The sequence below is a fragment of the Myxococcus sp. NMCA1 genome, from assembly GCF_026810205.1.
In the GTDB taxonomy this organism is placed as follows: Bacteria; Myxococcota; Myxococcia; order Myxococcales; family Myxococcaceae; genus Myxococcus; species Myxococcus xanthus_A.
In genome coordinates, this window is sequence record NZ_CP113950.1 from 1,655,941 (window position 1) to 1,711,642 (window position 55,702).

Here is a 55,702-nt window from a genome sequence, read left to right on the forward strand (position 1 = left end):
ATGGCCTGACGAAGCTGGTGCTCCGGCTCTGCGAGGCCCGCATGGAGATGCGGCTGGAGCTGAAGGTGATGAACGCCCTGCGCGTCCTCTGGCTGCGGGATGGAGCGCTCGTGGGAGCCGTCTCCTCCGCGCAGGGGGAGTCGTTGGTCGACCGGGCCCGCGCGGACGGACTCATCGACGCGCGACAGGAAGGGGAGCTGCGGCTGGTGCGCAGCGCCACCACGGCCGCGCTGCTGGACGCGCTGCGGGGCCGGGGCTACCTGCGGGAATCCGAAGCCGTGCCCCTGGTCCAGCGCTACACCGAGCAGGTCTTCCTGGACGCGCTGGCGGAGCCCTCGACGCTCTACCGCCTGGTGCCGGAGCCAGCGCCGCACGAGGTGGCGCTCGCCGCCGCCACGCGTCCGCCGCTGCACCTGTTGGCCGAGGCACTGCGCAACACCCTCACCTCCGAATCCCTGCTGGAGGCCGCCGGAAGCCTGCGCGCGCGCGTCACTCGCGGCGACATCCACCTGGCCCCGGATGACTTCGGCCTGCCTTCGCGGGACCTCCAGCTCCTGTCCCAGGTGGATGGAGAGCACACGCTGGAGGCGCTGCTCCTGGGAGCGGGGCTGCCGCAGGACTCGGCCTTGAAGTCGCTCGCGGTGGCGCGGACGCTGGGGCTCGTCTCGCTGGCGCCCGCCACGGACGAAGACGCCGGGGACCTGCCGCCGGAGCTGGACGTCCGGCGCCTGGAATCCAAGTTCGAGGAGATCCAGGACGCGGACTACTTCACGGTGCTGGGGCTGGCCCGCTCGGCGGGGGGCGAGGAGGTCAAGCGCGCCTACGAGCTGCTGGCCGCCGAGTTCCACCCGCTGCGCTTCGCGGGGCACCCCGACCCGGCGCTCCAGCACCGCGCACAGCAGATTCGCACCGTGCTCGCCGAGGCCGCTCAGGCCCTGGGAGACGACCGGCTGCGCGCGGAGTACGCCCGAAGCCTGCTCGACTGACGCCCGTCGGACGGACGGCCTCCCGGGAGTGCAGGGAGGCCCACCCGGAGCGGTTGCCCGTCCGCTCCGGGGAGATTAAGACGGCGTCCATGGTCCGCGAGATCCTCATCTGGCCCGACCCTGTCCTGAAGCAGAAGGCCAAGCCGGTGGCGAAGGTGGATGACTCCACCCGCACGCTGGTGAAGGACATGTTCGAAACGATGTACTCCGCTGAAGGCGTGGGCCTGGCCGCCCCGCAAATCGGCGTGCTCCAGCGCGTCATCGTGCTGGACACCACGCACAGCCAGCCGGAGCTGAAGCCCATTGCGATGATCAATCCGGAGATCATCGCCATGGAAGGCGACACGACCTACAACGAAGGCTGCCTGTCCATCCCCGGCGAGGCCGCGGATGTCGACCGGGCCGCCGTGGTCACCGTGAAGTTCCTGGACCCGGACGGCCAGGAGCAGACGCTGCGCTGTGACGGGCTGCTGTCCATCGCGGTGCAGCACGAGACGGACCACCTCAACGGCACCGTCTTCGTGGACCACATCTCGTCCCTGAAGCGCGAGTTCATCCGCAAGCGGATGAAGCGCCTCAAGACTTCGCGCGAGCGCGAGGCGAGCGCGCCGGCGTCTCCGTAGCGCCCGCGTCCTTCTGGACCTTCACGCCCTTCTTCGGGCACAGGTCCGCGACGACGCAGCGCTCACACGCGGGCGAGCGGGCAAAGCAGGTCCGCCGCCCGTGCCACACCAGGAGCTGGTGGCCCAGGGTCCACCGCTCCGACGGCAGCACGGCCTGCATGTCGGCTTCCACCTTGTCCGGGTCCGCCTTCGTGGTGAACCCGAGCCGGAAGGCGAGCCGCTTCACGTGCGTATCCACGGGGAAGGCCGCGTCGCCTCCCAGGTGGATGCACACCACGCCCGCTGTCTTGCGGCCCACGCCTGGCAGCTTCTCCAGCGCGTCCCGCTGCAAGGGAATCTGCCCGGCGTGCTCCTGCACCAGCGACCGGGCGGCCGCGACGATGTTCTTCGCCTTGGCGCGGTACAGGCCGCAGGTGCGGATGAAGGGCTCCACGTCCGACGGTTCTGCTTTCGCATAGGCCTGGGCGTCGGAGAAGCGCTGGAAGAGGGCAGGCGTCACCATGTTGACGCGTTTGTCCGTGCACTGCGCGGAGAGGATGACGGCCACCAGCAATTCCAGGGGCGTCCGGTAGTCCAGCTCGATGCGGGCATCCGGCATGTCCGCGGCCAGGCGGTCCATCACCAGCAACGCGCGCTTTCGCTTCTCCGCGACCGTCTCACGTCCAGGCACGGCGCCGTTGTATGTCACACCGGCTGCGAGCCCAAGCACCGGTTGGACGCACCCATTCGGGGAGATTCATGAAGCGCATCGACTTCCGTTCCGACACCGTCACCCAGCCCACGGCCGCCATGCGGCGCGCCATCGCCGAAGCCGAAGTGGGGGATGACGTCTATGGCGAAGACCCCACCGTGCTCCGTCTGGAGGCACTGGTGGCCGAGCGGCTCGGCTTGGAGGCCGCCGTCTTCGTGCCCTCGGGTACGCAGGCCAACCAGCTGGCCGTCGGCGCGCATTGCCGGGCGGGCGACGAGGTGCTCACCGAAGCAGGGAGCCACATCCTCCACTACGAAGGAGGCGCGGTGCCCGCCTTGTGGGGCGTGCAGCCGCAGCCGCTGCCAGGACAGCGCGGTCTGCTGTCGCCAGTGGACGTGAGCGCGGCCGTGCGCGAGGACAACATCCACAACCCGCGCACGCGCCTGCTGTCGCTGGAGAACACGCACAACCGGGGGGGTGGTTCGGTATGGCCGGTGGAGCGCTTCCGAGCCGTCGTGGAAGCGGCGCGCAAGGCGGGGCTGGCCGTCCACCTGGATGGCGCCAGGCTCTTCAACGCCGGTGTCGCCCTGGGCGTGCCGGTGTCCGCCTGGGCCGCGCTGACGGACACGACGTCCGTGTGTTTCTCGAAGGGCCTGGGCGCTCCGGTGGGCTCGGCCCTGGCGGGGCGCGCGGACGTCATTCGCGAGGCGCGCCGGCTGCGCAAGCGGCTGGGCGGTGGCATGCGGCAGGCAGGCATCCTGGCGGCGGCCGCGCTGCATGCACTGGAGCACCATGTGGAGCGGCTGGCGGACGACCATGCGAACGCCCGCAGGCTGGCCGCGGGGCTGGCGGAGCTGCCCGGCGTGAAGGTGGACACTTCGCGGGTGGAGACCAACATGGTCTTCGCGGAGTTCTCCCAGTCCGCTCTGGAGATGGTGGCGCAACTGGAGCAGCACGGGGTCTTGACGAACCCCGCGGGCGCTCCGCGGACGCTGCGCCTCGTCACCCACCTGGATGTGTCCGCTGCCGACATCGACGAAGCCCTGCAGCGCATCCGCCGCGCCGTGGGCTGAGCACAGCCTTGGGGTGAAACGCGCGCCCGCGGACATCCCTGGGCGCGCACACGGGGGGAAGGAGCGCTCCGGGCGGGCCATGGTAGGCTCGCGCCGCCGTGCGCCGCCTCAGCCTCCTCGCCTTCGCTACAGCTTGTGCCTGCGCTACCCGTGGCGCGGAGCCGAAGATGAGTTTCGAGGAGCTCTACGCCACCTCGGCTTCACGGTCGCGCGCGCCAGATGCAGCGCCAGCGCCCCTCCGAGTGCGACCGCCCGCGCCTGAGACTGCTCCGGAGCTGCATGCCGTGCTCGCCGCCTTCGCGTCGCGAGCACAGGGCCTTCGTCAGCAGGTGGCGCGAGGCGGGACGATGCCCGCCGCCCAGGTGGAGAACTGGGAGCAGGTGACCTTCGCATTGGACGGCTTCCTGTCGCGTCCCTCGGCGCCGCGCGTCGGCTCGGGTGATTTGCTGCAGGCCCAGAGCGTCCTGGAAGCCGAGTTGGAGCGGGACGGCTTCACCTATGGCGACATGCCGGCCCCGCTGGCCGAGGCGGTGGTGTTGCGCGTGGGCCGACTGGCGCTGCGCACCGCCGAGCTGCGCCGCCTGGAGCAGCCGCCCGAGCCGGCCGAGGATGCGCTTCCGCGCTTCTCCTGGCCGGTGGAGCCGGTGTCCGTCACCAGCCTCTTCGGCTACCGCTGGCACCCCGTGACAGGCGTGCACCGGCGCCACCTGGGCGTCGACCTGGCCGCGACGCAAGGCCAGCCCATCTACACGGCGGACAAGGGCGTGGTGCTGCGTGCGGGCCACAATGGCGACCATGGCCTCCAGGTGGAGATCCAGCATGAGGGTCGCTGGGTGACGCGCTACAGCCACTTGTCCCGCGTGCTGGTGGACCCTGGCGAGGTGCTGGAGCGAGGCAACGCCGTGGGGCTGGCAGGGGAGACAGGGCTGGCCACCGGCGTCCACCTCCACTTCGAGCTGTGGCGTGACGGCCAGCCCATGGACCCGCTGGAGGCGCTGGGTGACGCGGAGCCGCCTCCGGAGCCCGTGCCGTCGGTAGCCCGTGGGCCCGTAAGCCGCTAGCCCGCAATGCAACAGGGGCGCCCCCTTTCGGGTGAGCGCCCCTGCGCGAAATCCCTCAGCGGTGGCCTAGAGGGAGTTCTTCAACTCCTTGGCGGGCCGGAAGCCGATCGTCTTCGACGCCTTGAGCTTCATCATCTCGTTGGTCTGGGGGTTGCGAATCTTGCGAGCCTTGCGCGACCGAACCGACCAGGTTCCAAAGCCGGGGTAGCTGAAGCGGGCGTCCTTCTTCACCGCCTTACCGATATTGGTGAAGACGATGTCGAGGATCTGCGCCGCCGACTTCTTGGTGAGACGTGTCTGCGCCGCCACCACCTCGACGAGTTCTGCCTTGGTCATTACGCCCCTCCGTCCGTTGTCTGGCCTTGAAGTGCTTTAACCCGGCCGGTGGTAACAAATCGCTCTTTTCCCTGTCAATGCCGGCCGCGGTTTGGAGCCGGAAAATCGGCCTCCAGACGAAAAGTTGGCCCTCTGAAACACCGGGCGTAGGAAGAGCGTGGAGAGTCGATTCCGATACATCAGCGCGACCTACTCGCGGTGAATTGGAAAAAAGCTGTGTGTGATCGTGTTTTGAAGAAAGTCTTTGGAATATTGATCACTTGTGAAGGGGGTCTGATCGCGTTCGCGTGAGCCCCGGCGGGAAGGCGCTAGGATGCTTGCTTGCGTGCGTTTTCGAACCTTCCTGCCCTTGATCCTGCTGCTCGCCAGTGCCTGTCGGATCCCTTCGCATCGCGAGGCCCAACCAACCGCGTCGTCCACGGCCCCCGGCACCCTCTGGGTGGACGCAGCTGGCGCGGAGCCTGGCGACGGCTCGCGTGAGCGCCCGTTGCGCCAGCTCGGCGAGGCACTGGCGCGGCCCGGAGCCCTGACCGTGCGGGTAGCCCCTGGGCGCTACACAGGGCCGTTCCTGATCCCACCCGGAGTTCGGGTGGAGGGGCAGGGGCCGGGGGTGGTGCTGCAAGCGGAGGGCGCTGCTCGCACGGTCATTCAGGTGAGTGAAGGTGCGGATCTGTCGGATTTTGTCGTCCGGGGTGGGCTCTGGGGGTTGGAGCTCACGGACGGCGGCCATGTCCGGCTGACGCGAGTGGGCTTCAGCGGGCAGGTGACGGGAGCGGTGCGCGTGGAGGCCGGGCGGCTGGACGTGGAGGACAGCCGGTTCGAGGCGGCGCGAGCGGCCACGGTGGGGGTGCTGCTCGAAAGCGGACGGGCCGCGTCTCCGGATAGCGGCGAGCAATCGTCCCCACACGACGCCTCGTCCAAGCCCGAGGTGCTGTCGAACACGGACGGATCCATGCAGGCGCCTCACGACAGCGAGGCCGCCACGGGCGCTGGAGGGCAGCAGGAAGGCCCGAAACATGCCGGAGCCATCGTGGAGGCCCACATCCGAGCGAGCACCTTCACCGGCCCCTATCGTCGAGCCGTGCGGCTGCGCGGCGCGGACGTGCGGGCCACGTTGGAGGACCTCCAGTTCACTGGTGCCGCGACAGCGGTCGGCGTGGACGGTGCGTACGCTGAGGTGCGGCGCTCCACCGCGGAAGGTGGGCAGGCGGCGGCTTTCTCGGTGATGGACGGCACCCTCATCCTGGATGACGTCTCCGTGACGGGGCACGAGTACGGCGTGTCCTCCATGCAAGCACGCATGCTCGACGTGCACCGCTTCACGTCGGTGCGGGCCATTCGGGCCGGAATGGGACTGCTGATGTCACGCGTCCGGCTCCGGGACATCGTGGTGCGGGACAGCGGCGCCTATGGTGGGCTTCAGTTCTCGGGAGGGGACCTGGACGTCCAGGGCGTTCGGGTGGACGGCGCCGCCGAGTACGGGGTGATGGCGCTGGGTGGGAAGTTGCGGCTCCGTGACGTGGACATCCGCCGGGTGCACACAGCGGACGGTGTCACCGGGGATGGCCTGCACCTGCGCCAGGTCGAAGCGGACGTGGAGGGCGTCGTGGTGCGCGATGCGCAGGGCGCGTGTGTCCTCGCGGCGCAGAATGCCCGCGTGTCACTGCGGGGCGCGAAGCTGGAGACCTGCGGGTACGTGGGCCTGCTGACGGACACCCTGGCGCGCATGAACGCCGCCAACGTGGACATTCAAGGGGCGGCGACGGCGCTGGGCGCTCTGGGAAACGGCGAGCTGCGTGTGGAATCCCTCTCCGCGAGTGGCCTGGAGACGGGGTTCATCCATGCGGAGTGCGAGGGCGCCACGCAGGTGCACCTGAAGGCGTTCCGCTCCGAGGACACGCGGGGCCTGTCGGCGCGCTGTGTCCACGCCAGTCCGAAGTGAACCGGCACGACAGCAACGGTTGCTCCATCCCGCTGGATGCTCAGGGGACGGAGCGCTCCGGCTCGCGAGGCTCCTCTTCCACTGGGTCGGGAGCGGGGTCGGTGATGGCGGCGGGCAGGGCGGAGGCATGCCGCTCCAGCCACTCGCGAATGACGGGGTAGACTTCGGTTGGCGCGCCGGTGCCGAAGATGAGGTCCCCGTGCCCGTAGTTCATCTTGTCGCCGTGGTCCGTGCCGAAGATGTGGAGCGTGCGGTCGGGCGCGGTGGCGAGCGCGAACTGCGACTCCACGTTGGTCGGCGTGGCCAGTCGGTCCGAACTGCCGCCCATGACGAGCAGCGGAAGCTGGAGCTGTGCGATACCGGCGCGCCAGTCCTTCGTGCGGTCGAAGGAGCGGAACATGTCGTGCTCAATCCAGTCCTGGAACTGAAGCAGCACCTTGCGGCTCATCGACGACATCATGTTCGCGTAGACCTGCCGCTGGATGCGCGGAGGGATGTGCTCGGGGTTCACCAGCAGGTCCGACAGGGGCAGGGTGACGTAGCCCAGGAAGGGCGCGAGGCTGGCGCTCATCCACTCCTGCCGGAAGCGTGCGGGCCAGGCGGCACGGACGCCCATGGAGATGAGCGTGCGCAGGAAGGGCTCCGACTTGAAGTGCACGGGAGCGCCCAGCGCGAGCAACCCCGCAAGCTTCTCCCCGTGCGGGCCTTGCGCGACGCCGTAGCCCACCAGCCCGCCCAGGGAATGGCCGAGCCAGAAGGCGCGTTTCGCACCCGTCTCCTTCAACGCCAGCTCCAACAGCGCGGGTCCATCCTGGAGGATGTGGTCGTCGATGGTGAAGTCCGTGTACCTCCGGCCTCGAGGCGGCCGGCGTGAGTGCCCGGTGCCGCGCCACTCGACGCTGAAGCAGTCGAAACCCGCTTCGGTCAGGTAGTGCGCGACGGAGTAGGGGGGCTCGAAGTCGAAGGTGAACCGGTTCGCCGCGAGCCCGTGGCACAGCAGCACGGGTTCCTCGAACCGGCGCACGGCCGCGCGTCGCGCGTGAATCACCAGCTCCCATCCGTCCTCGCAGCGGGCGCGGAGGACCTGGGGCAACTCCGCCCTGGGTCGGTACCATCGTCGCACGGCCACGACCCAAAGGACGTTCCACAGAACGAGTGCGACCCCAGCGACCAGTACCCACACCACCCACTGCGAAGAGTCCATGCATCCTCCTTTTCAAAAATAAAACCCTGCTAAGGTCGGTTCACCCGCCGTCCTGCCGCCGGGAAGTCACGGCCATCAGAGGAAGTCGAGGGAATGATGAAGTTGCGGAAACTGATGTTCGTGCTGCCGAATCTCTTCACCGTCACGTCCATTTTCTGCGGCTTCTACGCCATCACCTTGTGCACGGGGGACGCCGAACCGGTGCAGCTGTACCAGGCGGCCCTGGCCATCTTCTTCGCCATGTTCTTCGACGGCTTCGATGGCCGGGTGGCCCGGTTGACGAAGACGCAGAGCGACTTCGGCGTGCAGCTCGACAGTCTGGCGGACGTCATCTCCTTCGGGGCGGCGCCCTCCCTCCTGGTGTACAAGTGGGCGCTCGAGCCCCTGGGCTTCATGGGGCTGTTCATCGCGTTCTCCTTCGCGGCCTGTGGCGCATTGCGTCTGGCGCGCTTCAACGTGCTGGCGGCGCGCAACCCGCACGGAGGCGGTGGCAGCTTCTTCGTAGGCCTGCCCATCCCCGTAGCGGCCGGAATGCTGGTCTCCGTCATCATCTCCCACCATGCGGCGACGCAGGGGGAGCCCCTGGCCGAGAGCGCCGTGGTGCCCATGGCGGTGGCGGTGGCGGGCCTGGCGCTGCTGATGGTGTCGACGGTGCGCTACCGCACCTTCAAGGACACGCGGCCCAACCGGAAGAGCGCGCTGGCCTTCATGCTCGTGGTGGTGGGCGGCACGGTGATCGCCACGCAGCTGCACCCGGCCTGGGTGCTGGTGGCGTGCTGCGGCGCCTACCTCGCGCTGGGGCTGGTGGAGTCGGCGGTGCTGGTCCGCAGCCGGCTGGTCGCTCGCAAGGTGGCGGACCCCTGCGCGGTGGCCGCGGTCGCGGTGGCCACGGTCATCGACGACGAGGAAGAAGAGGACGCGGAGTCCACCCAGGGCAACGACGGGCCCGCGTACCTCTGACCTGGAGGACGCTGTTTCCCGCTCGGCCCCCTTCCAGACCAGGGGGCGTTGCGGCTTGGGTGCGCTTCGGTCCGTGCCCAGCCGTCCGGCTGCCGCTAGGATGCGCGGCCCATGCGCGTCGAGCTGCTGTGCACCGGTGACGAGCTCGTCACCGGCCTCATTACGGACACGAACAGCACGTACCTGGAGGCCCGCCTCTTCGACCTTGGCGTCAAGGTGGAGCGCGTGGTCCTGGTGGGAGACGTGCGGCCGGACATCACCCAGGCGCTGAAGGAAGCCGCTTCGCGCGCGGACGTGGTGGTGGTGTCGGGAGGACTGGGGCCCACGGCGGACGACTTCACCCTCGAATGTGCCGCGGAGGCCGCGGGTGTGCCGCTGGAGGAGGATGCCCAGGTCCTCGACTGGCTGCACCAGCGCTACGCCGCGCGAGGTCTGTCTCCCAACCCGAGCGCCCTGCGCATGGCCCGCGTCCCCCGGGGCTCCGAGCCCGTGAGGAACCCCGAGGGCTCCGCCCCGCTCGTCGTGATGAAGCTGGGTGGCGCCCAGTTGTTCTTCCTTCCAGGGGTGCCCCGTGAGTTCAAGGCGCTCCTGGAGGGCGAGGTGCTGCCGCGGATCCGCGCGACGCTGGACGCCCGCCCCGAGCGCACCTACCGGGCCTTCCGGCTGCTGCGCACGGTGGGTATCCCGGAGTCGGAGCTCGACATGGCGGTTGCCCCCATGGGACCCCGGCATCCCCGCATCGTGTTCGGCTTCCGCACCCACGCCCCCGAAAACCACCTGAAGCTGATGGCGGAGGCCTCCTCCCAGTCGGAGGCGGATGCCGCGCTCGCCGCCGTGGAGGTGGAGTGCCGCCAGATGTTGGGCACGAAGCTCTTCGGTGTGGACTCGGAAGCGTACGCCGCGGTGGTCCTCGAAACGCTTCGTCGGGCGGGCGCCACGCTGGCGGTGGCGGAGAGCTGCACCGGCGGCCTCATCGCCCAGCAGCTCACGGCCGTGCCGGGCTCCAGCGAGGTCTTCGTCGGCGGCGCGGTGGTGTATTCGGAGAAGATGAAATCCGCATGGGTGGGCGTTCCTCCCGACGTGCTCGCACGGCACACGGCTGTCTCGCGCGAGACGGCGGAAGCCATGGCGGAGGGCGTGCGCGATGCCTGCGGCACGACCTACGGCCTGTCGGTGACGGGATACGCGGGCCCTGGTGGCGGCACGCCGGAGGACCCCGTCGGCACCGTGTACTGCGCGCTGTCGGCGCCTGGCGTGCCCACCCGCTGTGAGCGCATCTCTGTCACCGGCGACCGCGACCGCGTGCGCCTGTTCGCCGCTTCCCACACGCTTGAAATGCTGCGGCAGCACCTGCTCGCCGCGCCCGCCACCCCATGAGCCGTTCCAAGTCCAAGCGCCCCCGTCCGTCCTCCTCCGAACCGGGAGCTTCCAATCCGGCCACGTCAGGATCGGTCGCGCCCATCGCTCCGCACCAGGAGGCGGGGCTCGCAGCCGCCAGCGCGCCAGCCCCTTCCGCCGAGCCTGACGCCGCCTCGCCTTCGGTGTCACCCGAGCCCGCGTCCGCACCGGGCACCCCCGTGTCGGGAGGCCTGCCGCTGAACGTCGCGCGCGTGTGGCTGTCCGCCTACCGCGTCGAGGTGGTGCTGTTCGTGGTCGCCTTCGTGGTGCTCGCCAGCTTCAGCTCCCAGCGCTTCCTGCGCCAGAGCGCCGCGCCTCACTTCGTCTACCAGGCCCAGGCTTGGTTGGAGGGGCGGCTGGACGTGGACCCGCAGGTGCTGCCCAACATGGAGGACTGGGCCTGCGTCCGCATGGTGAACGGCGACAAGGTCCGTTGCACCGGACGCCCGCTCCCAACGGACCGCTGGTTCGTGAGCTTCCCGTCCTTCCCCGCGGTGGCGATGTTGCCCTTCGTCGCACTGCACGGCTACCAGTTCAACGACACTTCGTTCGGCGTCATCGTCGGTGCGCTGGCGGTGGCGCTCTTCTTCTCGCTGCTGCGCTTCCTGGCGAAGGAAGGGGAGACGGAGCGCAACCGCAATGAGAACGTGGCCCTGGCGCTCATCCTCGCCTTCGGCACCCTGTTCTTCTACTGCGCCATCCGGGGAGAGGTCTGGTTCAGCGCCGAGGTGATGGGCGTGGCGCTCACCTGTCTCTACGTGCGCAACTCCGTCCGGGCGCATCGTCCGCTGCTCGCGGGCCTGTTCTTCTCCATGGCGACGCTCACGCGGACGCCCTTGCTCTTCACGGGGCTCTTCTTCGTGCTGGAGGCGCTGTGTCCCGGGCCGGAGCCTCGCCTGGCGCAGCTCAAGGCCCTGGCGCGGAACTGGAAGCCCGCCGCGAAGAAGCTGGGCCTCTTCACGTTGGGCGCCGCGCCGCTGGCGGGGCTCGCGGCCGCGTACAACGTCTACCGCTACGGCCGGCTGAGCGAGTTCGGGCACGCGTATCTCTTCAACAACCGCGTCAACGTGGACATCGACCGCACGGGGCTCTTCAATTGGGAGTACCTGCCACGAAACCTGGAGGCGGCCTTCTTCAAGCTGCCCTCGGTGTCCTTGTCTCCGCTGAAGCTGGGATATGACCCGCACGGGCTGACGCTGCTGCTGACGCTGCCGCTGCTCGTCTTCCTGTTGGTGCCGAAGACGCGCCCGCGCCTGCATTGGCCGGTGTGGCTCACCGTGGCGGTGTGCGCGCTGCCTGGGCTCTTCTATCAGAACACCGGTTACATGCAGTTCGGCTTCCGGTTCAGCCTCGACTACACGCCCTACCTCCTCCTGCTCTTCGCATTGAGTGGTTGGTCCCTGCGGAATCGGGCGGTGCTGGCCGCGGTGGCGCTTGGCGTGCTGGTGAACTTCTGGGGGGCCGTGGCCTTCCGCGGCTACACGGAACTTGTCCGGAACTGGTAGCGCCCCACGCTTCATGGGCTTGAATCCTTCGCGCTCCACGCGCAGATGAGAGACGTCATGCAACCACCCACTGGACAGCCGCCCCCCGGCAAGCGCTGGCATACCCGTGAGGACAGCGGCATCCGCCTCGACGCCAGGATGCGCTGGTGGCACGACGACGAGCCCATCCTCCATCCCAAGATCATCGAGCTCTTCAACGCCTCGCTCGTGCTGGACGACGCGGACCGCTACCAGCTCCGCATTGGCAACGACTGGTGCTTCATCCAGGTGGAAGGCGCCGCCTACGAGGTCCGGACGGTGGACGTCACCCCCGACGAGCGGGTGTCTGTGCGTCTGAGCGACCGCACCGCCGAGGCGCTGGACGTCGCCAGCCTGCATCTGGACGCGGACGGCGTGTTGTCCTGCCGAGTGAAGCAGGGGCGGGCCCATGCGCGCCTCTCGCGCGACGCGCAGTATCAGCTCGGACAGCTCCTGGAGGAAGGGCCCGACGGCGGGCTCGTGCTGAATGTCGGTCAGCGCAAGCTCGCCGTCCCGGTCGAACTGGACGCGTTGGCGTCCTCCGTCTAGGCCGCGACCTCCACCGGCGCGGGCGAGGAGGGCAGGGCGGAGGTCCCCGTAATCTCCTTGCCCAGCGCTTCCAGCACGTCGGGATGTTCGCGCAGCCACTCGGCGGCGCGCTCCCGGCCCTGGCCGATGCGCTCTCCGCGCAGGCTGAAGTGGCTCCCCGACTTCTCGATGAGGCCCGTGGCCACGCCGAGGTCGAGCACTTCCCCCACGCGGTGGATGCCGCTGCCGTACATGAGGTCGAACTCCGCTTCCTGGAAGGGTGGGGCGACCTTGTTCTTCACCACCTTCACTCGCGCCTTCGAGCCCACGACGGCATCACCGTCCTTGATGTTGCCCGTGCGGCGAATCTCCATCCGCACGGATGCGTAGAACTTCAGCGCATTGCCACCGGTGGTGGTTTCCGGATTGCCGAACATCACGCCAATCTTCATCCGAATCTGGTTGATGAAGATGATGCACGTGCCCGAGCGGCTCACCGCGCCCGTCAGCTTGCGCAGCGCCTGACTCATCAGCCTCGCCTGGACACCCATGTGCGCGTCTCCCATTTCGCCCTCGATTTCGGCCCGCGGCACCAGGGCCGCCACCGAGTCGACGACGATGAGGTCCACCGCGCCGGAGCGCACCAGGTGCTCGGTGATTTCCAGCGCCTGTTCGCCGGTGTCGGGCTGCGACACGAGCAATTCCTCCACACGGACGCCCAGCTTTCGCGCGTAGGACACGTCCAGCGCGTGCTCCGCGTCGATGAAGGCCGCCACGCCTCCCGCCGCCTGCACCTGGGCAATCGCATGCAGGGTGAGCGTCGTCTTGCCCGAGGACTCGTTCCCGAAGACCTCCACCACGCGGCCCCGCGGATAGCCGCCCACGCCCAGCGCGCGGTCCACTCCCACCGAGCCGGAGGGGATGACGGCGACCTTTTGTTCGCGCGCTTCCCCGCCCAACGTCATCACCGAGCCTCGTCCGAACTGCTTCTCGATGCTCGCTACCGCCGCCGCCACCGCCTTCAGCTTCTCCGCCAGCTTGCTCATCGCGTCTGTCACTCCCTCGCCGCCCTTGCTGTGTTGGGTGCCGCATCCAGGGACGCCGTCATGGCGCCGTCAGCGCGGCGGGCAGACAGGTGAGCAACGCCTGTGCCGCCCGCTCCCCCCTCAGAGACGGGAGTGCAGGCGTCCGGGTACGTGGCTGTGTGTCCAGGAGTGTGGAGTGTGCGCACGCCATCCCGGGAGTCGCATGAGAAACAAGTATGGGAGCCCACGCTTGGCGGCATAGCGGATGGCGCTTTGCGTTGAAGATGGGCTGGGCAGGCATGACCTTCCCTGCGTGAGCCCGAAATCAAAGCGCGAAGACCTGCCCCACGTGGTCATCCTCGGCGGTGGTTTTGCCGGCCTCTACGCCGCCCGCCATCTCTACAAGGCACCCGTGCGTGTCACGATGGTGGACCGGCAGAATCATCACCTGTTCCAGCCTCTGCTCTACCAGGTGGCCACGGCGACGCTGAGTCCCAGCGAGATTGCGGCGCCGCTCCGGGCGGTGGTGGGGCCCCATCAGGTGGCGGTGGTGCTGGCGGAAGTGACGGGGGTGGATACCGCCGGCAAGCGCGTGCTGCTCTCGGACGGAGAGCTGAAGTACGACTACCTCATCATCGCCACGGGAGCCACGCACTCCTACTTCGGCAATGACGCCTGGGCTCAGTTCGCCCCCGGCCTGAAGTCCATTGAGGACGCGGTGGAGATTCGCCGGCGGATCCTGGTGGCTTTCGAGCTGGCGGAGCGGGAGACGGACCCGGAGATTCGCCGCTCGCTGCTCAACTTCGTCATCATCGGAGCCGGCCCCACGGGGGTGGAGCTCGCGGGCTCGTTGGCGGAAATCAGCCGGCATTCGCTTCCAGGCGACTTCCGGAACATCGACCCGCGGGATGCGCGCATCATCCTCATCGAGGGCGTGGACAGGGTCCTCCCCGTCTATCCGGATGACCTGTCACAGAAGGCCTGCCGCACGCTCGAGAAGCTGGGGGTGGAGGTCCGCACGGGGGCTCGGGTCACCAACATCACCGAGCAAGGGGTCTTCATCGGCAAGGAGTTCATCCCCGCGCGGACGGTGTTGTGGGCCGCGGGCGTGGCGGCGTCGCCAGTGGCACGGTCGCTGGGTGTCGAACTCGACCGCGCTGGGCGCGTCCTGGTCACGCCCGAGCTGACCGTGCCGGGCCACAACGACGTCTTCGTCGTAGGCGACCTGGCGTCGCTCAATGATGCGGAGGGCAAGCCGGTGCCAGGCCTTGCTCCCGTGGCCATGCAGGAAGGCAAGCAGGCCGCCCACAACATCCGCCGCCAGTTGCAGGGCAAGCCGATGGAGCCCTTCTCGTACTGGGACCGTGGCTCCTACGCGGTGATTGGCCGAGGCCACGCGGTGGGCATTGCCTTCCGTCGCTTCAAGCAGACGGGCTTCGTCGCCTGGCTGGCCTGGCTGCTCATCCACATCACCTTCCTCATCGGCTTCCGCAGCAGGCTGGCGGTGCTGCTCAACTGGGCCTACTCGTACCTGACGTTTGGCAAGTCGGCGCGCATCATCACCGGCCCTGCGCCTCGCCTGGACCGGCTCCAGCCCACTCACGCCTTGCCGGAGGGTGGAGAGACACCGTCCATCCCGGAGACCCACTTCCAGACGACGGCGTCTCACGCGACGCCCGTGACGCACTGACGCGCGCGGTGGCCCTCAGCCATCCAGGTCCTCCAGCGGGCTGGCCCTGCCGGAGGGCCCGGTGTTCCGCCAGGCGGCGTCCTCGGGCGGAGGGGCAGGGCGGGCTCCGTGAAGCTTGCCTTGCATCGCCCCTCGCCGGTCCAGCATGCGGCAATTGATGGCGAGCTGCATGTCGGTCTGGTCGATGCGGTCGCGTCCCTCGAGGTCTGCCCGCGTGAGCGCCAGTTTCATGATGCGGTCATGGGCTCGCGCGGACAGGCCGAACATTCGCACCGCTTGCTGCAGCATGTGCTCGGCCCGTTCGCTCATGGCGCAGTACCGGCGCAGCAGGTGCGCGGGAAGCTGCGCGTTGCAGTGGATTCCCGGCTCATCGCGATAGCGGGCGCGTTGACGCTCGCGCGCGACCTGGGCCCGCTCGCGGTAGTAGCGGCTCGAGGGCTCTTGGACCGTCGAGCGGGCCATGTGGTGATACTCCACCGGGCGCGTCTGCAGGCTGATGTCGATGCGGTCCAACAGGGGCCCGCTCACGCGCGTCATGTAGTCGAAGACGCGCTGCTCACCGCAAGTGCAGGAGCGGCTGGGGACGTTGTAGTAGCCGCAGGGGCAGGGGTTCATCGCGGCCACCAACATGACTCGGCAGGGATAGGTGATGTTCTGGTTGGCGCGTGCCAGGTGGATGACGCCTTCCTCCATGGGCTGGCGCAGAACCTCCAGCACGTTCTTCCGGAACTCCGGAAGCTCGTCGAGGAAGAGCACGCCATTGTGCGCCAACGAGAGTTCGCCAGGCCTCGCCGAGAGGCCGCCGCCCACCAGGCCCGCGTCGGAGAGGGTGTGATGGGGCGCGCGGAAGGGGCGCTCGCGCATCAATGCGTGGCCTTCGCTCAGCAAGCCCAGCACCGAGTAGACCTTCGTCACCTCCATGGCCTCGGTGAACGTCATCTCCGGAAGGATGCCGGGCAGGCGCCGCGCCAGCATCGTCTTCCCCGAGCCCGGGGGCCCGGACATCAAGACGTTGTGGCCTCCCGCCGCGGCGATTTCGAGGGCGAGCTTCAGGTCGGCCTGCCCACGGACATCGGACATGTCAGGTGCCTGGCCCGTGGGCGCCAGAAGACTGGGTTCACGCTGCCGCGTGTACGGCGTGATGCTGCAGGCCCCCGTCAGGTGGTCCACCGCCTCCCGCAGGGTCTTCACGGGAAAGACGCGCAGTTCTTCGACGAGCGCGGCCTCCGCGGCATTGGCCCAGGGCACCATGACGCCTTCGAAGCCGCCGTTGAGCGCCGCCACCGCCAACGGAAGCACTCCTTTGATGGGGCGGAGCGTTCCGTCCAGGGACAGCTCGCCTCCGAAGAGAAGCCGTCCCAGCGGGGCTTCATCCATCAGCTTCGCCGCCGCTAGGACGCCCAATGCAATCGGCAGCTCGAACGCCGCGCCTTCCTTCTTCAAATCCGCGGGCGCCAGATTCACGGTGATTCGCTTCTGAGGAAGCTCGAAGCCCGTGTTCTTCAGCGCCGAGATGACGCGGACTTTCGATTCCCGGACCGCGCCCTCCGCCTGCCCCACGACGTTGAAGTAGGGGAGGCCGAGCGCCATGTCGACCTCACACTCCACCACCACCACGTCGATACCCATCAACGCCCCCGACCGCACCCTCGCCAACATGACCCGTCCTCTCGCCGTTCCGCGCGGAGTCCTTCAGCAACGCACGTACCGAGAGCCACTCCAGGCGTAGACCCGCGCTCGCCAATCCGCGGCGGCGGATGCCCATCCCAGCCTCGGGAGGTTTGAGTTTCAGTGTCCTGGTATTTGTGAAGCCGGGACTAGCCATGCCCTGATGAGTCCGGTAGCGTTTCACCCACCTTGGGGGACGCGATGGGGGCAAAGGCCGCAGTGGAATCGGGGGTCGTTCGTCAGCGCCGGCAGGTTCGTATCCGCAGGGCGGACATCAAGCGGGGCCAACGGATGAAGGTGGCGTTCGGGGTGTTCCGCTTCTGCCTCTACGGCATGGTGGGGCTCAGCGCCGAAATCTTCTTCTACAACCTGGTGCGGATTGCCCAGCACGTGCCGCTGCTGGAGGCGCTCTTCCGCTTCCAATGGCGCGTGGACGACCGGTTGGGACTCAACGCCATCTGGGATACGCCCATCTCCACGGCGTATGGACAGTGCTCGCTGTGGATGTTCGTCATCTACGGCGTGGCGTGCTTCTGTTTCATCGAGCCGCTCTACCGCTGGATGCTGTACCAGCACACGGGTCTGCGAGCCGCTGTGTACGGCGTGGTCATCCTGCTCTTTGAAGGCTTCTCCGGGGTCCTGCTGGAGCGGCTCACGGGATACCGCATCTGGTACTACGCGGATGCCGGCGCCATTCTCTGGCAGATGACCTCGCTCTACATCCTGCCCATCTGGATGGTGACGGGCCTGCTGGCGGAGTTCATCTACAGGGAGCTGATGGACCCCGACCTCCTGGCGGCCTTGGAGTCTCCGCTGCCCGCCACGCCGGAAGAGACCGAGGCCTCGTTCCAGTTGATTCGGTAGACGCAGGCGTGGCCGTCGTAGCCGGACATCTCGATGACGATGTCCTGCGCACCGGCCACCCGCAGCCCCGCGTGGATGATGCCCGCGGTGAAGGCAGGGTAGGGGCCTACCTCGTTCATCCAGAGCTCGAACTGAGTGGGCCCCAGCTCACGCAGCTTGGATTCCGTGTAGTTGTTGCCAGCCCGGAAGTTCTGCGTGGCCCGCATCAGCGTCCTGCGGGGCCCCAGCACGCGAAGCAATGAGAGGACGGCGCGTCCCAGCATCGTCTCGCGGAAGCCTTCGATATAGGCCTCACCCAGCTTCCAGGTTCCCTGCTCGAGCGAGAGTTGGGGAAAGAGCTCCTCCGACGTGATGCGAAGGAACGTCATCCACGCGTCGAAGGTGTAGGCTGGCCGGAGCTTCTGGTCCACATCGAGCCCTGCCTGACGCAGGCGTGCCTTGCACTCAGGCGTCAGGCGCCCGTGCAGTGCCCGCAGGAACAGGGCTTCGATGGTCTGCTCGAAAATGAGAAGCTCGTCGGCCATGAGGAGTGAACTCTAGCCGACGAGCTTCTCGATGTGAACCACGTACCCACCCGGAGCGTAGGCTCCGGAAGAGGAGTCTCAGGGCGTGGGTGCGGGGGGCGGGGTCGGCGTATCGACCGAGGTGCCCTGGATGATGGCGTTCTGCGGCAGCTCCGTGGCCATGCCCAGCACCTTCGCTCCAGCGGCCTTCGCGCCGTCCAGCGCGGTGATGAGCCGCCCGTAGTTGGTGGCGTCATCCGCCATGAAGAAGACGACCTTGTCGTCCGCCTTCTTGGCCGCCAGCATGCGCTTGAGCCGCGTCACGTAGTCGGCGGGGGCAATCTTCTCCGTGTTGATGGAGTAGCCACCGTCCTTGTCAAGCTGGACCACCAACTGCTGGTCGTTCGGGTCGGGAGGCGTCGGCTCCTGTTCGACCTCGGTGTCCGGCACGCGCACCACGATGTCCTTCTCGAGGAGCGGCGTGACGACCATGAAGATGATGAGGAGCACCAGCACCACGTCGACCAGCGGCGTGACGTTGATCTCCGAGTTCGGCTGCGCCTGGGGCTTGACCCACTGTCGTTGCTTGCGGCCGGCCATTACTTCTTCTCCTCGACGCCCAGGGAGATCTGCTTGGCCTTGGACTTGCGGGCCACGTCCAGCACCTTGCGCACGTCACCGACGCTGAGCGCGTTGTCGCCCTTGAGCAGGATCTTCTTGCCTGGATCCTTCAACATCTCCTCGGTGAGCTTCTCCTGGAGCCCCTTCTCATCCACCTGGTCATTCTCCACGAACACCTTCTTGTCCGGGGTGATGGAGAGGATGAGCGGGTCGGCTTCCTTCCCTTTTCCTTCCTTCTCGATCTCGGTGGCCTTCGGGAGCTCCACGGACTTGCCACGCTGGAGCATCGGGGTGACGACCATGAAGATGATGAGGAGCACGAGCACCACGTCGACCAGCGGCGTGACGTTGATGTCGCTCTTGACGCCCCCCTTGGGGCCTGCTGACATTCCCATGTCTTTACCTGTTTCCTGGTAAGGAGGTGCCCGCCTTCACGGTGGGCCTCCAGCTCCCCGAAGAAGAGCTGGAGACAGAGTCACCGTGAAGGGCATCGGGTCGTCCCCGGCTCGCCCGGGACGTCTCAGGCGGCGTTCGAGGAGTGCGCGCCACCACCCAGGTGGCGGGCAACCACGTCCAGGAACTCGTTGGACGACTCGGAGATGTCCACCGAGCGCGCGTCCACCCAGCCCTGCAGGAAGTTGTACGCCATCACCGCGGGGATGGCCACGAGCAGACCGAAGGCCGTGGTGATGAGCGCCTCGGCGATACCGGCGGAGATGGTGCCGAGACCGCCGGAGCCCGCCTGCGCCATCAGCTGGAAGGCGTTGACGATACCCATCGTGGTGCCGAGCAGACCGACGAACGGCGCCGTGGAGCCGACCGTGGCCAGCAGGCCCAGACCGCGCTTCATGCTCTGGACCTCACGCTGCGCCTGACGCTCCAGCGCGCGCGCCACCGACTCCACCGCCACGTCCTTGTTGTTCGGGCTGATCCGGTACGCCGTCAGTCCGGAGTTGATCACCCGGCCCAGGTGGCCCACGTCCTTGCCCAGGTTGGTGTTGGCGGCCGTGTTCAGGTCGCCTTTGGCCAGGATGGCACCCATCTTCGCGGCGAAGTTGCGGCTGTCGGACCGCGTCTTGCGGAAGACGATCATGCGCTCCGCCATCACGACCAGCGAGGCGATGGACATGATGCCCAGGGTGAAGATGATCATTCGGGCGAAGAGGCCCGTGTGCGCCCAGATTTCTGCGAGAGTGAATTGCATGGTTGGGTTGAGCGCTCCTCCTCACGAGCGCGGGGTAGTCGGCAATACGCCTCTAAACGACGCGCCCTGACTCAGCGCGGCAGCTTGAAGTTCAGGGTGAAGGTGTAGTCCACCTGCACAGGACGGCCCTGGAACGTGACCGGCTTGTAGCGCGACGATGCCAGCGCGTCCAGGACGGCCCGGTCCATGTGGGGCAGGGGCTTGATGATCCGGCAGTTCTCCACTCGACCTTCCACGGTGACGATGCACTTCACGATCATCGTTCCCTGGACGCGAGCCTCGAGCGCCTCACGAGAGTACTCGGGCTGAGGACCGGAAAGCTTCTCTGGGCGCGTCATGCCCGCGCCGAACGGAAGCACGTCGGTTCCCGTCCCGCCCAACTGGCCGCCGACCACGCCGCCAATCACACCACCGACCACGCCACCGACGACGCCGCCGACCACGCCACCCTCCACGCCGCCCTCGACGACTTCTTCGCTCGCCTCTTCTTCAGCGGGAGGCTCGTCGGAGGGCTCCACTTCCTTCGGGACCTCCTTCGGAATCTCCTTCGGCTGGACGATGGCGTCCGGCTTCTTGGGCTTCTTCGGCTCCGTCTTCGGCTTGCTCGAAGAGGCAGGAGGAGGCGGAGGCGGAGGGGGCGGCGGAGGCGGTGCCATGGTCGCCTTCAGCGTGACCTCAATCTCCTTCTCCTCTTCGACGGGCGGCCGCGTCGACAGCCAGACGGCGAGGCCGAACAGCGCCACATGGAGGATAACCGAGACAGTAGCCCCGACGCCGAATCGCGACTTGGGCCCCTGACCACGGTCAAGGACTGAATCGAACATGCACTAGACTCCTCTTCACCAATGGACACCCATCGGCGACGCTCCGCCCGGATGAAAGGGCGCGCTACCATACAGAAACGCGTTCCGGGTTCAAGCAAGCATGGTCGACGGTTGTGGCGTGATCGGGCAATTGCCCCACTGGTTACCAAAAAGCAACGGTCTATTGACAACTGCTCGACCTCGGATATTTTCCCGGGTCATTTTCACTTGCAGCCCACCTTGGAGGGGTCTGGTATGCACTTGAACCGAGTGCTCCGGGAAACCGGAGTTGTTGTCGCCGCAGGTCTGCTGTACGGATCCGCGGCTTTCGCACAGTCGAGCACGATCATCGGTACGGTGATCGACGCTCAGAGTCGGCAGCCTGCCGCTGACGTCGTTGTGACCGCCACCTCGCCCAACCTTCAGGGTGAGCAGACGGTCGTCACCGACGCGCAGGGTAACTACCGCATCCCCCAGTTGCCCCCCGGCGACTATACCCTGCGGTTCGAGAAGGAGCAGTTCAAGCCGTACGCTCGTTCGGCCATCCAGCTGCGCCTCAACCGCACCATCCGCGTCAACGTGGAGCTGCTCCCCGAGGCGCTCGGTGAGGTGGTGGAGATCGTCGGCGCGCCCCCGACCATCGACGTGGGTTCCACGACGATGGGCGTGAACGTCGATCAGGAGTTCATCAAGCGCATCGCCGTTGCGCGTCCGGGTGGTAAGGGCGGCGCGACCCGCTCCTTCGAGTCCCTGGCCGAGCTCGCGCCTGGCGCCCAGAACGACAACTACGGCGTGTCCATCAACGGCTCGACCTCGCCTGAGAACGGCTACGTGGTGGACGGTCTGTCCACGAACGACCCGGCCTTCGGCGTGAACGCCAGCCCGTTGAGCATCGAGTTCGTGCAGGACGTGAACATCATCACCGGCGGTTACATGCCGGAGTTCGGCCGGTCCACCGGCGGCGTCATCAACGCGGTCACCCGGTCGGGCTCCAACGAGTTCCACGGCTCCGTGTTCGCGAACTGGACGCCGGGCACCCTCGAGGGTACCCGCAAGCAGGTTCGTGAAGAGGGCACGGTCATCACCGGCCAGAACCAGCTGCAGAACCTGGGCGACTTCGGCGCCACCCTCGGTGGTCCGATCCTCAAGGACAAGCTGTGGTTCTTCGCCGGCTTCGCGCCGTCGTTCACCCGCTACCAGCACACCCGCACGCTCAACGCGCTGCGCGTCGATGACGCGGGCAACCCCGTCCGGGACGAGTCCGACTTCTCGGTCGTGGATCCGATCCCCGGCTCGGCCAGGAACTACTACGCCGACTCCCGTACCATTCAGTACATGGGTAAGTTGACGTACCTCATCAATCAGGATCACAACGTGTCGTTCGCCCTGAACGGCACGCCGACCTCGACGGGTGGCCTTGGGAAGCTGAGCGTCAATCCCCAGTCGGGAGGCCTGCCGGGCGTGCTGGCTTCCCGTCCGGGTGACTTCGGTCTCACGGAGACGAAGGCCAACACGACGTCGATGGCCCTGAAGTACGCCGGTGCCTTCGCGGACAAGAAGGTCCTCGTTGATGCGAACCTCGGCTGGTTCCACCAGACCGCGTCCACCCTGCCGGGTGACGGCAGCAACCTGGGCGATCGCACGGGCCTGGCTGGCTACTCGCGGATGATTTACATCAACCCGCGCCCGCTGACCCTGTTCGAGGCCCTGCCCGAAGGGCAGGAAGGCGCCTGCGGCAGCACGCCGGAAGAGCAGCTGCTCCGCTGCCCGGTGACGGGCTACGGGGTGGGTGGCCCTGCCTTCATGAGCGACCAGACGCTTGATCGCTACCAGGCCAACGCGAAGGCCACCTACCTGCTGAACGCGCTGGGTACCCACGTGTTCAAGGCGGGCGTGGACGTCGAGTTGCTGTCGTTCGATCAGGTGAAGGCGTACGGTGGCGGCGTGTACTACCAGGAGGGGGGAAACTGGGCTGCTGGCCAGGGCCCCGCCGTGCACGATGCGCGTCGTTACGGGTATCAGACGGGTCCTGACTCTGCGGTGACGCAGTTCACCCAGGTTGCCAAGACCACCAGCACCACGGTCGGTGGCTTCCTCCAGGATTCCTGGTCCATCGCGAACCGGGTGACCCTGAACCTGGGTGTCCGGTACGACGTGCAGGCGCTCTACGGCGGCAACGGCGATCTCGCGCTGCTGCTCGGCAACCAGTGGTCGCCCCGTATCGGCGCGATTGTCGACCCGTTCGCCAACGGCCGCGCGAAGGTGTTCGTGAACTTCGCTCGTTATTACGAGCAGGTTCCGCTCAACCTGATGGACCGCGCGTTCCCGGGTGAGAATCGCATCGGCGCGCGTCGCTCCCTTGCGGAGCCGGGCCAGGGCACGGCCACCTCGTGCGATCCGTCCAGCTTCGAGAGCCAGCAGGCTACGTGCAACTCCGACTCGAACCTGCTTGCCATTCCGGAGAGCAGCCGGAACGTGAACCGCTTCTACACGGGCGGCACGGCTGGCGGGACACCGGTCGACCCGGACATCAAGCCCCAGTCGTCCGACGAAATCGTGGTCGGCGCCGAGTACGAAGTGCTGGCAAACACCCGCCTGGGTGCGAGCTACACGCACAAGAACATGAACTCGGTCATCGAGGACATGAGCCGCGACGACGGCAACACGTACTTCCTCGGCAACCCCGGCAGCGGCTTCGCTGGTGAGTTCCCGGAGCCGGTTCGTAACTACGACAACGTCACCGTCTACCTGAACCGCACGTTCGCCGACGGCTGGCTTGCCCAGGCCAACTACACCTGGTCGCGCCTGTACGGTAACTACCCCGGTCTGTTCCGTCCTGAGACGGGCCAGCTGGATCCGAACATCCTCTCGGACTTCGACCTCATCGAGCTCCTGGAGAACCGCACGGGCCTGCTGCCGTTCGACCGCACGCACCAGATCAAGGTCTTCGGTGCGAAGGAGTTCAACATCTCGAACGCCCTGTCGGCGAGCGTGGGTGTCTCCTACCGCGGTAGCTCTGGTACGCCGATCAACTACTGGGGTCACCACTGGGCCTATCTCCAGGACGAGTCCTTCGTCCTCCCCCGTGGCGCTGGTGGCCGTACGCCGTGGATCAACACCATCGACTCCAACATTGGCGTGAACTACCGCGTCAGCAAGGACAGCGTGGTGTCGTTCACCCTGGACGTGTTCAACCTCTTCAACTTCCAGGGCGTGAACACGGTCGACCAGACGTACACCCTGCGCGACATCAAGCCCATCCCGGGTGGAACGCCTGCCGACCTCGAGCCGGGCAACCTGCCGGGTCGCGTGGAGTTCCAGGACCAGGCGCCGCGTGATGAGCCCTTCGGCAGTGTCGACGGCGACGTGAACAAGAACTTCAAGAACCCGACCTCGTACCAGGCGCCCCGTCAGGTCCGCTTCGGCATCCGGTACACGTTCTAATCCCAGGCCCAATCACGGAATCGGAACAACAGTCACATGACCAAGAACATCGTGAAAACTGCGTTGGTTCTCCTGGGCACGGGAGGCCTGCTGTCGGGTTGCAGCGTCGAGCAGCCTGACCCCGGCTGCTTCGTGCAGGAATCTCCCCACTGGGCCGTGAAGTACGAGCAGGTGGAGGCCCCTCGGGATGCCGCTGGCAATGCGTGCGACACCGTCGCTCCGCCCGCGGAGATGGTGGGTGTGTACCGGTACATCAATCTCGATGACGGTACCGCGAAGCTCGCCCTCCGTCCTCAGGGCCTTGCGAGCCGTGGCACCGCGGACACCACCACCGGCCAGAACGAGCAGACCGCGCTGGGCGACCTGGCGACCGACCGCGACGCCGAGGACTTCTGCAACGCGCCGAGCTTCCCGGCGGCTCGCGTCAACGTGGCCTCCCCGGCGAACCAGATCGTGTACCAGTACGCTAATGTTCGCGTGTACTCGGCGCCTTCGGCTCCGGGCACCCAGATGACGGGCGAGCTGACCTACACGAACAACGGCTGCACCTCGAAGTACGTGATGAACGCCATCTGGCCGGCCGTCGGTTGCGACCCCGAGTCGGATGCCCCTGCGGACAACTGCGGTCCGGGCTCCGGCCTGAACCCGGACTTCGCGGCGACGTGCATCACCACCGCGAACTGCGCCATCTTCGCGGGCGAGACGAACTGCTGCGTCCCGACGAACCAGGTCCCGTCGTTCAAGTAGTCGAACAAGTCGTCTGCTGAACCGCGCCACCCCACCTGGGTGGCGCACCTCGGCCCCGGCGGTCTCTCCCCACATGGGAGTGGCTGACCGGGGCCGCGGTGTTTAAAAGGCTGGACCTGTACTGGAGGCACATGGAGGGCCGTTACTCACTCATCGAGCGCGTTCGCAGCTTGCTGGCGGACGAACAGGGCACGCTGTACAAGGCGGCGCCCTACCGGGTGGCCCTCTGCTACCCCAGCCCCTACCACGTGGGCATGAGCTCGCTTGGCTACCAGGCCATCTACCGTGAAATCCACGAGCACTCCGGAGCGACGGCCGAGCGCGTCTTCCTTCCGGATGACGTGGACGCCTTCAAGCGCACCCGGACGCCGCTCTTCACCTGGGAGTCCCAGGCCCCTGTCGCTGACTTCGACATGCTGGCCTTCTCCGTGGCCTATGAGCTGGAGCTGACGGGGCTCTTCTCCATGTTGGAGCTGACCGGCATCCCGCTCCTGGCGGAGGAGCGCCAGGATGGCCGCTATCCGCTCGTGGTGGGCGGCGGGCCGCTGACGTTCTCCAACCCGGATCCGCTGGAGCCCTTCGTTGACGTGCTCGTCCAGGGCGAGGCGGAGGATTTGATCCACTTGCTGGTGGAGGCCGCGGCGACCATGGAGCGCGAGGCCCTCCTGGCGCACCTGGCGCGCATCCCGGGCTTCCGCGTGCCCGGGCGGGGCGGGGCGCGATACCACGTGGCCAAGGCAACGGATTCACGGCTGCCTGCCCGGTCACAAATCGTGACACCGCACACCGAGCTGCGCTCGATGTTCCTCATCGAGCCGGAGCGGGGCTGCTCCCGGGGCTGCCATTACTGCGTCATGCGGCGCACCACGAATGGGGGCATGCGCACGGTGCCGCCGGAGCGGATCCTGTCCCTGATTCCGGAGCATGCCCGCCGGGTCGGGCTGGTGGGCGCGGCGGTGACGGACCATCCGCGCATCGTCGAATTGCTCCGGACGATTGTGGACTCCGGCCGTGAGGTGGGGGTGTCCTCCCTGCGCGCGGACCGGCTGACCCAGGAACTGGTGGATCATCTCCGGCGGGGAGGGGCCACGAACCTCACGGTGGCGGCGGACGGTCCATCACAGCGCCTGCGGGACATGGTCGACCGGAAGCACTCGGAGGAACAGATTGTCCGGGCCGCGACCTTCGCTCGTACGGCGGGGATGAAGCAGCTCAAGGTGTACAACGTCGTGGGTCTGCCGACCGAAGAGGACGCGGACATCGACGAGCTCATTCGCTTCACCAGCGAGCTGTCCCGCATCCTCCCGGTGGCACTGGGCGTGGCGCCCTTCGTGGCCAAGCGCAACACGCCCTTGGATGGCGCTCCTTTCGCGGGCATTCGCGAGGTGGAGGGGCGGCTGGAGCGCCTGCGCAAGGGGCTTCGGGGGCGCGCCGAGGTGCGCCCGACGTCCGCGCGCTGGGCCTGGGTGGAGTACATGTTGGCCCAGTGCGGTCCGGAGGCTGGGCTGGCGGCAATGGATGCCTGGAAGGCGGGAGGGAACTTCGCGGCGTGGAAGCGGGCCTTCGACGCCCGGGACTGCGAGCCGTACCTGGCCCGGCGGGTGGCGGACGGCCGGCGCAACCCCGTCCTGTGGCCCACCGTGCCGAGGACAGCGCCCCCGGCGTCCGCCGCCTGACGCGGGAGTGCACGTGGTGGTGCACGTCCGCCCCGGCTTCCGCTAGAAGGCCGCTTGGCGCGCCGATGGCCGGCGTCCAGGGCAGCGGAGAACCAGGTGAGCACGCAGCGAGTGGACAAGTCGTGGCAGCAGAAGGGCCTGAAGGAGTACTCGACGGAAGCCCTGCTCGGGACGCTCGGCCACTACGGCATTGCCGTGGGCGAGGACGACTTCCGCAAGCTGGCGGAGTCGGCCTTCCCGATTGGCATTGCCCAGCAGTGGCGGCCGCAGTGGAAGGGCACCGGCCCCTTCAAGGACTTCGCGGTGGCGGCGGCGGTGGAGCTGTGGAGCCGCTGGCTGCCGGACCGCGTGGCGCCCATGGAGATGGCCGACACGCTTGCGAACCTGATGCAGCAACTGTCGTTCCTGTTGGGTGGGCGGCAGGACGCGGCGGTGGACGCCGCCTTCGAGAAGATGAACGCGGTGCGCGCGAAGATGCCGCTCGACGAGAAGGGGGCGCCGCAGGAGCGCTTCATGCGCGAGGCGCTGGCGCCCTTCACGGAGAAGCAGGCCGAAATCTTCGACAGCCTCGCGGAGGCGCTGGCGTCCTCGGGCCACGTGGGCCACGCGGAGTCCTTTGCGGACCTGGAGGAGTTCCTCCTGCCGGACCGCCGTGGAATCTCGCGCGCCATCGTCCGCGCGGCGAAGGGCGAGCTTGGACCCGCCACCGAGGACATGGTGAAGCTCACCGAGGACACCGAGCGCTCGCCCATCGCGCGCCTGCTGGCGGTGGACGGCCTCATCCACATCAAGGCGCACGGTCAGGCGGCGGCGGCGGCCCGCACGCTGCTCGCGGCGGCGGAGCAGGGTGGGGATTTGCACCTCGCGCTGGACCTCGTTCCCCGCCTGGAGCACGTCTACAAGGCGCAGAACGACCGCGAGTCGCTGCTGGAGCTGATGGGCATCTCCGAGCGCCTGGAGGCGGCCCACGACAAGATTCACCCCGGCCACCGCCGTCACCGTCACGGTCGCTGAGGCACGCGCGTGACAGGGGGCCTGCGTGGCCTCCTGTCACAGCCCGTGGGAAGAGTGGGGCCGTTCGCCGGCTCCGCCAAGGAAGAGGGCGCCAGGGAGCCGCGCTTCCGCCCCTCCGTCCTAGCTGTTCGTCTCCTGTCCTTGAGGAGATTCGGAGGCGGGCGGCACCTCTTCCGGCACGTCCTTCGCGCCGCCCCTGCGCTTCAGCGGAACGCGAAGCACGCCGGGGACACCTTCGGCCACGTCTCGTACGGAAACCACGGCGCCCACGGTGGTGTAGCGGATGGCGCCCGTCTGCGTGAAGGCGTGCTTGAGCGGGTACTCCTTCGCCCGGGGGAGGAACCACTCGCGCGCCGCCTTCATGGGCACGACGTGCAGCTCTCCCTGCGAGAGGAAGACGTACACCAGCAGGTCCGCGCCGCTGTAGAGGAAGCAGCCCGGGGTGTCCTTCTCCAGGTTGGACACCAGCTCGAAGAAGTAGCGGCGGCGGGTGGCGTTGCGGTCGCCTTTCACCTCGATGCCGCGCACCTCTCCCGAGGGGAGCTCCCAGAGCAGGTCCACACCCCGGTGCTGGAAGCGCGGGTCCAACTGCACGTCATGCACGCGCGAGCCCGGCTCCGTCTCCAACATCCATGCGCGGGCGTGCTGCACGGCGCGGTCCGCCGCGCTCTGCACGCCGCGCATGCTGAAGCTTCGTGCCATGTCGTCTCAGCGGCGCAGTTCGACGCCCGTGGCCACCAACTGCACCTCACGCGGCTTGCCGTCGGCGCCGCGGGGGACGATGGCGCCCTCCGACTCGTAGTGCTGGGCGCGGCTGTCGGTCAGCTCGGCCACCTTCAGGACGCCTTCCACACGCGCCTGCGCGCCCGCGGAGTCCAGGGGGACGAAGAAGCCGTAATCCTTGAACGTCACGCGCACGCCCGGGCCCTTGTCCTGGCCGTTCGCCGCCAACTCCATCCAGCAGCCCTTGCGCTCACACGCCTTGCGCACCTGGCCCTCGAGCAGCACCGTCTTGCCGTCGTGAGCCTGCGGCTTGGCCAGCACGTCCGCGAGCTTCACCGCCTTGGCGCCCTTGAGGGGATCGCCGCGGGTGAGCTTCCAGCCATCGTTCGCGGGGGCCGCCGCAGCGGGCGCGCCTTCGGCCTTGGGCGCGGTCTGCGCCTGCGGGGCGGGCGGGTGGTGGCAGTCGGCCTCGGCGGCCTTGCCCGCCTTGGCGGACGACTTGTCGCCCGCGAGGGCAACCAGGGGAACGGCGACCAGCAGCATCAGGGACGTGCGGAGCGTGTTCATACCCCGTCCGCTTAGCCAAAAGTCTTTGCTCCGGCAAGGCGACCCCCGTACTAAAGTCCATCCATCCGCACATGCTGACGAGGTGCGCTTGAAGGTCGTCATCCCTCCCCGCAACCGCCGTTTCAGCACCGTGGACGCCATGGGCCTCGCCGGCGTGGTGGGGCTGCTCGTGGCGCGCTACATCCCGGTGGCCCGCATCATCCCCTTCTGGGGCTGTGTGCTCAGAGAGCAGACAGGGTGGCCCTGCCTTGGCTGCGGTCTGACGCGCGTGGCCGACCGGGTATCGCACCTCAACTTCGCTGGCGCCTGGGAGGCCAACCCCCTGGGAACGGTGGCGGCCATCGTGTTCGCCCTGGCGGCGGTGGTCATGGTGCTGCACCTGGTGTTCGCGATGCCCATCCCCCAGGTGGAGCTCTCCCCCCGCGAGTGGAGCGTCCTGGGCGTCCTGACGCCCATCATCATCCTGGTCAACTACGCCTACGTGGTGGTGAAGACGCGCTTCCCCCACCTGCTGCTGTAGCCTCTGCGTCGTGACTTCCGCGCTCGTCCTGCTGGGCTACCTCGCCGGCTCCATTCCCTTCGGTGTGTTGCTGACGCGGTGGCTGCGCGGGGTGGACGTGCGCAAGGGCGGGAGCGGGAACATCGGCGCCACCAACGTCACGCGCGTGGCGGGCAAGAAGCTGGGCGCGGTGGTGTTGCTGCTGGATGCCATCAAGGGCGCGTTGCCCGTGGTCCTGGCGGTGCGCCTGCTGCCGGATGCGCCCACCGTGCACGTGGCGGTGGGGCTGGCCGCGGTGCTGGGCCACATCTACCCGGTGTGGCTCAAGCTCCAGGGTGGCAAGGGCGTGGCCACCGCGCTGGGCGTGCTGCTGGTGCTGGTGCCCCAGGCCGCGCTGGCGGGCGCGCTGGCGTACGTCGCCGTCTTCGCCGTGTCGCGCGTGAGCTCGCTGGGCTCGCTGGCGGCGGGGGCCACGGCGGTGGGCACGTCGGCACTCACCGCGCGGGCCGTGGAGTACGCGGGACTCTCAGCCTTCCTCTTCGCCCTCATGCTGTGGACGCACAGGGGCAACATCCTCCGGCTGGCGCGGCGCACCGAGCGGCGCTTCTGAGCCGTCCCCGGTGTCACCCCGAGCGCTGCCACCGTCTGGCGGCCGGTAGCCCAGCAGCGAGCAGGCGATGGGGCCGTTCCAGAGGTCCCGCTTCGCGGAGGGGCGCGCGTGGAAGGCGCTCTCGAAGCCGGGGTTGCCGCAGATGACCCACACGCGCCAGCCCGGCACGCGGAGCGACTCCCCCAGCTTGAAGTAGAAGCTCTTCATGCCCTTCTGGCCGCCCGTGCCGAGCCGGTCGCCGTAGGGCGGGTTGGTGACGAGCAATCCGCCTGTTTCCGGCAACGGCGGCAGCCGGGTCGCATCACCTTCGGCCAACTGGATTTCCTCCGTCAGTCGCGCGGCGCGCACGTTGCGGCTGGCGGCCTCCAGCGCCTCCGGGTCCTTGTCGAAGCCGAGCAGCGGTACTTCCACCTTCCGCTCGTTGCGGCGGGCATCCGCGCGCATGTCCGCGAGCAGCTCGCGGGCCCGGGCGCCCAGCTCCGGCCAGCGCTCCACCGCGAAGTCCCGGTTGAGCCCGGGCGCGCGTCGGCGGGCGATGAGGCCTGCCTCGATGAGCAACGTGCCGGAGCCGCACATCGGGTCCACCAGGCCCTCGGTCCCGGTGTAATTCGCCGCGCGCAGCACCGCCGCGGCGAGCGTCTCCTTCAGGGGGGCGGGCGTGGGGCGCACGCGGTAGCCCCGGCGGTGCAGCGGCTCGCCGCACAAATCCAGGGAGAGGGACAGCGTTTCACGGGCGAGGTGCGCCACCACGCGGATGTCCGGGTCCCTCGTATTCACGTCCGGCCGGGCGCCCTTCGTATCGCGCATCCGGTCGACGATGGCGTCCTTCACCTTGAGGGCCACGAACCCGGAGTGGCTGTGCTCGCTGTCCTTCAGCGTGGCATCCACCGCGAAGGTGTGTTCGGGGGTGAGGTGCTCCTCCCAGGGGACGCTGGCGGCGGCTTCGTACAGGCCTTCCGCGCCCCGAGCCTCGAAGGCGCCCAGCGGGTAGAGCACGCGCATGGCGATGCGGGACCAGAGCGCCACCATGAGCGCCTCGTCGAGCGTGGCCATGAAGCGGACACCGCCGCGGTCCTGGCGGATGCGGCGGGCGCCGAGCTCCTTCAGCTCGTCGGCCAGGAGGTCCTCGGTGCCGCGAGCGGCGGTGGCGAAAAGGGCAATGCGTTCAGCCATGGGATTCCGCCCATAGACGACACCGGGCCGCTTGGGAACCGGCATCGCGTTTCATGTGCCCACCACCTCGTAGAGGGCGAAGGTGGCGTCCTCTTGCTGGGCGCTCGCCTCCCGGGCCCGCTGGAAGTCCTCGGACTGGAAATAGGCCCGCATGGAGGCCTTGTCCCGCCAGCGCGTCACCAGCATCAGCTCCGGCGGCCGCTCGAAGGAGCGCAGCACCTCCAGCCCCAGGAAGCCCGGGTATCCGTCCACCGCCCGCGTGCGCGCCTGGAAGCGGGCGACCAGGCGGTCCGCTTCCTCGGGGGCCGGCCGGAAGCGGGAGATGGCGACAATCATGGGCACGCCTCGGTGGAAAACAGCGAGGGCGTCCGGGCCGAGCCAGGACGCCCCCGTGAAGTGGAACCGCCAGCGCCACCGCCTCCCATCCAATCTGGGAGAAGGCGGCCACGCGGGCCTTACATGGCCCCGGCGCCGGGCATGTCGCCGAGGCCCCGGATGAGCACCTCGCGGGGCTTGGCACCATCCGCCGCGCCCACCACGCCGTCGCGCTCCATCCGCTCAATCATGCGCGCCGCGCGGTTGTAGCCGATGCGCATCTTGCGCTGGAGCATGGAGATGGAGACGGCGCGCATCTCGCTGACCGTCGCGAGCGCCTGGTCGTACAGCTCGTCGGACAGCTCGTCCTCCTCGCCGCCACCTTCCACGTCCTCGTCGCGCGGCTTGAGGATGGAATCGTCGTAGACGGGCTTGCCCTGGGCCTTGAGGTGGTCCACCGCCTTCTTGATTTCGTTCTCCGAAACGAAGGCGCCGTGCACGCGCTGCAGGTGCGCGCTGGTGGGCGGCATGATGAGCATGTCGCCCATGCCCAGCAGGGCCTCGGCGCCCACCGTGCCCAGAATCGTCATCGAGTCCGGCTTCGAGCGCAGCATGAAGCTGACGCGCGTGGGGAAGTTGGCCTTGATGACGCCAGTGACGACGTCCGTGGACGGGCGCTGCGTGGCGACCATCAGGTGGATGCCGGCCGCGCGGGCCATCTGCGCCAGGCGCGCGACGTAGGTCTCCACCTCGCGGCTGGCCACCATCATCAGGTCGGCGAGCTCGTCGATGATGACCACGATGTAGGGCAGCTTCTTGAGCTGCTTCTTCTCCGGCTCGGTAGACTCGCTGGCCTCCAGCGCCTCGGTGTCCTCGGACTCGGCCTCCAGCTCCGGAGCCTCGGCGTCCTCGGACGCCTGCGCTTCGAGCACGTCGTCCTCGTCGTCCCGGGGTGCGGCGACGCCCAGGCTCTCGCCGCCCGCGGGCATGGAGGACTTGGGGCTCTCGCCGTCGAGCACGAGCACGTTCTTCGGCTTCGCCTTCTTCTTCGGCGCGGACTCGGTGGTCGTCTTCACCTCCACCGCGGTGCTCTCCACCAGCTTGTTGAAGCCGGCGATGTTGCGCACGCCCGCCTCGGACAGCATCTGGTAGCGGCGCTCCATCTCCTCCACGGCCCAGCGCAGCGCGAGCGCCGCCTTCTTCGGGTCCGTCACCACCGGCAGCAGCAGGTGGGGGATGCCCTCGTAGACGGAGAGCTCCAACATCTTCGGATCCACCATGATGAAGCGGACCTCCTCGGGCGTGGCCTTGAGGAGGATGCTCATGATCATGGAGTTCACCGCCACCGACTTACCGGAGCCGGTGGTGCCTGCGATGAGCAGGTGGGGCGCCTTGGCCAGGTCGAGGACGTACGGCATGCCCTCGATGTCCTTGCCCACGCACATGGTCAGCTTGCTGGCGCCCTTGTTGAAGGCGTCCTGCTCGGCGATCTCCTTGAGGTAGACGGTCTCGCGGTCCCTGTTCGGCACCTCGATGCCCACCACGCCCTTGCCGGGGATGGGGGCGACGATGCGCACGCGCATGGCCTCCATGGCCATGGCGAGGTCGTCCGCGAGCGCGGCAATCTTGCTCACCTTGATGCCGGGCCCCGGGAGGAACTCGTACATGGTGACGACGGGGCCGGGGCGAATCTCCACCACCTCGCCGACGATGCCGAAGTCCGCCAGCTTCGCGCGCAGCTTCTCCGCCGTGGACAGGTACACGTCCTTGTCCAGCGCGGAGCGCTCCGTCTTGTCGCACTCGAGCACGTCGAGCGGCGGCAGCGAGAAGCTCTTGCGGTCGCCGACGAACTCGAACTGGTCCTGGCTCTTCTTGACGGTGGGCTTGGGCGGGGCCTTGGGCTCCACGATGAGCGGCATGCGCGCCAGCGCGGACGGCTGCGCGGGAACGATGTCGGCCGGCGCGGCGGGGGCGGGCGCCACCGGCGCCACGGGGGCGGCGATGACGGGCGCGACAGGCTCGGTCTCCACGTCGGCCATGGGGACCGGCGCCGGGCCGGTGACGATGTTCGGCTTGCGGCGGGCGCGCGGCGTTTCGGTGGCGTCGGCGCCGTCGGCGGGAATGATGAGGTTGGGCGAGGGCGGCAGGAAGGACGCGGCCCAGGCCGGGTCGGCACCCAGGGCCGGGCGCTTCTCCGCCTTCGCCGGAGCCTTCTCGGGAAGGGCCAGCACGGGCGCGGGGGCGGGCGGCAGCGAGTCGGCCTCGCGGGTCGGCGGGAGCAGCTTCTTCTCCAGCTTCTCCGCCTTCTCGCGCTCGCGAGACTCCTTGAGCGCCAGCTTCGCGGCGACGGCCTGCTCCTTCTCCTGCTGCTTCGACAGCCGGAAGGCCTCCTCCGCCATGGCCTCGGCCTCGGCGGCCTCGGCCTCTTCGGCCAGGCGCTCGGCTTCGGCGAGCTCTTCCTCGTCAGCCTCGAGCTGCGCGAGGAAGGCGGCCTCCTCCAGCTTCTCCTCGGCGGCGCGCTCCTGCCGCTCCTGGTAGGCCACCTTCTGCGCTTCCCAGAACACGCTGGCGGATTCCTGGACGCGGCGGCCCACCACGCACAGCCCGGCCCAGGCCAGCGAGCACAGCTTGAGGAAGGTGTATTGGGTGCCCACGATGAGGGCGGCCGCGCTGATGGCCGTCACCAGGATGACGGTGCCCACCGTGGAGAACAGGCCGGACATGACGCCGCCCAGGCTGGCGCCCAGCGCGCCACCCGGCGGGTGTGCCCAGCCCTTGTCACCGGCGAACATCAGCTGCGCCAGGACGGACACGCTGACCGTCAGCAGCGCCAGGCTGATGATTTGCGGTCCTCGCTTCCGGTCCCGGCTGCCCACGAAGAGCACCATGGCCGTGTAGATGCCACCCACCGGGATGAGGTAGGCGCACACGCCCAACAGGCCGCGCAGTGACTCCGCGATGAGGTGCCCCATGGGGCCCACCGCGTTGTTGAAGCCCGGGCCCACCCGGTCCTTCGCATCGAAAGTGGCCACCGCCAGCAGGGCAATCAACGACGCCGCCAGCAGGAACACGCCGATGATGGCCCGGGTGGCGACGTCTCCGCCCTTGCCGGCCTTCATCCGCTTGTCCGCCAGCGCCCTGCGGCGCGTCGCGATTTCCTGCCGGGACAGGACCGCCTTCTCCGCCCGACCCTTCTTCGCCGTCATGTCCGTCTTCCCTCTGCGCGTCTCAGCCGCGTAGCGGGCTGTAGCAATGCCCGCAGCGAGTGTAGGGAGGGCGGGGGACCGGTCAATTTTCCAGCCCCGGACGGGGGACCTACATTTCGGCTGCACCCCTCCGCAGAGGGGGTATGGTGCCGCCCAACATCGCCGTCCGGGCGCGCATGCCGCGCGGCGGCGGGACTTCGTGGAGGAACATCACATGGCCGACGCTCGTACCGACAAGCCGTCATCCACCGAGGAGGAGTACTTCGCCCGGGAGGAGATTGAGAAGAAGCGCAAGCTGGCCCTGGAGCAGGCCGCGGCGAACGCGGCGCAGCAGCGCGAGGAGCTCAAGAAGCTCCACTGGATGAAGTGCCCCAAGTGCGGCATGGACCTCCAGACGCTGAAGCAGGGGAATGTCGAAATCGAGACCTGCTTCAACTGCCACGGCATCTTCCTGGACGCCGGGGAGCTGGACCAGCTGGTCGCCCAGCACGGCCACGAGGGCAGTGGCAAGGTGATGGGGGCCATCCTCAACCTCTTCAAGAAGAAGTAGGCCGCCGTGGCGCTCACGCTCGAGCAGGTGCGCCATGTGGCCACACTGGCGCGGCTGTCGCTGACTCCGGAAGAGGAGCAGCGCTTCACCACCCAGCTGTCCGCGGTGCTGGACGCGGTGGAGCAGCTCCAGTCGCTCGACGTGGAGTCCGTGGAGCCCACTTCCCACGCCACGCTCACGTCCTCACGGTTGCGTGAGGACGTGACGCGGCCGTCCCTGCCACCAGAGAAGTCCCTGGCCAACGCGCCGGCGAAGTCGGACACGTCCTTCGCCGTGCCGAAAATCATCGAGTAGTCCCGGAGATTCCACGCCATGCAGCTCACGGACCTCACGATGCTGGAGCTGGCCGCGAAGCTGGCCGCGGGAGAGGTCTCCTCCGAGGAGGCCACCCGCGCGAGCCTGGCGCGCATCCAGCAGGTGGATCCGAAGGTGCGCGCCTTCTTGCGCGTGGATGAAGCCGGTGCCCTGGCCGCCGCTCGCGCCAGTGACGTGCGCCGCAAGTCGGGCAGTCCCGCCAGTGCCCTGGACGGCGTGCCGTTGGGGCTCAAGGACATCTTCCTCACCGAGGGCGTGGAGACCACCGCCGGCTCGCGCATCCTGGAGGGCTTCGTTCCGCCCTATGACGCCACGGTGGTGCGCCTGCTGAAGGAGGCGGGCCTGCCGCTGGTGGGCAAGCTGAACATGGATGAGTTCGCGATGGGCTCGTCCAACGAATCCAGCGCCTTCTTCCCCTGCCACAACCCGTGGGATGTGTCGCGCACGCCGGGCGGCTCGTCAGGTGGCTCGGCGGCGGCGGTGGCCGCGCGCGAGGTGTTCGGCGCGCTGGGAACGGACACGGGCGGCTCCATCCGCCAGCCCGCGGCGCTCACCAACACCGTGGGGCTGAAGCCCACCTACGGCCGGGTGTCGCGCTTTGGCGTCATCGCCTTCGCTTCGTCGCTGGACCAGCCGGGCCCGATGACGCGCACGGTGGCGGACGCGGCGGCGCTGCTCCAGGTGATTGCGCGGCCGGACGCACGGGACGCCACGTCCGCGGACGCGCCCGTGCCGGATTATTCGGCGGACCTGGAGGCTGGCGTGCGGGGCCTGAAGCTGGGCGTTCCGCGCGAGTACTTCACCGAGGGCATGGACCCGGAGGTGGAGGCCGCGGTGCGCGAGGCCCTGCGTGAGTACGAGCGTCTGGGCGCGACGCTGGTGGACGTGTCGCTGCCCCACACGAAGTACGCGCTGGCGACGTACTACCTCATCGCGCCCGCGGAGGCGTCCAGCAACCTGGCTCGCTACGATGGCGTGCGCTTCGGCCTGCGGGCGAAGGACGCGCGCAGCCTGCGGGATGTGTACGCGCTGACGCGGGAGCAGGGCTTCGGCGCGGAGGTGAAGCGCCGCATCATGCTGGGGACCTTCGCGCTGTCCTCCGGCTACTACGACGCTCACTACCTGCGCGCGCAGAAGGTCCGCACGCTCATCCGCGAGGACTTCACGCGGGCGTTCCAGCAAGTGGACGCGCTGCTGTCACCCACCTCGCCGGTGCCGGCCTTCAAGCTGGGTGAGAAGGTGGAGGACCCGCTGTCCATGTACCTCATGGACATCTACACGCTGCCTTGCAACCTGGCGGGCCTGCCCGGCCTGTCGGTGCCCTGCGGCTTCACGAAGGCGGGCCTGCCCGTGGGCCTGCAGATTCTGGGACGGCCCTTCGACGAGGCTGGCCTGCTGCGAATCGCCCGCGCGTACGAGCGCGAGCACGACTTCTTCCGTCGCTCCGCGCCCCTGTAGGGCCCGCGAGCGTCCGCCCTGGTGACACCGCCATGCCCGTGAGCGATTTCCAGCCCGTCATCGGCCTCGAGGTCCACGCGCAGCTCCTCACGCAGTCCAAGATTTTCTGTGGCTGCTCCACCGCGTTCGGCGCCGAGCCCAACCGCAACACCTGTCCGGTGTGCCTGGGCATGCCCGGTGTGCTGCCGGTGCTCAACCAGCGCGTGGCGGAGTTCGCCGTGCGCACGGGCCTGGCGTTGGAGTGCACCATCCGCCCGACGAGCGTGTGGAGCCGGAAGAACTACTTCTATCCGGACCTGCCCAAGGGCTACCAGATTACGCAGTTCGACCAGCCCATCTGTGAGCACGGTCGGCTCGTCATCGACACGCCGCAGGGCGAGAAGACCATCCGCATCCTCCGCATCCACATGGAAGAGGACGCGGGCAAGAGCGTGCATGACGCCGGTGGGGGCCAGAGCCTGGTGGACCTCAACCGCGCGGGGGTGCCGCTGCTCGAAATCGTCAGCCAGCCGGACCTGCGCGACGCGGACGAGGCGGTGGAGTACCTCAAGTCGATGCGGGACGTGCTCGTCTACCTGGGCGTCAACGACGGCAACCTGGAGGAGGGCAGCTTCCGCTGTGACGCCAACGTGTCGGTGATGCCGAAGGGCTCCACCACGTTCGGCCAGCGCTGCGAGCTGAAGAACCTCAACTCGTTCCGCTTCCTCAAGCAGGCCATCGAGTACGAGATTGCCCGGCAGGTGGACGTCATCGAGTCGGGCGGCAAGGTGGTGCAGGAGACGCGCCTATGGGACGTGAACAAGGGCGTCACCCGCTCCATGCGCAGCAAGGAGGAGGCGCACGACTACCGGTACTTCCCGGAGCCGGACCTGCCGCCGCTGCACGTGAGCGCGGAGGCCATCGACGCCGCGGCGAAGGCGCTGCCGGAGCTGCCTCGCGCGAAGCTCCAGCGCTTCATCAGCCAGTACGGGCTGCCCGCGTATGACGCCCGCATCCTCACCGCCGAGCGTCCGCTGGCCGACTACTTCGAGGCCTGCGCCGGGCACTACAAGGACTACAAGAAGCTCTCCAACTGGTTCCTCGGCGAGCTGATGCGCCTGCTGAAGGAGGAGGGCACGCCACTGTCCGCGCTGCGCTTCACGCCGGCGCAGCTGGGGGCGCTGCTGGGCGCCGTCGACCAGGGCACGGTGTCCGCCAACGCGGGCAAGGATGTGCTCGGGGAGATGTTCCGCACGGGCAAGGCCCCCGCGGACATCATCGCGGAGAAGGGCCTGGCCCAGGTGAGCGACACCGGCGCCATCGAGGCGGTGGTGGACGACATCCTCGCGAAGAACGCGGGGGAGATTGAGAAGTACCGCGCTGGCAAGAAGCAGGTGTTCGGCTTCTTCGTGGGCCAGGTGATGCGGGCCATGAAGGGCAAGGGCAACCCCGCCCTGGTCAACGAACTGCTGAAGAAGAAGCTCGGCGACTAAGGCGTGCCTGGTGCCGTGGTGGGCACGGTGGCGTGCACCACGTCCTCCTCTTGCGTCGTCTGGGCCTGGGCGAGCACTCGCACGTCGCCGGAGGCCGTGCGCTCCAGGATGTGCGAGGTGGCCTCGAAGGTGCCGCCGAGCAGACTGCCCACCTGCTGCGCGCTCACCACGTAGCGCACGTTCCGGAGCGTGCGCAGCTGCGCGGGCAGGCCTTCGTGTCGCCAGCGCTCGCCTTGGGCAGGGCGTGTCCACGGCCCGGCGTGGAGGTCGGGATGGGCGAGGACGTCCACTCGCATGGCGTCGAGGTATTGCGCGCAGGGGACGAACCAGGGCTCGTCGCGGGTATGCGGCTGGGCGAAGCCGTCATAGCCGATGAGGGTCGCCAGCTTGCCGAAGGGCGTCTGGAGCACGGGCAGGTCCTCCGGGCGGCCAGGGCTGAGGTGCAGCCCGTCCTCCCAGGAGGGCACCAGATTGGCCTTGCGCGAGGCCGCGACGCAGTTGCCTTCGGGGGAGAAGGTGTAGCTGGTGTTGTAGGTGCGAGCGCTGAAGGGCTCGAAGTCTGGCGAGTCCTCCCCCCGGCGGCTGGCGGGCAGCAGCGCACTGCCCGCCACCACCCACAGGCCGAAATCCCGCGCGATGCCAGAGAAGGTGTTCCACAGCGTCCGGTGCACGAGGGGCGCTCGCGCGGCGTAGAGGCACTCCGTCAGCGACGGCGGCCGGAAGTCGCTCCAGGCATTCCACACGCCCCAGACCTCGGAGAGGACCACGCGTTTCAGTGCACCCTGGAGTGAGGTGCTTCGTCGCACGCGGTGCACGTGGCCCAGGAACAGCAGCGGTGCCCCCACCGACTCCGGCCACACGACGAGCGCCGGGTAGCGCGGCTGGCCTGCCGCATCCCGGGCGCGCAGGGCATCCACCTTCGCCGCCAGCGCACGGTGTCGCGCGGCGAAGGCGGCCGGAGAGGCGTAGTCCTCCAGCGAGACGCGGGGCTGGAGGGCGAACAGTTCGACGATGTCGGTGGCCGTGTCCACGGTGCGTTACTTCAGGAGGCCATTCTCGCGCAGCCGCTGCTTGAGGAAGGCATCCGCGGTGATGGGCGCGTGGCGCGCCGGGGTGTCCGCCGTCTGGGTGCAGGGCAGCGCTTGGAGCACGCAGTCCGCGTAGGGATGGACGAAGAAGGGCATCGAGTAGCGCACCGTGTCCTCTTCCTTGCTGCGCGGGTTCACCACCCGGTGCGTGGTGGCGGGGATGATTTCGTTCGTCACGCGGCTGAGCATGTCGCCCGAGTCGACGACAATCTGTCCGCGCAGCGTGTCCACCGGCAGCCATTCCCCGTCGCGGGTGAGCAGCTCCAGGCCGGACGCGGTGCCCTCGCAGAGCAGGGTGATGAGGTTGATGTCCTCATGCTCGGCGGCGCGCACGCCCCCCGGGATGAAGCGCTCCTTCAGCGGCGGGTAGTGGATGAGCCGCAGCACGGAGTTGCCGTCCGTGGCCATGCCGCTGAAGGTGTCGCGCGCCACGCCAAAGTACTCGGCGAGCGCCTGGAGCATGACGCCCGCCGCGCCATCCAGCGCGTTGAAGAGCGACAGCGTGTGCTCGCGGAAGGTGGACACCTCGGTGGGCCACACGTTGGGACCGTAGAGCGCGTGGTACTGGTGGTCAGGCGGCAGCTCGCGGCCCACGTGCCAGAACTCCTTCAGGTCCCCCACCTGGCGGTTCTTCGCGTGCTCCTGGCCATAGCCGATGTAGCCGCGCTGGCCGCCGTGCCCCGCTTGGGCGTACTGGGCCTTGGTGGCCTCGGGCAGGGCGAAGAAGCGCTCCACGTCCGTGTACGTGCGGCGGATGAGGCCGTCGTCGATGCCGTGGCCTTCCACCGTGACGAAGCCGAACTCCTTGATGCCGTCGCCGAACACCTGCACGAAGCGGGCGCGCTCCTGGGGCGTGCCCGTGCGGTAATGGGACAGGTTGACGACGGGGATGCGGCGCTGGGTTGGCGACATGGCGCCGCACTCTAACCACCGTGATGGATTGTCGGCACGCACAGCGTCCGCCAGAGGACCCTGTTCTCCGACTGTGGCTTCGAGGGTGCGGCACCATCGGACATCCGCCCTCATCCTCTGTGGAAGTCAGTGCTCCCGGAGTCCATGTTGGGCGAGCAGGTTGGGGGGAGGCGGATGCCCGAGGTGAGCAGCGGTGGTGGGTGTGGGGCGTGTGGCCGGCGGCATGGGGCGGATGCCTCGTGTTCGACGCTGGTGCGCGCGGACGTGGGGGCCGGGGGAACGGCGCGTCCCAGGTGTGCCCCCGTGGTGGAGGCGCAGGACCCCCTGGTGGGCGTCCGGTGCGGCAGCTTCCGGCTGGTGCGGCGCCTGGGCCGGGGTGGCATGGGGGCCGTCTACCTGGGCGAGCACGTCTCCATTGGCAGCCGGGTCGCGGTGAAGGTGCTGCACGCGCACCTGACGATGTACCCGGAGCTGGTCCAGCGCTTCCATGCGGAGGCGCGGGCGGTGAACCTCATCGGCCACGAAAACATCGTCAGCATCTTCGACATGGATGCCACGCCGCCGCGCCCCTACCTCATCATGGAGTTCCTGGATGGGGCGCCGTTGTCCGCGTGGGTGGGGACGCCCCTGGCCGCGGGCGCGGTCGTCTCGGTGCTGTCGCAGGTGTGCGACGCGCTCCAGGCCGCGCATGCGCGAGGCATCGTCCACCGCGACCTGAAGCCGGACAACATCTTCCTGGTCCGGCGCAAGCGCAACGCGCCCTTCGTCAAGGTGCTGGACTTCGGCATCGCCAAGCTGGCGGACGCGCACATGCCCCAGACGCACGCGGGCATCATCGTGGGGACGCCCGAGTACATGGCCCCCGAGCAGTCCATGGGGCGCGGCGTGGATGGCCGCGCGGACCTGTATGCGCTGGGTGTCATCGCCTACCAGCTCCTCACCGGCCGGCTTCCCTTCAACGATGAGGGACTGGCCGCGCAACTGGTGGCCCATCAGCTGCGGCCACCGCCGCCCCCCCGCTCCGTGTACCCGGCCGTGTCCGCCGCGTTGGAGCACGTCATCCTGCGCGCCCTGGCCAAGAAGCCCGAGGACCGATACGCCTCCATCGCATCGTTCCGGAACGCGCTGCAGGTGGCGCTTGCCGAGCACGTGCGCGTGTCGGCGCGGAAGACGAGTCCCGGAGGACTCGCGGTGCTCGAGCGGGCGCCCGTCGCGCCAGGAATGCCCACCGAAGGCCAGGCGCGGGGGCGGCTTGCCGTGGGCGCGCGGGCGGGGCAGGTGCCTTCCTTGCTCGCGAGCACGTCCCAGCGGCGTCTTGCCCCCGCCGTGCCGACGGCGCCCCGCGCCTCCACCGTGGAAGTGCCGGTGCAGGTCGTGCTGCGGCCAGGGGAAAGCCCTGTGCGGCTCAGGGGCAGTGGCCTGTCCCGGGGTGGCTTGTTCCTTCACGGTGGGCGCGTACTGCCGCCGCTGTGCTCGCGGCTGCCCGTGGTGCTGGAGCTGGCGTCCGGGCCCCTGTCGGTCATGTGTGAAGTGGTGCGGCTCGTTCCGCCCGCGCAAGCGCGCGTCTGGGGGATGCCCACTGGCTTCGGCGTCCAGTTCGTGGAGGCCACCGCCGTGCTCAAGGCCGCGGTGGATGCGCTCCTCCAGGGCGAGCCGGTACGTGCTGTCCCGCAAGTTCCGCCCACGGAAGACCCGGCCGTGGCGCGCCTGCTGGAGGCCTGGCGTCAGCGCTCGGCGGGAGACGCGTATGCGGTGCTGGCGCTGGAGCCGGACTCGGACATGGGCACGGTGCGCCTGCGGACCCGCGAGGCCTGGCGCTCGCTGGAGTCCCTGGAACAGCACTCGCTGACGCCTCCCCAACGCGCGCAGGTGGACGCGTTGCGCGTACGCGTCCGCGAGGCGGCCGAGGCGTTGGGCGCCACGGTGCAGCGGGCCCTCTACGATGCCTGGCGCGGCAATCACCGCGGGGTGGCGAAGTGCCTGGAAGCCGGGCTGACCGCCGAGCAACTGGAGTCCCTGCGGCGCGAGTTCCTGGCGCGCAGGCCCCAGGCCATGGGCACGGCGCGGATCCACTTCCAGTCTGGTGGCGCGCTGGAGCGCGACGGCCAGCTCTCCCAGGCGCTGGAGCAGTACGAACGGGGGCTGAAGCTCGCGCCGCTGGAGGTGGACATGCTCCAGCGCTACCGGCGGCTCCGCCGGGTGCTGGGCGGGCGGGCGACAGCGGCGGCCGGACATGACAGGGCCCGGTCACCTTGAAGAAGGAGCCGGGCCCTGGACCATTTCCTGGGATGGAAGGTCGCTCGAAATTACGGCTCTTCGTCCAGGTCTTCCACGGTAACAGCGGCCCGGCAGGCCTCGCTGATCCCGGAGAGCTGTGCCGCACAGCCGATCAGTTCGCCAAAGTACTGCATCTCGTTGCCCTCGGAGCAGGTGTTGACCCCGTCGAGGCACTTGACGGCTCGCTCGATCTTCTCCTTGTCGCTATCGGTGCACTTGTCGAGGCCGCTCTTGCATTGCTGGATGGCGGCGTCCATCTCGTTATCCGATAGTCCAGTAACTCCGCAGGCACGGCCCTTTTTGTCAACCTCGTTGCTGCTGTTGTACAGGTCTTCGCAAAGGTCATCATCGCCACCGCCACAGCCGGTGCCGAAGGCAAGGGCGCTGCTGGCCACGAGGCCGATCAGGAGCTTCTTCATAGTGTCCCCCTCTGGACGAGGTTAAGAGGCCGGGTTGCGGAAGGGCGGCCGAAAGCCCGGTTTCCGAGTTAGCATTGACCCAGGGGTCGAGTAAACGGCCGGGGAGTCGCGTTCTGATCCTTCAACCGCCTTGACTCCCCAGGGTATCTCCCGTAAATCCCGCCGCCTTTGGCGCGATTGGATGGTCCACCCGTCCGAAATGCGCGGTCGATTCCACGGGTTGACCCAACCCGACAGATGACAGGGGTTTGACGATGTACGCAGTGATTCGCACGGGCGGGAAGCAGTACCGCGTCGCCGAGGGCGATGTGGTCCGGATCGAGAAGATCGCGGGCGACGTCGGGGCCGAAGTGACCTTCACGGAGATTCTGCTGGTCGGTGGTTCGGAGAGCCCGAAGGTGGGCCAGCCGACCGTCGCCGGCGCGAAGGTCGTGGGCAAGGTCCTGGCTCAGGACAAGCACCGCCGCGTCCTCCACTTCCGGAAGGAGAAGGAGGGCTGGACCCGCCGCCGCGGTCACCGTCAGCCGTACACCGAGGTGAAGGTCACCTCCATCGCCGGCTAGTCCGGGCGGTTTCACCTCAAACTTCAGGAGCACGGTGTCATGGCTCATAAAAAAGGACAGGGTTCTTCGCGCAACGGTCGCGATTCCAACCCGCAGTATCGTGGCGTGAAGGTGTACGGCGGTGAGACGGTGTCGGCGGGCAGCATCCTCGTTCGCCAGGTCGGCACGGTCATCCACGCCGGCGCCAACGTGAAGCTCGGCCGCGACTTCACCCTCTACTCGGTGGTGGACGGCGTGGTGAAGTACGAGCGCCTGGGCCGCGACCGGAAGAAGGTTTCGGTCTACCCGGCCGCCGCTGAGCAGGCGAGCGCCTGACGGCTAGCCGGCCCTTGAGGCTGGCAACCGTGCGGCACCCACGAGCGGGTCGCTTCTCCAGTCCACGCGCCCTTCCGGCAGCGGGATGCGAGGCGGCCCGCTCTTCGTTTATCCAGGAGTTCCAGATGAAGTTCGTCGACGAGGTCCGCATCTTCGTGAAGGCGGGGGATGGCGGCAACGGCTCCGTCTCGTTCCGGCGGGAGAAGTACATCGAGCGCGGTGGCCCCAATGGCGGGGACGGTGGCAACGGCGGCTCCGTCGTCTTCGTGGCGGATCCTCAGCTCACGACGCTGCTCGACTACCGCTACCAGCAGCACCACCGCGCCAAGAATGGCGAGCACGGCATGGGCAGCGACTGTAACGGTCGCGCCGCCGAGGACATGGTGCTCAAGGTGCCCGTGGGCACGCTGGTGAAGGACGCCCACACCGAGGAGCTGCTGGTCGACCTGAGCGAGGACGGCCAGCGCTGGGTGGCGGCGAAGGGCGGGCGCGGCGGCCTGGGCAACATGAACTTCGCCACCTCCACCCGGCAGACGCCGCGCTTCGCCCAGGATGGGACGAAGGGCGAGGAGCTGACGCTCCGGCTGGAGCTGAAGCTGCTGGCGGACGTGGGACTGCTGGGCTTCCCCAACGCGGGCAAGAGCACGTTCATCTCCCGCGTGAGCCGGGCTCGGCCGAAGGTTGCCGACTATCCCTTCACCACGCTGGTCCCCAACCTGGGCATGGTCCAGTACAAGGACGGCCTGTCCTTCGTGATGGCGGACATCCCCGGCATCATCGAGGGCGCCAGCGAGGGCGTGGGCCTGGGGCACCAGTTCCTGCGCCACGTGGAGCGGTGCAAGGTGCTGATCCACCTCATCGACATGGGGGCGGAGGGCGAGGGCCGCGCGCCGCTGCACGACTTCGACGTGCTCAACGCGGAGCTGGGCAAGTACAGCCCGGAGCTGGCGTCCAAGCCGCAGGTGGTGGCGGCCAACAAGTTGGATCTGCCCGACGCGCAGGCCCGGCTGGAGGGCTTCACGGAGGCGCTGCGTGCGCGCGGCATCCGTGTGTATCCCGTGTCCTGCGCCACCGGCGAGGGCATGCAGCCGCTGATGGACTCCGTGGCGGAGGTGCTGTTCACGGGGCGCACCGAGAAGCTCCACGTGGAGATTCCCGCCAAGGCGGCTCGGGCGGGGAAGGCCAAGGCGAAGGCCGCGGAGAAGAAGGCTCCGGCTCGCAAGGCGGGCGCAGTTGCGGCGACGAGGTCTGCGACGAAGACGTCTGCGGCTGCGAAGAAGGCCGTGACGAAGAAGGCTCCGGCTCGCAAGGCGGGCGCAGCTACGAAGACCTCTGCCGCTGCGAAGAAGGCTCCGGCTCGCAAGGCGGGCGCAGCTGCGAAGACGTCTGCAGTGCGCAAGGTGGGCACTGCTGCGGCGAAGAAGGCCGCGACGAAGACGGCCCCAGCTCGCAAGTCAGGCACCGCGCCGGTGAAGAAGTCCGCCGCGAAGAAGGCATCCGCGAGCAAGAGTGGCGCGTCGGGCAAGGCCACCGCGAAGAAGGCATCCGCGAGCAAGCGCGGCTCGTCGGGCAAGGCCGGGGGGAAGAAGTCATCCGCGGCCACGAAGCGTGCTCCGGCGCGCAAGTCGGGCGGCGGGAGGAGCTGAGTCCATGTCGGGTGGTGGTGCGCGCTACGAGCGCTACGAGCGGGAGCAGTTCGAGCCGGAGCAGTTCCTGCTCGACGTGCGCAAGGAGAAGATTGATCGCGTCGTCAGTCACCGGACGCGCAACTTCACGGTGGTCCTGGACCGGCTGGAGGACAGCTTCAACATGGCCGCGGTGCTGCGCACCTGCGAGTCCATGGGCGTGCAGGAAGTCCACATCATCATCAACCCGGAAGCGCCCTTCGTTCCCAACTCGAGGGTGGCGCAGGGCTGCGACAAGTGGCTGGACGTGAAGCTGTACAAGACGTTCGCCGAGTGCCGCGAGCACCTGAAGTCCCGTGGCTTCTCGCTGTACGCCTCCGCCATCCAGGAGGGGGCCACCAGCCTCTACACCCTGCGCTTCGACGGGAAGATGGCGCTGGTGTTCGGCAACGAGCGGCGTGGCGTGAGCGAGGACGTGCTGGCCGGCGTGGACGGCACGTTCTGGGTCCCCATGAAGGGCTTCAGCCAGAGCCTGAACATCTCCGCGGCGGCGTCCGCCTGCATCAGCCGGGCGATTGCCTGGCGGGACGAGCACCTGGGGCAGTCGGGAGACCTGTCTCCCGAGGATGCCCAGGCCCTGCGTGAGCGCTTCTACGTGCTGGCCATCAAACAGAGGAAGCGCCTGTTCAAGAAGGCCCCATGAATGCCGGGGCCCAGGCCCCGTCGGGATGGTTTAGATGGAGGTACGCCATGTTCTTCGAAGCCCTGCTCGCTACGCTCCTGTCCGCCCCTGCCACCCCTGCCGCCACCCCGGTGAAGCCCGCTCCGACGGTCCAGGCCGCGCCCGCGGCCCCCGCCGCCGCGAAGCCCATGACGCCGGAAGTGAAGTCCTTGGTGGACCGGATGCAGTCCTTCTACGAGAAGACCGGTGACTTCCGCGCGGGCTTCCGCCAGGACTACAAGTACAAGACCTTCCGGCGCACGCAGACGTCCGAAGGCACCGTCACGTACAAGAAGCCCGGCCTGATGCGTTGGGAGTACCAGAAGCCCTCGCCGCGCACCTTCGTGCTGGCGGGCAACAAGGTGTACGCGTACGACCCGGCGGCGCAGAGCCTCACCGTGGCCAACGTGGACACCAGCCAGCTCTCCGCGTCGGTGACGTTCCTCTTCGGCCAGGGAAAGCTCGCGGACGAGTTCAACATCACCAAGGGCGCCTGCAAGGACTGCAAAGGCACGCTGCTGGTGTTGGATCCGCTGAAGAACGAGCCGCGCTTCCGCCAGGTGCGCCTGGAGGTGGACCCGTCCACGGCCCAGGTGCTCAAGAGCACGGTGGTGGACCCGGACGGCAGCGAGAACACCATCTCCTTCCTCAACCTGAAGACGAACGTGGGCCTCGACGCGGACAGCTTCAAGCTGGACGTGCCGGACGACACCCGCGTGGATGACTTCACGAAGGCGAAGAAGCAGTAACCTGCGGAGCGTGCGTCGCGCGTTCCTGCTGATGGGGTGGATGGGGCTGGCCGGGACCGGGTGCCATCGGGAACCGGCCGCCAGCGCCGAGCGTCCGCAAGGCTTCCATGGTCAGACGCTGCCGCTGCTGGCCTCGCCCGCGCTGCGGCTCACCGTGGCGGGCCAGCTGGGGACGCGGCCAGTGCCGGTGGTGTTGGACGTGGCGCGGCCACTCTCGCTCGTGTCGCGAGGCTGCTTCGACGGCGCGCTTCCCTCCCCCGAAGGCACCATCCGCGCGCCCGAGCCCGCGGGAGGTTTCCGCTCCTGGCCCGTGGTGCCATTGCCCGCCTTCTCGGTGGGCCCGGTGCGGTCGCCTGTGCGCACCGCGGGCTTGTCCGGTGAGAAGGTCTGCGCCGTGACGCTGGGCGCGGACGTCCTGGAGTTCTACGCGCTCACCGTGGACCCACTGCGGCGGGAAGTCACCTTCACGGCCTCTCGCCCACGCGCCGACTACGCGGCGGAAGCGACCGCCACGGAGGCCTCGCGCGAGGTGCACGTGGTGGAGCTCAGCCGCGAGCCGCTGGGCGACTGGCCCCTGCTGGCCACGCGGATGACGCAGGGCGGAGCGGATCTCACGGGCCCCTTCGTCCTTGGCTCGCGTGAGCCCTTCTCGCGAGTGTCCGTGCGGCTCGCCGAGGCACAGGGGCTTCAGCCGCTCGAAACGGCCGCGAACCTGCCGCCGCGAACCTTCGCGCTGGACGCAGTCGAGGTGGCCGAGGGCCTGGGTGTCCGCCCGCTGGTGGTGGAGGCCGCCGGGCGCTGGGACTCGCCGAGCAGCCTGGGCCGCCTGGGGCCGGATGTCTGGGGCCGCTTCACGGCAACGCTGGACGCAAAGGGCGGTGCCCTGGTGCTGCGGCGTCCCCGCGTCCGTACGTCAGAAGGCTCCGCCACCAGCCATTGCGCCGCGCCCGATGGCACCTTCCGTGAGGAGGCTTGCTACGGCCTGCATGTGCGGCGTGAGCCGGATGGCAGCGTCTCGATCAGCGGCGCCGTGTACCGGGACCTGCCAGAAGGAGGGCGGCTTCACCTGGAGCCGCTGGGGCCGGACGGGCAGAAGCTGGTGAGAGGCTGTGGCGTGGGGCTGAGCTTCCCCCCCACCAGCAGGGGTCTGACGACGCAGCACCGCGTGCCCTGGCGCTCCCTGGCGCAGACGCTGCCTGCCTGCCATGCGGCGCTGTCCACCGCGCGAGACTTCACGCTGGGCCTGTTCGAGGACGGCCGCCAGCCCGAGTGCCCCACGGCCTGTGCCTTCGTCACGGAGACGGCTTCTCGCCGCACCGTGTGTGAGTGCCAGCCCACGCCGCTGGGCGAGGGCGTGGCCATGCCGGCGCGAGGCGCTCCCTCGCGTGAGCCCCCACCTGAGGAGCGGGAGCTGGAGCCAGAAGACCCCCGTTAGCGTTACCTGGACAGGGGCGGGGGTGCTGCGCTCTCCTCTGGCGCACATGCGCCCGTCTCCCACCGAGTTCGACCGTCAGTACACCGAACAGCGCCGCTCCATCGAGTTGGCCCGCCGCTACCTGGAAAAGGAGGGCGTCTCGCGGATGTACGACGCCCTCTCCAAGGAAGTGGAGCGGGGCCGGTTGTCCGTGCAGGACGCAAGTGGCGCCATCCGCTTCGGATTGCTGGCCGTCATCGAACGCGTCGCGGAGCGCGTGGGCCACACGCACTACGTCGACATGTTGAAGGACGAGGAGATGCTGAATGCGCTTCGCTCCACGCTGGACGACATCTGCCGGCGCAAGGGCGTGGACACCTACGAGTTCCGCCAGCAGTGGGCCCACACCAACCTCCAGGCCGTGCTGCGGGACTGGCACCTGGTGGTGCACGAGGAGCGGGGCCGGCAGCGCTACGAGGTGGCGGCGGACCTGGCCCGGCGCCTGGTGAAGGAGACGCCGGGAACGGTGCTGGCGCAGACGCTGAAGCTGCCCGTGGATGCGTTCGTGTTGCTCGTGTCGCCCGAGGCGGGGCTCGTGGGCCTCGGGCCGGATGGTGCGCCCGCGCCCGTCACCGAAATCTACGCGGTGGAGTCGCCCGCGCCTGAGGGCAAGGCGTGGTTCCTGTGGCTCAACATGCGGGACGCGGGGAACCGCGCGGCCCGGGCGCTCATCAATGTCTACCTGCAGGACGGGAAGACGTTGGATGACGCCATCGCCTTCACCCGCGAGCAGGGCGGCCCTCAGCAGGACGCGGGCTGGGAGGACTGCTGCCGGTTGCTCGCGGGCGTGGCGCGGCACATGGCCGAGGGTGGGCCCGTGCGCGAGGTCTGGTACGACGCCACGGCGCGCGACCTCCACGAGAAGCTGGCGGCGACGCCGAAGTCGGCGAAGGCGGACCGGGAGAAGCTGCGCGAGCGCCTGCGCGCCGTCAGCCCGGGACGCACCCTGGTGCTGGAGGAGCCCTCGCGCTGAGGGCTCCCGCGGCGTCCGGGGCCTTCGCGCCTACTCCGCGCGAGGGGCCGGACGCTGCGTCACCGACACCGGCAGCGGGGCCGGGTGCGCGTCGCGCGCGGTGTGCTCGCGCTGCTTCGGGTCCGGGCGCTCCACCACGCGGGCGACCAGGTCGTAGTCGTGGGCTTCCGTCACCTCCACGGTGACAATCTCCCCCGGGTACGCCAGGCCGTCGTTGATGTAGACCATGCCGTCGATGTCCGGCGCCTGGCCCTGGTGGCGGCCCACCAGCAGGTGCTCCGTCTCTGGCGCGGGGCCTTCCACCAGCACCTCCAGGCGCTTGCCCACGAGCTTCTTGTTCTGCTCGCGGTTGATGCGCTTCTGGATGGCCATGACCTCGCGCCAGCGGCGCTCGATGAGCTTTTGCGGCACCTTGTCCGGCAGGTCGTAGGCGGCGGTGCCCTCTTCGTCGGAGTACTGGAAGACGCCCAGGCGCTCGAAGCGCTGCGTCTTCACGAACTCCTTCAGCATCTCGAAGTCCTCTTCCGTCTCACCCGGCAGGCCGACGATGAGCGAGGTGCGCATCACCAGGCCAGGCACGCGGTCGCGCAGCTTGGTCAGCAGGCCCTTGAGGAACTCCGAGTTGCGGCCGCGCTTCATGGACAGCAGCAGCTTGTCGCTGACGTGCTGCACGGGCATGTCCAGGTAGCGGGCAATCTTCGGCTCCGAGGCCATCACCTCGATGAGCTCGTCCGGGAAGATGCGCGGGTAGGCGTAGTGGAGGCGAATCCACTTCACGTCGACCTGCACCAGCGCCTTGAGCAAATCGTGCAGCTTCGGACGGCCCGGCAGGTCATGCCCATACGCCGTCAAGTCCTGCGCGACGAGGTTCAGCTCCTGCACGCCGCTGTCGGCCAGCTGCTTCGCCTCGGCGACGATGTCGTCGATGGGCCGCGAGCGCTGACCGCCGCGCAGGGTGGGGATGATGCAGAAGGCGCAGGCGTTGTCGCAGCCCTCGGAAATCTTGAGGTACGCCGTGTACTTCGGCATCGAGTTGATGCGCGGCGTATTGGCGTCGTGGATGTAGTCCGGGTCCGGAATCACCTGACGCGGCGAGGCCTCGGCGGCCAGCAGGTCACCAATCTGGGCGTAGGCGCTGGTGCCCAGGAAGTGGTCGACCTCCGGCATCTCCTTCGACAACTCCTCGCCGTAGCGCTGGGACAGACAGCCCGTCACCACCAGCGTCTTGCAGGCGCCGGACTTCTTCAGCTCGGCCATCTCCAGGATGGAGTCCACCGACTCCTGCTTGGCGGGACCGATGAAGGCGCACGTGTTGACGACGATGACCTGAGCGTCGGACGCCTCCTGCACCAGCGTGTAGCCGCGGTGGCGCAGCGTGCCCAGCATCACCTCGGAGTCCACCCGGTTCTTCGGGCAGCCGAGGGTCATCATGTACAGGCTCTTGGTGGTTTCCACTGCGTCTACCGCTTTCCGAGTTCGGTTCGCGAGAAGTGGGTCCCACTCCAGGCGAAGTTCATGGACGTGCCGTTCGAGTAACGGATGGACAGCACGCCCTCTTCATCCAGTTCCACCGACGACGTGCGCCCCAGTGCGCAGGTAGCGGCCGGCCACTCGAGCACCCGCCGCGCTGCCTTCCCGGTCACCAGGTAGAGACCCAACCGCAGCTCGTCATCGGCGTCACATTGACCGGCGACGGCATACGGATTCTTCCCGGTCACCACCGTGACGATGCGTCCGCCGTCCTCCAGGGTGAGCGTATCCGGCACGTTCAGGTCCACGGACGAGGGAACGACGGCGTCCGGCGCCACCAGGCTGCGCAGCGAGGCAGGGGTCAGCTCGTCGTCCGCCTGGGCCCAGGCCGGGTAGCTCATGTAGTCCCAGCCCAGCCACCCGTCCTCCCGGGGCTCGAGCGAGGTGACGTTCTCCGGCAGCTTCAGCTTGAGGCCCTTGCGAGTCTCGTCTGGCAGGCGCAGCGCGTCACCCACCATGGTGCCGCTCTGGCAGTTGGAGATGGACGTGGCCTTGCTGTCCGCGCTGTCCCGGTCCTCGTAGGTGAGGCACAGGTCCATCACCATCGGGTCCACGGCGGGGAGGCGGGGGAAGGCGCGCACCGGCACCGACGCCATCAGCAGCAGCGTGTTGCCCTGGCGCTGCACGGCGGCCGTCACCAGGTCCTGCGCGAACTGCGGCGTGCCGCTCTCCGCCCCGGACGCGCGCTTGCCGTCGAAGGCGAAGCGCCACGTGTGGCCGGTGGCGGTGGGGCCGGTGCCTGGGAAGTAGAGGGACAGGGTGAGCAGGTCCCCGGCCTGGAGCTGGTCGTCGGTGGCTTCCACGCCGACGTACAGCGTGTCCTTGCGCGCGCCCACCTTGGCGGTGAAGGAGGCGGTGGCGCCCTCCACGGCGACGGGCTTGAGCACCAGCGGCGACGCGAAGGCCTTGAGCCCGCCCTGGATGCGCGGGGGCTTGGTGAGGGAGGGAACCGGCTTGGAAGGACGGTCCGCCTGGGCGGACGCCACGCCCGGGGCGCAGAACAGGAGGCAGAAGGACAGGGCGGTCGCGCGCATGGGCCTCTTCAATCGCGGAAGTTGGTGAACTGCATGTCCAGCTTCAGCCGGTCCTGCTCCTTGCGGAACAGGGCGATGGCCGCCTGGAGGTCGTCCCGGTTCTTGCCCGTGACGCGAAGCTGGTCGGCTTGGATGGAGCCCTGGACCTTCATCTTCGAGTCCTTCAGCAGCTTCACCAGCTCCTTGGACTTCTCCACCGGGATGCCCTGCTGGAGCTTGATGGACTGCTTCACGTTGTGAAGGCCCGTCTTCTCGATGTCGCCGTACTCCAGCGCGAACAGGCTGATGTTCCGCTTGGCCAGCTTCACCAGGAGGACTTCCTTGGCGGCCTGGACGCGGTCTTCGCTGTTGGCCTTCACGGTGATGGCGGTATGGTCCGGGGCCAGCACCACGTCGGCATGGGTGCCCTGGAAGTCGTACCGCGTGCTGATCTCCTTCTTGGTCTGGTTGACCGCGTTGTCGAGCTCAGCGAGGTCGATTTTCGAGACGACGTCGAAGGATGGCATGGGCAGCGGCCCTTACCATACCTACACCCGGACGACCAAGGGCACCACCAGGGCGCGCTTGGACGTGTGCGCCTTGAATGCCCGGCGCACGGCCCGGGTGAGTTCCTCTCTCACCAGGGCGTCATCGCCTCGCAGGACGGGGGACAGTTCCTCGAAGAGCACTCGCGCGTCCTGGGCCACCCGGGAGAGCAGGACCTGTTCGTCCATGGACAGCCCCTGGCCGGACAGCTGCGGCCCCGCCACCAGCTTCTGGGAGCCCCGCTGGAGGACCACCACCGCGGCCACCATGCCCGTCTCCGACAGCCGGACGCGCTCCTGGAGCGTGTCCGGCGTCACCAGGCCGGGGCCGAACCGGTCCTTGAGGATGCGTCCGGACGGGACGCTGCCGGTGAAGCGCCCCCGGCCTTCCTCGAAGGTGACGACGTCGCCGTCCTGCGCCAGCAGGCACTGGGCGGGCTCCAGTCCGGCCTCGCGCGCGGTGAGCAGGTGCTTGTGCAGGTGGCGGCCCTCGCCGTGGACGGGGATGAAGTGGGCCGGGCGCACCAGGTCCAGCACGCGCCGCTGCTGGGGCTGGCTGGCGTGGCCGGAGACGTGGATGCCCGGCTCCACCTGGGCGTAGGCCACCTTCGCCCCGCGCCACTGGAGCGCGTCGATGAGCGCGCCCACGGCGCGCTCGTTGCCGGGGATGGGCCGCGAGCTGAGCACCACCAGGTCGCCGGGATTCAGCCGCACGGGGCCATCCCCCGACGCGAGCTGGGACAGCCCGGCCCGGGGCTCGCCCTGGGCTCCGGTGGTCAGCACCAGCACCCGCTGCGCGGGCAGCGCCGGCACCGTGTCCAGGTGGACGAAGAGCGAGTCGGGTACGTCCAGGTAGCCCAGCTCGCGCGCCATCTCCACGTTGCGCAGCATGCTGCGGCCCTGCAGGGCCACCTTGCGCCCCAGCCGCTCCGCCAGCGCCAGCAGGTGCCGCACCCGGTGGAGGTTGGAGGAGAAGAGGGCGACGACGATGCGGCCGGTGGCGCCCTGGAAGAGGCGCTCGAAGGTCTGCTCCACCACGCGCTCGCTGCCCGTCTCCTCCGTCACCTCGGAGTTGGTGGAGTCGGAGAGGAGGCACAGCACGCCTTCCTCGCCGGCCTCGCCCCAGCGCTCCAGGTCCGTGCGCAGCCCGTCGATGGGGTCCGGGTCCAGCTTGAAGTCCCCGGTGTGGATGAGGGTGCCTTCGGGCGTGCGCAGGATGAAGCCCACCGCGTCCGGCACGGTGTGCGTGACGCGGCTGGCCTCCACGCGGAAGGCCGTGCCCACGGGGAAGGGCTCGCGCGGCTCGATTTCGCGCAGGTCCGCCTCGATGCCCAGCTCCTCCAGCCGGTGGCGCGCCATGGCCAGCGTGAAGCGCGTGCCGTAGACGGGGACGGGCACCTCATTGAGCAGGTAGGGCAGGGCGCCCAGGTGGTCCTCATGGCCATGCGTGAGCAGCACGCCCTTGAGCTGCGCGGCGTTCTGCTTCAGGTGGCTGAAGTCCGGAATGATGATGTCCACGCCGGGCATCCCCGAGGAGGGGAACATCAGCCCGGCGTCGATGAGCAGCATCTCCCCACGGCAGGCGATGACCATGGAGTTGAGGCCGATTTCGCCCAGGCCGCCCAGCGGAATGACGTGAAGCATTGGGCGGAGTCTAACGAATGGGACGTGAGCCGCGCCCATCTGTCTGCGGCCCTCGGGGTGACTTCATCAGATGCGGATGGGAACGCCGCGCCCGGACTCGACCTGGAAGGCGCTGTCCGAGGAAGGCTTGTACGTCCCCTCACGGCCCTGTGGGGCCGGCGTGCGAGGGCTTTCCCGTCCTGGCGCGGACGTGCCATGGCGCGAGGGCGTGGCACTGACAGGCCGAAGGGCAGGGGACGGCAGGCGCATGACTGGCTCCGGACGGGCACGGCGGGCCCATGTTGGACCGCTCCCTGGAGTTATCGCGTCCCCACCTGAGAATGTGTGCGCAGGGGCGCTGTTTCGGCAGATGTGGGCCCTGGCTGTGGCTCAGCGCCTCCGGCGCCGGAGGTCCTGGAGCCAGTTGCGGACGGAGCTGGCCTCCACGGCGTAGGTGGGCTCCTCGGCTGTGTAGAAGAGCAGGGCCTGGTTGGCCAGCCCCCGGGCGCGGGGCCCGTCCTGCTTCACCAGCGTTTGGGCCAGGGCGAAGCGGGTGCTCGCGAGGTCCTCGGCGGGGCCCGGATGGGCGGTGCGAAGCGCCAACGCGCGCTCCAGCATGGCGCGGGCCTCGTGGCTCTTGCCCAGGGCGTGCAGGGCCAGGCCCAGCGTGGTGAGCGGAGCGGCCGTGTCCAGGTGGTCCTTCTGGAAGGCCTCGTAGGCCGCGATGCTCCGGCGGGCGTAGTCCAGTGCGTCGCGTGGCTTTCCCTCGCGCAGGGCCAGCGCGCCGAGCAGGGCCAGGTCGGTGGCGGTCTCCGGATGCTCGGGGCCGTAGGCCTTCAGGTCCACCACGAGCGCGCGCTCGCGCAGGGGGCGGGCCTCTGCGTTGCGGCCAAGCGCTTCCAGGGCCTCGGCGAGGTTGTTGAGCGGATAGCTCAGCGTGGCGCTGTCGCGCCCCAGTGACTGCTCCTCCAGGTGGATGGCGCGCTGGAGGTAGGGGATGGCTTCCTCGAAGCGGCGGACGATGACCAGGTGGTAGCCCATGGCGTTGGCCGCCATGGCCGTCTGGGGATGGTCCGGGCCGAGCACGCGCTCCGTCGTCTCCAGCACGCGGTGCAGCAGGCCCATGGCGCGCTCCGTCTCGGGCGTGCGGGACAGGGCCGCGGCCTGGTTGCGGAGCGACTCCAACGTGAGCAGGTGCTCGGGACCCAGCTCCTGCTCGCGCAGCGTCGCGGAGCGGCCAAAGGCTTCCGCTGCCTGGGCGTACTGGCCTCGGAGGAAGGCGTTGCGGCCCAGGCTCGTCTGGAGCAAGGCCTCCGATTCAGAGGCGCCGCCCGCGCGCTGGATGGACGAGCGAGCCTGCTCCACCGTCCAGGACTCCAGGGTGGGGTCGGAGGAGACGGCGG

The 55,702-nt window shown here is 68.6% G+C and carries 52 protein-coding genes (2 of these 52 running past the window's edge); 29 read left to right on the plus strand and 23 right to left on the minus strand.

What is annotated here, in order from left to right; all coding sequences use genetic code 11:
* Positions 1-986: the end of a response regulator receiver protein gene (locus OZ403_RS07060; RefSeq protein WP_268783759.1), read on the plus strand. 4,519 nt of this gene lie to the left of the window's left edge; the window shows 986 of its 5,505 coding nt (coding positions 4,520-5,505); its start codon lies off the left edge, out of view; the stop codon is at positions 984-986.
* A gap of 89 nt (positions 987-1,075) precedes the next feature.
* Positions 1,076-1,609, plus strand: coding sequence for a peptide deformylase (def, locus tag OZ403_RS07065; protein ID WP_140873620.1), 534 nt, complete (start codon positions 1,076-1,078; stop codon positions 1,607-1,609).
* On the opposite strand, the gene nth is transcribed toward def, so the two are convergent.
* Positions 1,563-2,318 (minus strand): endonuclease III, encoded by a 756-nt coding sequence (nth, locus tag OZ403_RS07070; protein ID WP_140873622.1) that lies wholly within the window; start codon positions 2,316-2,318, stop codon positions 1,563-1,565. The genes def and nth overlap by 47 nt on opposite strands.
* 29 nt (positions 2,319-2,347) lie before the next feature.
* Here nth and ltaE point away from each other — a divergent pair, with 29 nt between their 5' ends.
* Both ltaE and OZ403_RS07080 read left to right on the plus strand, forming a co-directional pair.
* Complete coding sequence (gene ltaE / locus OZ403_RS07075) at positions 2,348-3,373, plus strand: low-specificity L-threonine aldolase (protein ID WP_268783760.1); 1,026 nt, start codon at positions 2,348-2,350, stop codon at positions 3,371-3,373.
* A gap of 98 nt (positions 3,374-3,471) precedes the next feature.
* Positions 3,472-4,434, plus strand: a complete 963-nt coding sequence (locus OZ403_RS07080; protein WP_268783761.1) for a M23 family metallopeptidase — start codon at positions 3,472-3,474, stop codon at positions 4,432-4,434.
* 66 nt (positions 4,435-4,500) lie between these two features.
* Here the strand turns inward: OZ403_RS07080 and OZ403_RS07085 are convergent, their stop codons facing one another.
* Positions 4,501-4,770 carry an HU family DNA-binding protein gene (locus OZ403_RS07085; RefSeq protein WP_002635502.1) on the minus strand — a complete coding sequence of 90 codons (270 nt, stop codon included), beginning with the start codon at positions 4,768-4,770 and terminating at the stop codon, positions 4,501-4,503.
* Positions 4,771-5,380: 610 nt separating this feature from the next.
* Here OZ403_RS07085 and OZ403_RS07090 point away from each other — a divergent pair.
* Positions 5,381-6,712 carry a hypothetical protein gene (locus OZ403_RS07090; RefSeq protein ID WP_268783762.1) on the plus strand — a complete coding sequence of 444 codons (1,332 nt, stop codon included), beginning with the start codon at positions 5,381-5,383 and terminating at the stop codon, positions 6,710-6,712.
* Positions 6,713-6,752: 40 nt separating this feature from the next.
* Here OZ403_RS07090 and OZ403_RS07095 read toward each other — a convergent pair whose 3' ends face one another.
* On the minus strand, positions 6,753-7,916 hold the full coding sequence (locus tag OZ403_RS07095; RefSeq protein ID WP_140788480.1) for an alpha/beta fold hydrolase: 1,164 nt from the start codon (positions 7,914-7,916) through the stop codon (positions 6,753-6,755).
* Positions 7,917-8,009: 93 nt separating this feature from the next.
* On the opposite strand from OZ403_RS07095, the gene pssA reads away from it, so the two are divergent.
* From pssA to OZ403_RS07115, 4 genes are all read left to right on the plus strand, one after another.
* Entirely contained in the window at positions 8,010-8,876 is an 867-nt protein-coding gene (gene pssA, locus OZ403_RS07100) for a CDP-diacylglycerol--serine O-phosphatidyltransferase (RefSeq protein WP_140788481.1), read from the plus strand.
* 111 nt (positions 8,877-8,987) lie between these two features.
* Positions 8,988-10,253, plus strand: a complete 1,266-nt coding sequence (locus OZ403_RS07105) for a CinA family nicotinamide mononucleotide deamidase-related protein (RefSeq protein WP_140788482.1) — start codon at positions 8,988-8,990, stop codon at positions 10,251-10,253.
* A complete protein-coding gene (locus OZ403_RS07110; RefSeq protein ID WP_268783763.1) occupies positions 10,250-11,779 on the plus strand; it encodes a hypothetical protein in 1,530 nt (509 codons plus the stop codon). The genes OZ403_RS07105 and OZ403_RS07110 overlap by 4 nt, the downstream gene beginning before the upstream one ends.
* Positions 11,780-11,836: 57 nt before the next feature.
* The gene (locus OZ403_RS07115) at positions 11,837-12,346 is read left to right on the plus strand and encodes a DUF1285 domain-containing protein (RefSeq protein WP_268783764.1); all 510 of its coding nucleotides are present in this window, start codon (positions 11,837-11,839) and stop codon (positions 12,344-12,346) included.
* Here the strand turns inward: OZ403_RS07115 and recA are convergent.
* Positions 12,343-13,371 carry a recombinase RecA gene (gene recA, locus OZ403_RS07120; protein WP_140788487.1) on the minus strand — a complete coding sequence of 343 codons (1,029 nt, stop codon included), beginning with the start codon at positions 13,369-13,371 and terminating at the stop codon, positions 12,343-12,345. The two genes, OZ403_RS07115 and recA, sit on opposite strands and share 4 nt — an antisense overlap.
* 292 nt (positions 13,372-13,663) lie before the next feature.
* Here recA and OZ403_RS07125 point away from each other — a divergent pair, with 292 nt between their 5' ends.
* On the plus strand, positions 13,664-15,040 hold the full coding sequence (locus tag OZ403_RS07125; RefSeq protein WP_268783765.1) for an NAD(P)/FAD-dependent oxidoreductase: 1,377 nt from the start codon (positions 13,664-13,666) through the stop codon (positions 15,038-15,040).
* A gap of 15 nt (positions 15,041-15,055) precedes the next feature.
* On the opposite strand, the gene OZ403_RS07130 is transcribed toward OZ403_RS07125, so the two are convergent.
* Entirely contained in the window at positions 15,056-16,699 is a 1,644-nt protein-coding gene (locus OZ403_RS07130) for a YifB family Mg chelatase-like AAA ATPase (protein ID WP_268783766.1), read from the minus strand.
* A 198-nt stretch (positions 16,700-16,897) separates the two neighbouring features.
* Here OZ403_RS07130 and OZ403_RS07135 point away from each other — a divergent pair, with 198 nt between their 5' ends.
* Complete coding sequence (locus tag OZ403_RS07135; protein ID WP_140788492.1) at positions 16,898-17,572, plus strand: hypothetical protein; 675 nt, start codon at positions 16,898-16,900, stop codon at positions 17,570-17,572.
* Here OZ403_RS07135 and OZ403_RS07140 read toward each other — a convergent pair.
* The 5 genes from OZ403_RS07140 to OZ403_RS07160 all read right to left on the minus strand — a co-directional run bounded on the left by OZ403_RS07140 (position 17,473) and on the right by OZ403_RS07160 (position 20,724).
* A complete protein-coding gene (locus OZ403_RS07140) occupies positions 17,473-18,096 on the minus strand; it encodes a DUF2378 family protein (RefSeq protein ID WP_140788493.1) in 624 nt (207 codons plus the stop codon). The two genes, OZ403_RS07135 and OZ403_RS07140, sit on opposite strands and share 100 nt — an antisense overlap.
* A gap of 78 nt (positions 18,097-18,174) precedes the next feature.
* On the minus strand, positions 18,175-18,675 hold the full coding sequence (locus OZ403_RS07145; RefSeq protein WP_140788495.1) for an ExbD/TolR family protein: 501 nt from the start codon (positions 18,673-18,675) through the stop codon (positions 18,175-18,177).
* A complete protein-coding gene (locus OZ403_RS07150; RefSeq protein ID WP_140788496.1) occupies positions 18,675-19,091 on the minus strand; it encodes an ExbD/TolR family protein in 417 nt (138 codons plus the stop codon). The genes OZ403_RS07145 and OZ403_RS07150 overlap by 1 nt, the downstream gene beginning before the upstream one ends.
* Before the next feature lie 125 nt (positions 19,092-19,216).
* The gene (locus OZ403_RS07155; RefSeq protein ID WP_140788498.1) at positions 19,217-19,900 is read right to left on the minus strand and encodes a MotA/TolQ/ExbB proton channel family protein; all 684 of its coding nucleotides are present in this window, start codon (positions 19,898-19,900) and stop codon (positions 19,217-19,219) included.
* Positions 19,901-19,971: 71 nt separating this feature from the next.
* Positions 19,972-20,724 (minus strand): energy transducer TonB, encoded by a 753-nt coding sequence (locus OZ403_RS07160; RefSeq protein ID WP_140788500.1) that lies wholly within the window; start codon positions 20,722-20,724, stop codon positions 19,972-19,974.
* A gap of 21 nt (positions 20,725-20,745) precedes the next feature.
* On the opposite strand from OZ403_RS07160, the gene OZ403_RS07165 reads away from it, so the two are divergent.
* From OZ403_RS07165 to OZ403_RS07180, 4 genes are all read left to right on the plus strand, one after another.
* Complete coding sequence (locus tag OZ403_RS07165) at positions 20,746-24,147, plus strand: TonB-dependent receptor (RefSeq protein WP_268783768.1); 3,402 nt, start codon at positions 20,746-20,748, stop codon at positions 24,145-24,147.
* 36 nt (positions 24,148-24,183) lie between these two features.
* Positions 24,184-24,894, plus strand: coding sequence for a hypothetical protein (locus tag OZ403_RS07170; protein WP_268783769.1), 711 nt, complete (start codon positions 24,184-24,186; stop codon positions 24,892-24,894).
* Between the two features lie 131 nt (positions 24,895-25,025).
* On the plus strand, positions 25,026-26,570 hold the full coding sequence (locus OZ403_RS07175; RefSeq protein ID WP_268783770.1) for a radical SAM protein: 1,545 nt from the start codon (positions 25,026-25,028) through the stop codon (positions 26,568-26,570).
* A 96-nt stretch (positions 26,571-26,666) separates the two neighbouring features.
* Complete coding sequence (locus OZ403_RS07180; RefSeq protein ID WP_237078106.1) at positions 26,667-27,584, plus strand: hypothetical protein; 918 nt, start codon at positions 26,667-26,669, stop codon at positions 27,582-27,584.
* A gap of 120 nt (positions 27,585-27,704) precedes the next feature.
* Here the strand turns inward: OZ403_RS07180 and OZ403_RS07185 are convergent, their stop codons facing one another.
* Both OZ403_RS07185 and OZ403_RS07190 read right to left on the minus strand, forming a co-directional pair.
* Entirely contained in the window at positions 27,705-28,286 is a 582-nt protein-coding gene (locus tag OZ403_RS07185) for a hypothetical protein (protein WP_140788510.1), read from the minus strand.
* A 6-nt stretch (positions 28,287-28,292) separates the two neighbouring features.
* Positions 28,293-28,874 (minus strand): DUF4920 domain-containing protein, encoded by a 582-nt coding sequence (locus OZ403_RS07190; protein ID WP_174258676.1) that lies wholly within the window; start codon positions 28,872-28,874, stop codon positions 28,293-28,295.
* A gap of 88 nt (positions 28,875-28,962) precedes the next feature.
* On the opposite strand from OZ403_RS07190, the gene OZ403_RS07195 reads away from it, so the two are divergent.
* Positions 28,963-29,394 carry a DUF2752 domain-containing protein gene (locus tag OZ403_RS07195; RefSeq protein WP_163884329.1) on the plus strand — a complete coding sequence of 144 codons (432 nt, stop codon included), beginning with the start codon at positions 28,963-28,965 and terminating at the stop codon, positions 29,392-29,394.
* 10 nt (positions 29,395-29,404) lie between these two features.
* Positions 29,405-29,983: a glycerol-3-phosphate 1-O-acyltransferase PlsY gene (plsY, locus tag OZ403_RS07200; protein ID WP_140788514.1), complete on the plus strand. Its 579-nt coding sequence runs from the start codon at positions 29,405-29,407 to the stop codon at positions 29,981-29,983.
* Here plsY and OZ403_RS07205 read toward each other — a convergent pair.
* The 3 genes from OZ403_RS07205 to OZ403_RS07215 all read right to left on the minus strand — a co-directional run bounded on the left by OZ403_RS07205 (position 29,900) and on the right by OZ403_RS07215 (position 34,677).
* Entirely contained in the window at positions 29,900-31,201 is a 1,302-nt protein-coding gene (locus OZ403_RS07205; RefSeq protein WP_328285507.1) for a THUMP domain-containing class I SAM-dependent RNA methyltransferase, read from the minus strand. The two genes, plsY and OZ403_RS07205, sit on opposite strands and share 84 nt — an antisense overlap.
* 6 nt (positions 31,202-31,207) lie before the next feature.
* Entirely contained in the window at positions 31,208-31,492 is a 285-nt protein-coding gene (locus OZ403_RS07210; RefSeq protein ID WP_163884327.1) for an antibiotic biosynthesis monooxygenase family protein, read from the minus strand.
* A 119-nt stretch (positions 31,493-31,611) separates the two neighbouring features.
* On the minus strand, positions 31,612-34,677 hold the full coding sequence (locus OZ403_RS07215) for an FtsK/SpoIIIE family DNA translocase (protein WP_268783771.1): 3,066 nt from the start codon (positions 34,675-34,677) through the stop codon (positions 31,612-31,614).
* Positions 34,678-34,891: 214 nt separating this feature from the next.
* On the opposite strand from OZ403_RS07215, the gene OZ403_RS07220 reads away from it, so the two are divergent.
* Genes OZ403_RS07220 through gatB form a run of 4 tightly spaced genes read left to right on the plus strand, consistent with a single transcriptional unit; the run spans position 34,892 to position 38,472 of the window.
* The gene (locus OZ403_RS07220) at positions 34,892-35,227 is read left to right on the plus strand and encodes a TFIIB-type zinc ribbon-containing protein (protein ID WP_140788520.1); all 336 of its coding nucleotides are present in this window, start codon (positions 34,892-34,894) and stop codon (positions 35,225-35,227) included.
* Positions 35,228-35,233: 6 nt separating this feature from the next.
* Entirely contained in the window at positions 35,234-35,521 is a 288-nt protein-coding gene (gatC, locus tag OZ403_RS07225) for an Asp-tRNA(Asn)/Glu-tRNA(Gln) amidotransferase subunit GatC (RefSeq protein WP_140788522.1), read from the plus strand.
* An 18-nt stretch (positions 35,522-35,539) separates the two neighbouring features.
* Positions 35,540-37,000: an Asp-tRNA(Asn)/Glu-tRNA(Gln) amidotransferase subunit GatA gene (gatA, locus tag OZ403_RS07230; protein ID WP_140797515.1), complete on the plus strand. Its 1,461-nt coding sequence runs from the start codon at positions 35,540-35,542 to the stop codon at positions 36,998-37,000.
* A 32-nt stretch (positions 37,001-37,032) separates the two neighbouring features.
* On the plus strand, positions 37,033-38,472 hold the full coding sequence (gatB, locus tag OZ403_RS07235) for an Asp-tRNA(Asn)/Glu-tRNA(Gln) amidotransferase subunit GatB (protein ID WP_140788526.1): 1,440 nt from the start codon (positions 37,033-37,035) through the stop codon (positions 38,470-38,472).
* Here gatB and OZ403_RS07240 read toward each other — a convergent pair.
* Positions 38,469-39,503, minus strand: coding sequence for a carbon-nitrogen hydrolase family protein (locus tag OZ403_RS07240; RefSeq protein WP_140797516.1), 1,035 nt, complete (start codon positions 39,501-39,503; stop codon positions 38,469-38,471). The two genes, gatB and OZ403_RS07240, sit on opposite strands and share 4 nt — an antisense overlap.
* A 6-nt stretch (positions 39,504-39,509) precedes the next feature.
* Positions 39,510-40,472: an isopenicillin N synthase family dioxygenase gene (locus tag OZ403_RS07245; protein WP_140797517.1), complete on the minus strand. Its 963-nt coding sequence runs from the start codon at positions 40,470-40,472 to the stop codon at positions 39,510-39,512.
* Positions 40,473-40,646: 174 nt separating this feature from the next.
* Here OZ403_RS07245 and OZ403_RS07250 point away from each other — a divergent pair, with 174 nt between their 5' ends.
* The gene (locus tag OZ403_RS07250) at positions 40,647-42,728 is read left to right on the plus strand and encodes a serine/threonine-protein kinase (protein ID WP_174258678.1); all 2,082 of its coding nucleotides are present in this window, start codon (positions 40,647-40,649) and stop codon (positions 42,726-42,728) included.
* Between the two features lie 50 nt (positions 42,729-42,778).
* Here OZ403_RS07250 and OZ403_RS07255 read toward each other — a convergent pair whose 3' ends face one another.
* Entirely contained in the window at positions 42,779-43,168 is a 390-nt protein-coding gene (locus tag OZ403_RS07255; RefSeq protein ID WP_140788531.1) for a hypothetical protein, read from the minus strand.
* 254 nt (positions 43,169-43,422) lie between these two features.
* Here OZ403_RS07255 and rplU point away from each other — a divergent pair, with 254 nt between their 5' ends.
* The 7 genes from rplU (at position 43,423) to OZ403_RS07290 (ending at position 49,588) form a co-directional block, all read left to right on the plus strand.
* Complete coding sequence (gene rplU, locus OZ403_RS07260) at positions 43,423-43,731, plus strand: 50S ribosomal protein L21 (RefSeq protein ID WP_026113820.1); 309 nt, start codon at positions 43,423-43,425, stop codon at positions 43,729-43,731.
* Between the two features lie 39 nt (positions 43,732-43,770).
* Positions 43,771-44,046 carry a 50S ribosomal protein L27 gene (rpmA, locus tag OZ403_RS07265; protein ID WP_011551586.1) on the plus strand — a complete coding sequence of 92 codons (276 nt, stop codon included), beginning with the start codon at positions 43,771-43,773 and terminating at the stop codon, positions 44,044-44,046.
* 125 nt (positions 44,047-44,171) lie between these two features.
* Positions 44,172-45,692, plus strand: coding sequence for a GTPase ObgE (obgE, locus tag OZ403_RS07270; RefSeq protein WP_140873647.1), 1,521 nt, complete (start codon positions 44,172-44,174; stop codon positions 45,690-45,692).
* A 4-nt stretch (positions 45,693-45,696) separates the two neighbouring features.
* Positions 45,697-46,374, plus strand: coding sequence for a TrmH family RNA methyltransferase (locus OZ403_RS07275; protein WP_090484423.1), 678 nt, complete (start codon positions 45,697-45,699; stop codon positions 46,372-46,374).
* Between the two features lie 47 nt (positions 46,375-46,421).
* Positions 46,422-47,141, plus strand: a complete 720-nt coding sequence (locus tag OZ403_RS07280; RefSeq protein WP_140788535.1) for a LolA family protein — start codon at positions 46,422-46,424, stop codon at positions 47,139-47,141.
* 10 nt (positions 47,142-47,151) lie between these two features.
* On the plus strand, positions 47,152-48,576 hold the full coding sequence (locus OZ403_RS07285; RefSeq protein WP_268783772.1) for a hypothetical protein: 1,425 nt from the start codon (positions 47,152-47,154) through the stop codon (positions 48,574-48,576).
* Positions 48,577-48,598: 22 nt separating this feature from the next.
* The gene (locus OZ403_RS07290) at positions 48,599-49,588 is read left to right on the plus strand and encodes a hypothetical protein (protein ID WP_268783773.1); all 990 of its coding nucleotides are present in this window, start codon (positions 48,599-48,601) and stop codon (positions 49,586-49,588) included.
* 30 nt (positions 49,589-49,618) lie between these two features.
* Here OZ403_RS07290 and rimO read toward each other — a convergent pair whose 3' ends face one another.
* The 5 genes from rimO to OZ403_RS07315 all read right to left on the minus strand — a co-directional run.
* Positions 49,619-51,016, minus strand: coding sequence for a 30S ribosomal protein S12 methylthiotransferase RimO (rimO, locus tag OZ403_RS07295; RefSeq protein ID WP_418764037.1), 1,398 nt, complete (start codon positions 51,014-51,016; stop codon positions 49,619-49,621).
* 32 nt (positions 51,017-51,048) lie between these two features.
* Positions 51,049-52,152, minus strand: coding sequence for a hypothetical protein (locus OZ403_RS07300; RefSeq protein WP_268783774.1), 1,104 nt, complete (start codon positions 52,150-52,152; stop codon positions 51,049-51,051).
* A gap of 8 nt (positions 52,153-52,160) precedes the next feature.
* A complete protein-coding gene (locus tag OZ403_RS07305) occupies positions 52,161-52,658 on the minus strand; it encodes a YajQ family cyclic di-GMP-binding protein (RefSeq protein WP_140788545.1) in 498 nt (165 codons plus the stop codon).
* A 21-nt stretch (positions 52,659-52,679) separates the two neighbouring features.
* Complete coding sequence (locus OZ403_RS07310; protein WP_268783775.1) at positions 52,680-54,320, minus strand: ribonuclease J; 1,641 nt, start codon at positions 54,318-54,320, stop codon at positions 52,680-52,682.
* A gap of 369 nt (positions 54,321-54,689) precedes the next feature.
* A protein-coding gene (locus OZ403_RS07315; RefSeq protein ID WP_268783776.1) for a tetratricopeptide repeat protein crosses the window boundary here: on the minus strand, positions 54,690-55,702 show its end. The gene runs 2,458 nt beyond the window's last position; the window shows 1,013 of its 3,471 coding nt (coding positions 2,459-3,471); its start codon lies off the right edge, out of view; its stop codon occupies positions 54,690-54,692.

What these genes read in the sequence shown, in the direction of transcription:
- OZ403_RS07095 (WP_140788480.1), bottom strand. Translation starts at nt 7,916, where the DNA reads ATGGACTCTTCGCAGTGGGTGGTGTGGGTACTGGTCGCTGGGGTCGCA.
- OZ403_RS07275 (WP_090484423.1), top strand. Translation starts at nt 45,697, where the DNA reads ATGTCGGGTGGTGGTGCGCGCTACGAGCGCTACGAGCGGGAGCAGTTC.
- OZ403_RS07150 (WP_140788496.1), bottom strand. Translation starts at nt 19,091, where the DNA reads ATGGGAATGTCAGCAGGCCCCAAGGGGGGCGTCAAGAGCGACATCAAC.
- rplU (WP_026113820.1), top strand. Translation starts at nt 43,423, where the DNA reads ATGTACGCAGTGATTCGCACGGGCGGGAAGCAGTACCGCGTCGCCGAG.
- rpmA (WP_011551586.1), top strand. Translation starts at nt 43,771, where the DNA reads ATGGCTCATAAAAAAGGACAGGGTTCTTCGCGCAACGGTCGCGATTCC.
- pssA (WP_140788481.1), top strand. Translation starts at nt 8,010, where the DNA reads ATGATGAAGTTGCGGAAACTGATGTTCGTGCTGCCGAATCTCTTCACC.
- OZ403_RS07215 (WP_268783771.1), bottom strand. Translation starts at nt 34,677, where the DNA reads ATGACGGCGAAGAAGGGTCGGGCGGAGAAGGCGGTCCTGTCCCGGCAG.
- OZ403_RS07210 (WP_163884327.1), bottom strand. Translation starts at nt 31,492, where the DNA reads ATGATTGTCGCCATCTCCCGCTTCCGGCCGGCCCCCGAGGAAGCGGAC.
- OZ403_RS07250 (WP_174258678.1), top strand. Translation starts at nt 40,647, where the DNA reads ATGCCCGAGGTGAGCAGCGGTGGTGGGTGTGGGGCGTGTGGCCGGCGG.
- gatA (WP_140797515.1), top strand. Translation starts at nt 35,540, where the DNA reads ATGCAGCTCACGGACCTCACGATGCTGGAGCTGGCCGCGAAGCTGGCC.
- OZ403_RS07220 (WP_140788520.1), top strand. Translation starts at nt 34,892, where the DNA reads ATGGCCGACGCTCGTACCGACAAGCCGTCATCCACCGAGGAGGAGTAC.
- OZ403_RS07085 (WP_002635502.1), bottom strand. Translation starts at nt 4,770, where the DNA reads ATGACCAAGGCAGAACTCGTCGAGGTGGTGGCGGCGCAGACACGTCTC.
- OZ403_RS07145 (WP_140788495.1), bottom strand. Translation starts at nt 18,675, where the DNA reads ATGGCCGGCCGCAAGCAACGACAGTGGGTCAAGCCCCAGGCGCAGCCG.
- OZ403_RS07280 (WP_140788535.1), top strand. Translation starts at nt 46,422, where the DNA reads ATGTTCTTCGAAGCCCTGCTCGCTACGCTCCTGTCCGCCCCTGCCACC.
- OZ403_RS07205 (WP_328285507.1), bottom strand. Translation starts at nt 31,201, where the DNA reads ATGCCGGTTCCCAAGCGGCCCGGTGTCGTCTATGGGCGGAATCCCATG.
- recA (WP_140788487.1), bottom strand. Translation starts at nt 13,371, where the DNA reads ATGAGCAAGCTGGCGGAGAAGCTGAAGGCGGTGGCGGCGGCGGTAGCG.
- rimO (WP_418764037.1), bottom strand. Translation starts at nt 51,016, where the DNA reads ATGACCCTCGGCTGCCCGAAGAACCGGGTGGACTCCGAGGTGATGCTG.
- OZ403_RS07105 (WP_140788482.1), top strand. Translation starts at nt 8,988, where the DNA reads ATGCGCGTCGAGCTGCTGTGCACCGGTGACGAGCTCGTCACCGGCCTC.
- gatB (WP_140788526.1), top strand. Translation starts at nt 37,033, where the DNA reads ATGCCCGTGAGCGATTTCCAGCCCGTCATCGGCCTCGAGGTCCACGCG.
- OZ403_RS07310 (WP_268783775.1), bottom strand. Translation starts at nt 54,320, where the DNA reads ATGCTTCACGTCATTCCGCTGGGCGGCCTGGGCGAAATCGGCCTCAAC.
- OZ403_RS07130 (WP_268783766.1), bottom strand. Translation starts at nt 16,699, where the DNA reads ATGTTGGCGAGGGTGCGGTCGGGGGCGTTGATGGGTATCGACGTGGTG.
- OZ403_RS07170 (WP_268783769.1), top strand. Translation starts at nt 24,184, where the DNA reads ATGACCAAGAACATCGTGAAAACTGCGTTGGTTCTCCTGGGCACGGGA.
- def (WP_140873620.1), top strand. Translation starts at nt 1,076, where the DNA reads ATGGTCCGCGAGATCCTCATCTGGCCCGACCCTGTCCTGAAGCAGAAG.
- OZ403_RS07300 (WP_268783774.1), bottom strand. Translation starts at nt 52,152, where the DNA reads ATGCGCGCGACCGCCCTGTCCTTCTGCCTCCTGTTCTGCGCCCCGGGC.
- OZ403_RS07255 (WP_140788531.1), bottom strand. Translation starts at nt 43,168, where the DNA reads ATGAAGAAGCTCCTGATCGGCCTCGTGGCCAGCAGCGCCCTTGCCTTC.
- OZ403_RS07155 (WP_140788498.1), bottom strand. Translation starts at nt 19,900, where the DNA reads ATGCAATTCACTCTCGCAGAAATCTGGGCGCACACGGGCCTCTTCGCC.
- OZ403_RS07115 (WP_268783764.1), top strand. Translation starts at nt 11,837, where the DNA reads ATGCAACCACCCACTGGACAGCCGCCCCCCGGCAAGCGCTGGCATACC.
- OZ403_RS07190 (WP_174258676.1), bottom strand. Translation starts at nt 28,874, where the DNA reads ATGAACACGCTCCGCACGTCCCTGATGCTGCTGGTCGCCGTTCCCCTG.
- OZ403_RS07175 (WP_268783770.1), top strand. Translation starts at nt 25,026, where the DNA reads ATGGAGGGCCGTTACTCACTCATCGAGCGCGTTCGCAGCTTGCTGGCG.
- OZ403_RS07110 (WP_268783763.1), top strand. Translation starts at nt 10,250, where the DNA reads ATGAGCCGTTCCAAGTCCAAGCGCCCCCGTCCGTCCTCCTCCGAACCG.
- ltaE (WP_268783760.1), top strand. Translation starts at nt 2,348, where the DNA reads ATGAAGCGCATCGACTTCCGTTCCGACACCGTCACCCAGCCCACGGCC.
- obgE (WP_140873647.1), top strand. Translation starts at nt 44,172, where the DNA reads ATGAAGTTCGTCGACGAGGTCCGCATCTTCGTGAAGGCGGGGGATGGC.
- OZ403_RS07185 (WP_140788510.1), bottom strand. Translation starts at nt 28,286, where the DNA reads ATGGCACGAAGCTTCAGCATGCGCGGCGTGCAGAGCGCGGCGGACCGC.
- OZ403_RS07305 (WP_140788545.1), bottom strand. Translation starts at nt 52,658, where the DNA reads ATGCCATCCTTCGACGTCGTCTCGAAAATCGACCTCGCTGAGCTCGAC.
- OZ403_RS07160 (WP_140788500.1), bottom strand. Translation starts at nt 20,724, where the DNA reads ATGTTCGATTCAGTCCTTGACCGTGGTCAGGGGCCCAAGTCGCGATTC.
- OZ403_RS07245 (WP_140797517.1), bottom strand. Translation starts at nt 40,472, where the DNA reads ATGTCGCCAACCCAGCGCCGCATCCCCGTCGTCAACCTGTCCCATTAC.
- OZ403_RS07140 (WP_140788493.1), bottom strand. Translation starts at nt 18,096, where the DNA reads ATGGCCGACGAGCTTCTCATTTTCGAGCAGACCATCGAAGCCCTGTTC.
- OZ403_RS07165 (WP_268783768.1), top strand. Translation starts at nt 20,746, where the DNA reads ATGGACACCCATCGGCGACGCTCCGCCCGGATGAAAGGGCGCGCTACC.